The following is a 54,254-nucleotide window of genomic DNA, read 5'->3' on the forward strand; positions in this document are numbered from 1 at the left end:
ACCCCCCGCCGGGCTACACCCCGGCCACGGGCGTTTTTCGGCCGGGGGTCCCCACCGACTGGGCACCCCCCCACCCCCCGCCCCCCCCCCCCCGCCCGGGGGGCGGGGGGGGGGGGGCCCCGGGGCCCCCGCGCCTCCCGTCCGTCGTCGTCTCAGCGACCCGCCGCCGCGTGGTTCGCGACCTGGGTCGCGGACAGGACGGAGCCGTAGACCGCCGCGTACCGCATCGACCCCGTGAAGGCGAAGTTCGACGGCTGCCCGGGCCACCCGGACACGGTGTCGTACCCGACCCGGAAGTACCCGGTGAAGTTCTCCGGCGTCGTGAAGGCCGCGTTCGACGCGACGAGGGCACCGTCCGCGTAGAGCCGCATGCCGGTGCCGGCGGACATCGTCGCCACCACGTGGTGCCACGCGCCGTCCGTGTACGCCTTCGGTGACGTCACCACCTGGGTCGTCCCGTTGTAGGTGCCGAAGACGAGCTGCCCGGCGGTGTTGAGGTAGACCTGGCGGTCGTGCTGCCCGGAGGCGGCGACCTGGTTGCTGCCGAACCCGACGAGCATGCCGCCGGCGACCGTCGTGCGGAACCAGACCTCCTCGCTGAAGGTGGTCGGGTTGGCGTACGACCGCGGCGTCGAGACGAAGCTCGTCGAGCCGTTCAGCGCGTACGAGCTCCCGGCGTCACGCGGGCAGGCGTTCGGGCTCGGCGTGGTCGCCGTCATCGAGCCCTGGTAGGTGCCGTTCAGGCCCTTGCCGGACCAGTCCGTGGCGGTCGTCGAACCGGAGGCCTCGCCGAGGCGGTAGGCGAAGAGGGCGGTCGAGGTGTCCGCGCCGACCGCTGCGGCGCAGGTGAAGTAGGGCGCGGTCGCGGCGCTGTTGCCGGTGTTCGCGACCACGGCGCTGAAGGCGGACCGCGTCGGCGCGAACGCGTTGGCGAGGCCGACGACGGCGACGGCGAGGACCAGGACGAGGGCGACGACCCGACCGTCACGGAGGCGGCGGAGTCTCACGAGGGACGCACCGCCTCGACCCGACCGACGGCCAGGCAGAGCACGAGCGGGACGAGGCAGGCGACGACGAGGAGTCCCCACCCGACCGGCCCGAGATCGATGTTCGAGGTGAGCTGGTAGTGCCCGTTCCTCGTGAGCTCGCGGATGACCATGTGCCCGACCTGCCCGTCGACGAGGTGGACGCTCTCGGCACCACGGGCCTCGACCCGGACCGGGAACATGCCGGAGGACACGATGGTGGCCTCGACGCCGCCGTGGGTGGCCGAGTTCGTGATGGTCGTGACGTTGACGAACGGCTTCAGGATGAAGGCCGCGTACGACAGCGTGAGTGCACCGCCGGCGATGCGGAGGCAGGTGCGGGTGACCCGGTCGGTGAACACGCTCGTGAGCGTCCAGATCACCAGCGTGCCGATGAGCAGGAGCGGCGCTGCCCGGAACAGCCACCCGAGGTTCGGGACGAGGAGCACCGGGGAACCGATGACGTTCTCCTGCGTGAGCGTCCACGGGTCGGTCGCGCCGTTGATGTCACCGCGGGTGTGCAGTCCGGCGGCGTCGACGTCGATGATGCGGTGGGTGTAGACGACGCCCGGGTTCGCCGCGGTCTCGAAGGAGACGACGTCGCCGACGCGCAGGGTGGCGACGTCCACGGGCAGGTCGAGGACGAGCGTGCCGACCGGAGCGGCCTCGCCCATCGACGGCGTCTCGACGACGAACCACCGCCCACCGGCGGACAGGAACAGCACGGCGGCGGTGAGGAGGACGACGGCGACCGCGGCGACCGTCCAGGCGAGGACCGTCTCGAAGCGGGTGGCGGTGTGCCCGCCGAGGAGCGGACGGTCGAGCGTGCCGCTGAGCGGGATGGCGGCGGTCTGGCTCATCTGCTGCTCCGGTCGTGTGCGGCTGGGCGGTGGGGGGGCGGGGTGGGGTGATGGGTGGCGACGCTCGACCGGAGGGGGGGCGGTCGAGCGTCGCCGGTCGGGGTGGCTAGGCCGTGAAGGTCCAGGTCATCGGCACGGAGGCGGCGAGGCCCTGGTAGGTGTTGCCGGCCGAGGAGTCGAGCGTGACGGCGAAGGTGAACGGCACGGAGGCTCCGGCGGCGGGTGCGGCGGGCATCGTGAACGCCGAGGCGGCCGCACCCTTGAAGCTGGCGAGCGTGCCGCTGAACACCGTGGTCGAGCCGGAGGAGATGACGAGGTTCATCTTCGCGCAGAGGTCGGTCGCGGTGCCGTTCACCGAACCGTTCGCCGACTGGGTGCACGTGGCGCCCGGGGTGAGCGTGAACGTCGAGGCGTTCGCGGTGCCGGTGTTCTTGATCGAGATCGCGGTCGTGACGGTGTTGCCGGGCGTCATCGTGGTGCTGCCGCCGAACTTGTTGATCGTCGAGCACGTGGCGGAGTTCGTCGAGACCGAGCCGCCGTCGGTGCTCGTGCAGGTGACGGTGCCGCCGGCGTTCTGCTCCTGCATCGTGAGCGTGCCGCTGGCTGCGGTGTTGCTGCTGTTGGTGATGCTCGCGGCGAACCCGGAGAGGGTGCCGGTGAGCGAGAGGGAGAGCAGCACGGCGGCGAAGATGCCCGCGAGGAGTGCGACGGGGGCGAATCGGATCCGCTTCAGGGCGGAGGTGCGGAGCTTGTCGGACACGGGAACCTCTTCGGTCGGGCGTTCAGGGAAGTGGAGGAGCAATCGGCTCGGGCTCGTTTGCTTCGATCATCAAGATAGTCAGTCATTCATCAAATTGACCACTCGTATACTGACCCCAGTGCGAGGGACGCCACCGCACCCGACCCGAAGCGAGGAACCCGTGACCCCTGCGCCGCCGACCGACCCGACCGACGCGGCCGACCTCATCGCGGCGTTCGACGCGGTCGTGCGCGCGAACGCGAGCCTCGTCGGACAGCTCAGCGCGCGGGCCGGCGTGCACGAGAACGCCCTGCGCGCCCTGGTGCTCGTGAGCGACACCGGCTACTCCACCCCCACCGAGGTGGCCGGGTACCTCGGGCTGACCTCGGGCGCCGTGACGAACATGATCGACCGCATGACGGCCGCCGACCTGCTCGAGCGCGCGCCGAACCCGAACGACCGCCGCGGTTCGCTGCTGCGACTCCTGCCCGAGGGCGAGCGGGTCGTCCGCGAGCACCGGAAGCGGTATGCCCAGGTGCTCGCCGAGGTCGACCGGACGCACGCCGGCGGCCTGCTCGCGGTGCTCACCGACCTCGCGACGGGCCTGTACGGGTCGGCCGGCGAGGCGATGCGCTGACACCGCACCCATGACGGACGGGAGGCACGGTGCCAGCTGGCACCGTGCCTCCCGTCCGTCGTGGGCGCGCGTCAGGACCCGCGCGTCATCCCTTCACCGGGATCGACTGCGCCTTCAGCGCCGCCACGGTCTTCGACTGCCCCGACTCGAGCGCGTCGAGGAGCGTGCCCTGCCCGGACGCCGCCTGCCCGAAGCCGTCCGACACGTCGGAGTAGGTCTGCGTCATCGTCGGACCCCAGGTGAAGGGCTGGATGTCCTTCGCCGCGGTCGCGAACTCCTCGTAGATCTTCTGGTTCCCGTAGAACGGCAGCCCCTCGGTCAGTGCCGGCAGCTCGGCGCCGGTCGACGAGGCGGGGTAGAGGTTGGCCTCCTTGTTCAGCGCGGCGAGTGCTTCCTTCGAGGTGTTCAGCCAGACCAGGAACTCCGACGCCTCGGCCGGGTGCTTGCTCCCCGCGAAGACGACGTTCGACGAACCGCCCCAGGCAGCGGACTTCGACTCACCCGCGGTCCACTGCGGCATCGGCGCGACGGCCCACTTGCCGGAGGTCGAGGGCGCACCGCTCGAGATGGTGTTCGCACCCCAGACGGCCGAGACCCAGGTCCAGTCCTGCCCCTTGTCGTAGGCGCTGTTCCACTGGTCGGTGAAGCTCGGCAGGGTGTTCACGAGCTTCTTGTCGATGAGGTCCTGCCAGTAGTCGGCGACCTTCTTCGACGCGCTGTCGGTCAGGTCCACCGTCCAGTCCGAACCGGAGTTCGAGAACCACTGGCCACCGGCCTGCGAGACGAGCCCGGCGAACTGGTTGACGTCGCCCTTGGCGAAGTTGGTGATGTTGCCGCCGAGCGCCTTGATCTTCACGGCGTCCTGGGCGTACTCCTCCCACGTCTTCGGGACGTCGAGGCCGGCCTTCTCGAACAGGTCCTTGCGGTAGTACAGGGCCATCGGACCGGAGTCCTGCGGCACGGCGTAGACCGACTTCGACTCACCGAACGTGACCTGGTTCCAGAGGCCGTCGGAGAAGTCCTTCTTCGCGGCGCTGATGCCGGAGCACGCGCCGATGTCCTCGAGGCCGCCCTGCACGCGGAACGCCGGCAGGGTGTCGTACTCGACCTGACCGATGTCCGGCGCCTGCTTCGCCTTGAGCTGGTTGAAGAAGTTCTGGTACGTGCCGCTGTTGCCGTTCGCGACGATGGAGACCTTGACCTGGATGTCCGGGTGCTCCGCGTTCCAGATGTCCACGACCTTGTCCATGTTGGGCACCCAGGTCGTGAAGTCGAGGGTGACCTTGCCGCTGGACGGCTTGCAGCTCGCGGCGGCCGTGTCGGATCCGGAGCCGGCGCCGCTGCCGCCGGTGCTGCAGCCGGCGAGGGCGACGGTCGCGGCGACCGCGACGGCGGCGACGCTGAGGAACTTCGTTGTCTTCATGCTGTTTCCGTTCGGGATGTGAGTGGGGTCGGTGGTGCTGGTCAGGAGGGGGCCGGTCGGCCGCGGTCGGGCGGGCCGGTCGGCCGCGGTCTGGCGCTACTTCAGGCCGCCGGCGCCGAGGCCGGACCGCCAGAAGCGCTGCAGGGAGAGGAAGGCGACGAGGAGCGGGATGATCGAGACGAACGACCCGATGAGCACGAGGGTGCGGAGGTCCGGGTACTGGTTCACGCTCGAGTTCCACGTGTAGAGGCCGAGGGTGACGGGGAACAGCGACGAGTCGCGGAGCATCACGAGCGGCAGGAAGAAGTTGTTCCAGATGGCGACGAACTGGAACAGGAAGATCGTCACGAGCGCCGGCGACATGAGCCGGACGGCCACGGTGAAGAACGTGCGGACCTCGCCGGAGCCGTCGATGCGGGCGGCCTCGATGATCTCGTCCGGGACGCTCGACGCCGCGAACAGCCGCGACAGGTACACGCCGAACGGGCTGACGATGCTCGGCAGGAAGACCGACCAGAACGTGTCCGTCAGGTCGACCTGGCTGAAGATGAGGAACAGCGGCAGGGCCAGCGCGGTCGCCGGCACGAGGACGCCGCCGAGGAACACGTTGAAGAGGGCCTCGCGTCCGCGGAACCGGTACTTCGCCAGCGCGTAGCCGCACATCGCCGACAGGACGGTGCCGATGAGCCCGGCGACACCGGCGTAGGCGATGCTGTTGAGCATCCAGCGCACGTACACGCCGTCCTGCCGGGTGAACAGCTCGCCCAGGTTCGCGACGAAGTCCTGCACCGACGAGGCGCTGAACCACAGCGAGAACGTCGTGTTGAAGTTCGCGGTCGTCTTGGTCGACGACACGAACAGCCAGAAGATCGGCAGCAGGAAGTAGATCGTGAAGACGCCCATCACGAGCATCGCGGCGCTGCGCGAGATGACGCTCTCGCGCGGTCCGCGCGCACCGTGCTGCAGGGGCCTGGAGGCGCGGTTCGGCTCGAGCGGTCGGCCGGCGGTCCGCACGGCGTCGCGTCGGCTCGGTGCGTTGACGGTCACTGGTCAGCCTTCCGCTGGGTCAGTCGGAGGAACCCGATCGACAGGACGAAGGTCGCGACCGCGAGGACGACGGAGAACGCGGCGGCGAGGTTGAAGTTGGGCACCGACGAGGTCGAGTAGACGAGCATGTTCGGCGTGAAGGTCGACGAGATCGTCGAGGTGAACTGGCGGAACACGGTCGGTTCGGTGAGCAGCTGCAGGGTGCCGATGACGGAGAAGACCGCGGTGAGCACGATCGCCGGCACCACCATCGGGATCTTGATCGACCAGGCGATCCGGAACTGCGAGGCCCCGTCGAGCTTCGCCGCCTCGTAGATCTCGGTCGGGATCGCCAGGAGCGACGAGTAGATGATGAGCATGTTGTAGCCGACGTAGACCCAGGTCACGACGTTCGCGACGGCCCAGAGGACGGTGCCGGAGCCGAGCAGGTCGACCTTCGAGGTGACGGCGGAGAACGGCGAGAGGTTCGGCGCGTAGAGGTAGCCCCACATGATCGCGGCGATGACGCCGGGCACCGCGTACGGCGCGAAGAAGGCCAGGCGGAAGAACCGCTTGCCGCGCAGCAGGGGCGAGTCGAGCAGGAGCGCGAACACCAGTGCGAGGGCGAGCATCACCGGCACCTGCACGACACCGAAGAGCAGCACGCGGAGGATCGAGCCCCAGAACTCGCTGTTCTGGAACACGAGCACGTACTGGCTCAGTCCGCCGAACACCTGCGTCGGCGCACCGAAGGTCCCCTGGCGCTCGATCTTCTGCAGCGACTGCCACACGGCGTAGAGGATCGGGACGAGGTAGAACGCGGTGAAGAGCACGGCGAACGGCGTGACGAAGACGGCGATCGCGCGGCGGTACCGGAAGCCCCCGCCGCGTCGACGTCGGGCGACCCGGGGTCGCTGGGCTGTGGTGGTCATGGGCGCTTCCTGTCCGTGCGGATGATCTGGGTGCCACCGGGGGCGATGGTCGTGGTGCCGGTCCGGGGTCGGTCGGCGACGAGGTCGTGGCCCGTCACGTGGTGCTCGACGGGCTGGTCGGTGTGGTTGAGCAGGAACACCCACTCGTGCTGGTCGTCGCGGCGTCGGACGACCTCGAGGCCGGGCTGCGCGGCGGGGTCCGGTGCGACGCCGGCCTCGGCGAGGACGTCACCGAGCAGGCCGCGGAGCGTGTCGGCGGCGAGGACGGTGGAGACGTACCAGGCGGCTCCGGCGCCGTGCGCGTTGCGGGTGACCGCGGGCGAGCCGGCGAGCTGGCCGGCGGCGTAGTCGAGCACGCTCGTCGCGCCGCGGAGCTCGACGGGTTCGCTCCAGACGGTGCCGGTGGAGCCGTCGGACAGGGCGATGTGCGCGTCGGCGGCGAGCGGCAGGAACTCGTCGACCCGCACACCGAGCAGGTCACGGAAGGCACCGGGGTACCCGCCGGTCCGCACGCGGTCACGCTCGTCGACGATGCCGCTGAAGAACGTGACGACCGCCCGACCCCCGGCGGCGACGTGGTCGGCGACGACCGCGGCGTGCTCGTCGCGCACCAGGTAGAGCTCCGGGACGAGCACGACGGCGTAGCCGTCGAGCGGCGCACCCGGTGCCACCACGTCCACCGTCACGCCGAGGTCCCACAGCGCGCCGTGGAACGCGTGGACCTGTTCCAGGTAGCGGAGCGCGGTGGTGGGGTGCGCCTCCAGGTCGGCCGCCCACTGGTTCTCCCAGCTGAAGACGAGCGCGACGTCCGCGACGACGCGGGAACCGCGCAGTTCGCCGAGCCGCTCGACCAGGTCGCCGAGCTCGACGACGTCACGCCAGCCGCGGGAGTCGGTCCCGGCGTGCGGGAGCAGCGCGGAGTGGAACTTCTCGCTGCCCTGGACGGACGCTCGCCACTGGAAGAAGCAGACCCCGTCGGCACCGCGGGCGATGTGCGCCACGGTGTTCCGGAGCATCTCCCCCGGTGCCTTCGCGACGTTGTGCGGCTGCCAGTTCACCGCGCCCGTCGAGTGCTCCATGAGCAGCCAGGGCGCCCCGCCCGCGAGCCCGCGCGTGGTGTCGGCGGCGAAGGCGAGCTCGGCGTGCGGTCGGGGCAGACGGTGGTCGAGGTAGTGGTCGTTCGCGATGACGTCCATGTCCGCCGTCCACGACCAGTAGTCGAGCGCGGTGATGTGCGCCGCGACCATGAAGTTCGTCGTCACCGGCTTGTCACTCAGACTGCGGAGCACCTCGGCCTCGGCGCGGTGGTGCGCGAGCAGCTCGTCGGACGAGAACCGGTCGAAGTCGAGCGTCTGGCCGGGGTTCGTGAAGGACAGGGTCGCCCGGGGCGGCAGGACCTGCTCCCACGCGGAGTAGCGCTGGCTCCAGAACGCGGTGCCCCACGCGGCGTTGAGCTCGTCGACCGTGCCGTACCGGGCGCGGAGCCACGTGCGGAACGCCTCGGCCGAGACGTCGCAGTAGCAGTGCGCGTTGTGGCAGCCGAGCTCGTTCGAGACGTGCCAGAGCTTGACCGCAGGGTGGTCGCCGTAGCGCTCGGCGGTGGCGCGGACCAGGGCGAGGGCGTGCTCGCGGTACACCGGCGAGCTCGGGCAGAACGCCTGGCGTCCACCGGGCCAGCGGGTGGTGCCGTCGGCGACGACCGGCAGGACCTCGGGGTGGGCGGTGGTGAGCCACGGCGGGGTGGAGGCCGTCCCGGTGCCGAGGTCGACCCCGATGCCGGCGCCGTGCAGGAGCTCGATGACCCGGTCGAGCGCGGCGAAGTCGTACTCGCCCCGGCGCGGCTCGACGTGCGACCAGCCGAAGACGTTGATCGCGACGAGGTTCACGCCGGCCTCGCGCATGAGGCGGACGTCCTCGACCCAGACCTCGGGGTCCCACTGCTCGGGGTTGTAGTCGCACCCGAACGCCAGGCCGGTCGAGCCGAGCCCGAGCGCGCCGGTGGCGGCCGTCGGCAGGGTGGTGGTGGTCACGTCGGGTCCTCGCTGATCGGGGCGGCGCTGCACCGTCCGGTCGCGAACGACCCCTTCGACGGCGAAGGTCACCCAGGTTCTGGGAGCGCTCCCAGTCCGCACCGACCGAACGGGGTCGGAGGGTTCTGGGAGCGCTCCCAGAGTAAACGACACAATTCCCGCCGTGTCAACACGACCGTGCCGAACCAGGTTTCCGACATCGAACCAGCGCCGACGCCCCGGTTCGACGTCGCGATCGTGGTTCGACGCCGTCCGACCGCCGATCCGCGGGTGGCCAGCCGCTATCGTTGCCGCATGTCCGCCCGTTCCCGCGCCACGATCCAGGACGTCGCCGACGAGGCCGGACTCTCCCGCGGGACCGTCTCCCGCGTGCTCAACGACGAACCGTACGTGTCGCCCAGGGCCCGCGAAGCCGTGCAGGACGCCGTCCGCCGCGTCGGCTACGTGCGGAGCGCCGCCGCACGCAGTCTCGTCACCCGGCGATCCGGCGCCGTGGCGCTCATCGTGCACGAGCCGAGCGTCCAGGTGCTCGACGACCCGAACATCGGCAACATCCTCATCGGCACGAACGCCGTCCTGTCCGAGGCGGACCAGCAGCTCGTCACGATCATGGTCGACTCCGCCCGCGACAACGAGCGCGTCGTGGAGTACCTGCGCGGCGGCTTCGTCGACGGCGCGATCGTGCTCTCCGCCCGCGACGGCGATCCCGTCACCCGGGCGATCGAGCAGATCGGGCTGCCGGCGTGCTTCGTCGGCCACCCGTCCGACGCGCCGAACACGTCGTGGATCGGCATCGACAACCGCGCCGCGGCCGAGCAGATCACCCGCCGACTCGTGGACACCGGCCGCCGACGCATCGGCATGCTCGCGTCCGGCCTCGACCGCGACTCCGGCCAGGATCGCTTGGCAGGGTTCACCGCGGCGCTCGGCGACCGCTTCGACCCCGGGCTCGTCGCGCGGAACCCGCTCTTCAGCTACACCGCAGGGGTCGAGGGCATGCGCGAGCTGCTCGACCGGGCGCCGGACGTCGACGGGGTGTTCGCGGCGTCGGACGCCGTGGCCGCCGGCGCGATGGACGTCCTGCAGCGTGCCGGTCGGTCGGTCCCGGGGGACGTCGGCGTGGTGGGCTTCGACGACAGCGCGTGGGCACTCCGGTGCGATCCGCCGCTCTCGACCGTCCGGCAGCCCGCCCGGACCCTGGGCGAGCACGCGGCACGGCAGGTGCTCGAGCAGATCGCGGGGACGGACGACACCCCGCGCGGGTTCGTCCTGCCCACCGAGGTGGTCTGGCGCGGCAGCGCCTGACACGCCCGCGCGGATCGCGAAGCGCCGGTCAGCGCCACGTCCGCGCGACGACCCACCCGGTGCCGTCCGGCGCGACGTCGACGACCACCACGTCGTCCTCGCCGTCGTCCGCACTCACCTGGAACCGCCAGCCCACCGTGTACTCCGGCGCGTGCGTCACCGCCGACGGCAGGTACTCCGCCGTCGCCGTCAGCCGCGTCGGGGTGTCGGAGACCCGCCACCGCCGTTCGCGCCAGACCATCCGGACCGGCACACCGCGGTCCCACCACAGCGTGGCGACCTCCTGCGTGAGCATCATCTCGCCCTCCTCGTTCGAACGTGTGTTCGAATGGTAGACGACCCGACCGACGTCCGCGCGGCGTACTGTCCGGTGCATGCCCGCTCTCATCGACACGTTCACCCTGTCCAACGGCCTGCACATCCCGAAGATCGGGTTCGGCACCTGGCAGATCCCGTCCGGCGCCGACGCCTACGACGCCACCAAGGCCGCGCTCGACGCCGGCTACCGCCACATCGACACCGCACTGGCGTACGGCAACGAGGCCAGCGTCGGCGAGGCGGTCCGCGACAGCGGCATCCCGCGCGACGAGCTCTTCATCACCACGAAGCTCCCGGCCGAGGTCAAGACCGCGTCCGGCGCGCGCGAGGCCTTCGACGAGTCCAGCCGCAACCTCGACCTCGGTCACGTGGACCTGTACCTCGTGCACGCGCCGTGGCCCTGGAGCGACATGGGGTCGGACCACCGGGACGGCAACGTCGAGGTGTGGAAGGTCCTCGAGGAGGTCTACGACGCCGGCCGGACGAAGAGCATCGGCGTCTCGAACTTCGCCGTCGCCGACCTCGAGGACCTGCTCGGCCGCACCGACGTCGTCCCGCACGCCAACCAGATCCGCTGGTTCATCGGCAACACGCAGGACGAGACGACGGCCTTCGACCGCGAGCACGACATCCTCACCGAGGGGTACTCCCCGCTCGCCACCGGTGGGCTCCTCGACAACGAGCAGATCGCCGAGATCGCGGCGAAGTACGACAAGAGCGTCGCCCAGGTCGCGATCCGCTACCTGCTCGAGAAGGACGTCCTGCCGCTGCCGAAGTCGACGACGCCGTCCCGCATCGCCGCGAACGCCGACGTGGACTTCGTGCTGTCGGCCGAGGACGTCGCGACGCTCGACGCGCTCGAGGACACCACCGCCTGACGCAGCGCGGGAACACACGACCGGCCCCGCCGGTTGCACCACACGGTGCCGCAGCCAGCGGCACTCCCGAACCCAGGAGGCCACCATGACCACCACCGAAACCGCCATCCTCGCCGGCGGGTGTTTCTGGGGAGCGCAGCAGCTCCTCCGTCGCCGTCCCGGTGTGATCAGCACGCGCGTCGGGTACTCCGGCGGCGACACCCCGAACGCCACCTACCGGAACCACGGCGACCACGCCGAGTCGGTCGAGATCGTCTTCGACCCGTCGCAGATCTCCTACCGCGACCTGCTCGAGTTCTTCTTCCAGATCCACGACCCGTCGACGAAGGACCGCCAGGGCAACGACGTCGGCCGCAGCTACCGCTCCGCGGTGTTCTACACCACCGACGAGCAGCGTGAGGTCGCCCTCGACACGATCGCCGATGTCGACGCGTCGGGCATCTGGCCGGGCAAGGTCGTCACCGAGGTCGAGCCCGCTGGCGACTTCTGGGAGGCCGAGGAGGAGCACCAGGACTACCTCGAGAAGCACCCGCACGGCTACACGTGCCACTTCGTGCGCCCGGGCTGGACGCTCCCGCGCCGCGACGAGGCCGTCAGCGCGAGCTAGCGCGTCCTGATCGGACGCGGCGGGTCAGCGCGACCCGCCGAGCAGTTCCAACCAGTCCCCGGGCAGGCGATCCGCCGGCCCGGGGACTGCCTGTTCCACGGGGTGGCTCGTCGGCGCCGCGAGCTCGACGCCCTCGAACGTGGAGTGGTCGCGGTAGTCGTACGACCACGTCTCGCCGGGCTCGTAGCTCTGGATGACCGCGTGGCCGGTCGCCTCCCAGTGCCGGGTGGCGTGGGTGTCCAGCGAGTCGTCGCAGCAGCCGACGTGGCCGCACGCGGCGCACCGGCGCAGGTGCACCCACCAGGACCCGGTGGCGTCGCACTCGACGCACCCGGGTCCGCTCGGTGCGACGTCGGGGTGGATCATCTCGGCGTGGTCCGTCATGGGACCATCCTGGCCCGGACGCAGCCCCGCGGCCAGCGCGCCGCCCGGACTCAGCCGCGCGGCACCAGCGCGTCGATGGCCGCGAGCTCCTCGTCGGTCAGCGGCGCACCCTCGAGTGCGTCGAGCGTCCCGTCGAGCTGCCGGACGCTCGACGCCCCGACGAGCGCGGACGTGACCGCCGGCTGCCGGAGCACCCACGTGATGGCGAGCTGCGCGAGCGTCTGCCCACGGGACACGGCGATGTCGTTCAGGGCGCGCGCGGTCGTCAGGTACTCGTCGTCGATCCGGTCCGCGCCGAACCAGCGCCCCTCCGCCGCCCGCGACCCGACCGGCACCGAGCCGTCGAGGTAGCGGTCCGTCAGCAGCCCACCGGCCAGCGGGGAGAACACGATCGCGCCGGTCCCCAGCCGGAGCAGCTCGTCGAAGAGCCCGTCCTCGGGGACCCGGTCGAACATGTTGTAGCGCGGCTGGTGGATGAGCAGGTGGATGTTCTCGGCGGCGAGCACCTCGGCCGCGGCGGCCGTCTGCGCCGGGTCGTAGTTCGAGATGCCGGCGTAGAGCGCCTTGCCCGAGCGGACCGCGGTCACGAGGGCGCTGACGGTCTCCTCGATCGGGGTCTCGGGGTCCGGCCGGTGCGAGTAGAAGACGTCGACGTACTCGAGCCCGAGGCGCCCGAGCGACTGGTCGAGCGAGGCGAGCATGGACTTGCGCGAGCCCCAGTTGCCGTACGGACCGGGCCACATGTCGTAGCCGGCCTTCGTCGACACCACGATCTCGTCGCGGAACGGTCGGAGGTCCGACTCGAGGACGCGACCGAACTGCTCCTCGGCGGCTCCGGGCGGCGGGCCGTAGTTGTTCGCGAGGTCGAAGTGGGTGATCCCGCGGTCGAACGCGTGCAGCACGATGTCGCGCTGCGTCGTGAGCGCTCGGTCGGCGCCGAAGTTGTTCCACAGCCCGAGGGAGATGCGGGGCAGGAGCAGGCCGCTCCTCCCGACGCGCTGGTACGGGAGTCGCTCGTAGCGGTCGTCGGCGGGGCGGTGGACGTCAGGCATCGTTGCTCGATCCGGTTCGTGAGGGGGTGGCGGGGTCCGGTGTCGACGCTAGCGGACCCCACCAGCCGGTTCCGGCGCACCGCGCCAGCGGGGTGACGGCCGTGCCTGGAGGGACGGTGCGGGCCCGACCCGCGCCTCCAGTCCGTCTCGTGGTGCGTCCACCGCCGGACGCGCGCGACGGGCGCGGTGCAGGACCGCTACGCCGTCCCGGCGTCGCGGGAGACCTCGTCGTGCGACTCGTCCTCGCGGCGCATCCGCAGCAGGCTCGCCCCGGTCGCCACACCCATCGCCACGACGATGACCAGCAACGACACCCCGGTGCCGATCTCCGGCGCCCACTCGACGTGCTCCCCACCGTTGATGAACGGCAGCTCGTTGCCGTGCAGTGCGTGCAGCACGAGCTTCACGCCGATGAACGCGAGGATCGCCGCGATCCCGTACTTGAGGTAGACCAGCCGCTCGAGCAACCCGCCGAGCAGGAAGTACAGCTGCCGCAGGCCCATCAGGGCGAAGACGTTCGCGGTGAACACGATGAACGCGCTCTCGGTGATGCCGAAGATCGCCGGGATCGAGTCGAGCGCGAACAGCAGGTCGGTCGTCCCGATCGCGATGAGGACCACCAGCAGCGGCGTGAAGTGCCGTGCGCCGTCCTGCACGATGCGGAACTTCATGCCGTCGTAGGTGTCGGTGATGCGGATCCGACGCCGGAGCAGCCGCACGATGAGGCTGTCCTTGTCATCGTCGTCGTCCTCGCCACGGAGCTGCTGGATCGCCGTCCACACCAGCCACGCCCCGAAGAGGTAGAAGATCCACGAGAAGTCCTCGATCAGGCGGGCGCCGAGCAGGATGAAGACGCCGCGCAGGACCAGCGCGATGATGATGCCGAGCATGAGCACCTCCTGCTGGATCGCCTTCGGCACGGAGAACCGCGCCATGAGGATCACGAACACGAAGAGGTTGTCGATGCTCAGGCTGTACTCCGTCAGCCAGCCCGCGAGGAACTGCCCGGCCGGCTCCCCACCGGCGAAGACGAACATCGCGACGGCGAACAGCAGCGCGAGGCCGACGTAGAGGCCCACCCACAGGCCGGACTCCTTGAGCGTCGGCACGTGCGGACGCCGCGCGACGACGAGGAGGTCGGCCAGCAGGATCGCGACGATGGCGATCAGGGAGCCGACTTCGAACACGGCCGGGAGCTCGAGCATCCGGGGCCTTCCTGGTTGGGCGGGAGGGGAGCTCGACAAGCCTGACACGGGACGGGCCCGGGCGTTCACCCGAGGCCCGTCCCTGTGGACAGGACGGCCGGACGAGACGGCCGGACAGGACGGCCGCGCCGGAGCGACTACTCCGCTTCGATGTCCGAGAAGAGTCCGGTGAACGGGACACCGGAACCGACCAGCCGACCGAACAGGTCCTGTGCAGTCGCGGTGGTCACGGCCGCGGACGCCGCCTCGTAGCTGTCGAAGTACAGGTCGAGGGTGCGGTAGGCGGGAGTCGGGGTCCCGTCCTCCTTCGGCCACACCTTCGCGGACTCGGCGCGGCGGAGCTCCGGCAGCTGCCGGGCGGCGCTGTCGATCTGCGCGTAGGTCGACTCGAACGCAGCCGGGTCCTCGGGGTTGTCGATGATGAGGGTGATCTTCGTGGGCATGATCGGCGTTCCTTCGTGTCGTGAGTGGGTGGGTCAGCGGCCGGCGGTCTCGAGGAGGCGGAGCCAGACCTCGCTGATGGTGGGGTAGGCGGGGACGGCGTGCCACAGGCGGTCGATCGGGACCTCGCCGGCGATCGCGATCGTGGCAGCGTGGACCAGTTCGGTCGTGTCGGGACCAACTGCGGTGAAACCGACGACGGTGTTCGTTGCGTCGTTGATCAGCAGGCTGGCGCGGCCCTGGTAGCCGTCGGCGTGCAGTGCTGCGCCGGCGACGGCGCCGAGGTCGTACTCGACGGCGCGCGCTGCGATGCCGGCGGCGGCTGCTGATGCGACGGTGTGCCCGACGGAGACGATCTCCGGGCTGCTGAAGACGACCTGCGGGACGGCGCTGTGGTCGGCGGTCGCAACGTGGCGACCCCACGGGGCGTCGTCGACCGCGGCGCCGGTTGCGCGGGCGACGATGACCTCGCCGACGGCGCGGGCCTGGTACTTGCCCTGGTGCGTCAACAGCACACGGTGGTTGACGTCGCCGGCGGCGTAGAGCCAGCCGTCGCCGACGAGGTTCCCGTCGGAGTCGAGGACCCGGAGGGTCTCGTCGACGGTGAGCCAGGTGCCGGGAGCGAGGTCGACCAGTTCGAGGCCGAGGTCGGCGGTGTTGGGCTTCCGGCCGGTGGCGACCAGCACCTCGTCGGTGACGATGGTCTCGCCGTCGGCGAGCGTGGTGTGCACGGCGCCGTCGGCGTCTCGACTGACCTGCTCGGGGGACGCGCCGATCATGACGCGCACCCCGGCGGCCTCGAGCGACGCGATGACCAGCTCGGAAGCGTAGGGCTCCACGTTCGGCAGGACGCCGTCGCGGGCGATGAAGGTGACCGTCGAGCCGAGCGCGCTGTACGCGGTCGCCATCTCGGTACCGACGACTCCCCCGCCGATGATCGCGAGGCGGTCGGGGAAGTGGTCGGCGGCGACGGCTTCGCGGCTCGTCCACGGCCGGGCGTCCGCGAGGCCCGGGATCGGCGGGACGGCAGCGCTCGTGCCGGTCGCGACGACGACGGCCTGCCGAGCGGAGAGTTCCTGCGTGGTCCCGTCCGCAGCGGTCACGGACACCGCGCGGGGACCGGAGATGCGGCCGTGACCACGGACCAGGTCGATGCCGGCGCTCTCGAGCCAGGAGACCTGTCCGGCGTCGTCCCAGTTCGAGGCGAACCGGTCCCGTCGGGCGAGGACGGCCGCCGGGTCGAGCGTGCCGGTCACCGCGGCGGCGGCAGCGGGGAGGTGCTGCACGGCGCGGAGTGCGGCAACGTCACGCAGCAGTGCCTTCGTCGGCATGCACGCCCAGTAGGAGCATTCACCGCCGACGAGTTCCGACTCGACGATCGCGACGCTGAGGCCGCCCTTCACCGCGCCGTCCGCGACGTTCTCGCCGACGGGGCCTGCGCCGATGACGATGACGTCGTACTCGCGGGCGCTCATGCTCGGTCCGCCTTCGCAGCACGCTGGAGGCGGATGGCGGAGACGAGGAAGAAGACCGCGCCGAGGATCGCGTACCCGCCGATCCCGGCAACCGACGTCGCACCCGAGGAGCCGAAGACGAAGCTCGCACCGGCGAGGACGGAGATCCCCCCGCTGAGGATCATCGGCCACTGGCCACCGAGGCGGCGACGGAGGAGGGCGACGATCAGCTGCACCGCGCCGGCGGTGATCGCCCACAGGCCCCACACGACCATGACCGCCGGGACGCCGGACGCGATCGCGAAACCGAGACCGATCGCGGTCAGCAGGCTGAGCGCCATGTTCACGTACAGCAGCGGAGCGGGACCGGTCGCACGCGAGGCGCGGTGGTCGATGACCGCTGCGGCGACGTCGAACAGCGGGTAGAGCAGCAGCAGGACGATGCTCACGGGGCCGAGTCCCGCCGAGGCGGTGAGGATCAGGACGATCGCCCAGACGAGCTGGAACGCGAAGCGCACCGCGTAGAGAGTGCGCAGCGTCGCCGCGATCCCCGTCGAGCGAGGAGCGGTGGTGGAGGACATCCGAGGGCCTTTCTGAGGGTGGGGTCGTCGGCGAGCAGCGAGCCTTGCCGGGTGCCGACGTGACAAGTAGAATGACTAGTCACTCTACAGACCGTAGGGGGCGATCCTGGGAAGTACAAGAGCGGCGGCGAGAGCGAATATGATCGGTGCGGTGAAGGTGTCCATGCGCGAACGGCTCATCGAGGCGGCGACCGAGCTGTTCTACGCAGAGGGGCTGCGCGCCGTCAGCGTCGACCGCGTGATCGAACGGGCCGGCACGACGAAGGTGACGTTCTACCGGCACTTCAAGAGCAAGGACGACCTCGTGGTCGCGCACCTCGAACGACGCGCCCAGCAGGAGCGCGACGGAATCGGGGCGGCCATCGACCACGCCGAGGGCGATCCCGACCGAGCGTTCCAGCTGATCGCCGGAGCACTCGGGGGAATGGCCTGCGAACCGGGGTTCCGCGGCTGCCCGTTCATCAACGCAGCGGCCGAGTACCCCGACCCGGCGAGCGCCGTGCGCCGGACGGTCGACCAGCACCGGACGTGGTGCAAGGACACGTTCGAGCAGATCGTCCAGCCGTTGCACCTGCCGGACCCGAGCGGCATCGCCGCGGACCTGATGCTCTTGCGCGACGGCGCCATGGTCGCTGGCTACCTCGACGGCGAGGAACAGCTCGCCGCCTCGTTCCTGCGCAGCTGCCGGGCCGTGGTCCGCGCCGCCTAGCGCCGCTCGGGACCCGGGTGCCGCTCCGCGGAGGCAGCCGAGCCGGTCAGCCCACGGGGTCCGTCCGCACGACCGGCACACCGTCGACGAACGCCAGTTCCGTCGCCGCGATGAACCACGTGTGTCCGTCGTCCGGGTTGCCCTGGAAGAACAGGTACTCGCGGCCGTCCTCGTCGCGGAAGAAGCCCGGGTGGCCGGACTCGGAGTGGTTCCACGCCCCCTCCGGCCCCGCTGGCACGAGCGGCTCGTCGGACCCGCGCGTCCACGTCCGGCCGTCCGGGCTCGTCGCCCACCCGATCTGCTGCGGCTGGTTGTTGTAGGCGCCCGCGTAGAACACCGTGAACGTCTCGCCGTCCCACCGCAGCGCCGGCGCCTCGATGCAGTCCTGCTCCCACGGCAGCTCCGGGGCCAGCGCCGGGCCGTCGACGGACAGCTGCTCCCAGTCGGCGCGGCCGTACGCGCTCTCCAGCGGTGCTCGTGCCGTCCCGAACAGCTGCGTCGTCATCGTCGGATCCCGCGTCACCCACCCGAGCAGCAGCCAGTCGCCCGCGACCACCAGGTCCGCGTCGATCGCTCGGCCGCAGGTCCACTCCCCCGTCGGGCGGAACACCGGGTTCTCCGGGTTCGGCGTGAAGGTCAGGCCGTCGTCGCTGACCGCGTGGCAGATCGAGTCCTCGCGGCCCCGGCCGTAGGTCTGGAAGAACAGGTGGACGCGTCCGTCGATCACCACCGCGCCGGGCGCTGCCGCACCGCTGCGGTCGTACTCCCCGAACGGCGGCAGCACGGCCACGGTCCGCCACGTGACGAGGTCGTCGCTCTCGGCGATGCCGACCGACCAGCCCTCGGGCTCGTCGTCGCTCGCCGACGGGAGGGAGCAGTACAGCAGGTACCGGCCGCCGAACCGGATGACGGAGGGGTCCTTCGCGTAGGGGCGGCCGCGGCCGGACGTGTCGCCCCAGGGTTCGCCGAGGAGGCGCACGGCCTGCGGCGCTACGGCGGGTTCGGGTGCGGATGTCGGCATCGCTCCACTCTGCGCCCCGCCGGCGCGCGCGGACCAGCGTGACCGCTTGTCGGACTGGAGGCGCGGCTGGCGTCCGGTGTCGCGCCTCCTGTCCGGTGGTCCGACCGTCCCGTCGTGTCGCTCGCGCGCCTCGCACTGGGGCTCGTGGACGAGGCAGGCTGTCTGCCTGGATGGATCCATGGGGACCGACCACACGACCGGCGCTGGCGCGTCCGCGCAGCGCGAGTACGACCGCCGCAGGGCGCGCGACGAGGCGACGATCCGCTCGACGTGGGGCGAGGGGCGGATCGGCACGATCGCCGTCGCACTCTCGAGCGAGCGGCAGAGCACCGCGGCGTGGAGGTCCGGCGCCGTCGGTGAGGCTGAGGTCGGACGGAGACTCGACGCCATCGCGTCCGACCACGTCGTGGTGCTCCACGACCGGCGCATCCCCGGCTCCCGCGCGAACTTTGACCACATCGTCGTCACCCGGGCCGGTGTCTGGGTCGTCGACGCCAAGCACTACCGAGGCAAGCGGCCGCGGCTGGTCGTCGAGGGTGGACTGTTCCGTCCTCGCGTGGAGAAGCTCGTCGTCGGCGGCGACGGGACGAAGCTCGTGGACGGTGTCCTCCGCCAGGTGGCTCTCGTGCGGGAGCTCGTCGACCCGGTGCCCGTGCACGGCGCGCTTTGCTTCGTCGGCGCGGACTGGCCGCTCGTCGGCGGGTCGTTCATCGTCCGCGGTGTCGAGGTCTGCTGGCCGGGGAAGATCGCGAAGCGGCTCGCTGCGCTCGACGGGGAGGTCGACGTGGCTGCGGTCGCGGCAGCGGTGGAGCGGCGGTTCCGGCCGGCGTGAGGCCCGACGGCGGCGTCACCGTCAGCCTGGCTGAGTACTAATGCAATTAATGCCGCAGAGGATTCGATATTCGGTCGTCGCCTCACGAGCCACGCTGCTCCTTCCGCGCGGCCGCCTCGCAGGGCTCCACAGTTGGGACTCAGCCCTTTTGTCATGTCAGTCCCCACCCCGAAGATCACAGCAAGCGAGCACTGCTCGCTTTCCGTGGATAGGGAGCCGCACGGCGGTTGGCTCTTCGCCTGCGGGTTTAGGGTCGCGCTCGAATCCACGCTATTAAGGAGCAGGCGGCTAGGGTCCGCAGTGGTAAACCCAGGGGAGCGCACCAGATGCGCAACAGAGCAACTCCCCGAAGGAAGAAAAACCCCGCTTGAACGGGGGTTTTCTGTGGCGGTACCGGTGGGATTTGAACCCATAGGCCAAGGCCCCAGCACAACAGCCAAGCGACTGGATTCCCGAATGGACGGGGAAGTTGAACGCGGTCGCTCCCGTCTTCCCACCGCTCGCCACCGACACTCCGTTACTGCTCGGTCACCGCAACGCTTGCAGCGGGGCTAGAGGCGAAATGCGACGATCGCTCGAGGGCTAAGCGCTCGATCGGGCAACGGTCACCAGGGTCACCGGCAGGAGAACAGGTCATCCTCGAGCGCGCACGGGCCCAGCGTAGAGCGGTGCGAACGTATCGCTCTACTTTCACGGACGGCCAGGCTCACCCTCTTCCTACACTGATCGGACGTCACATGAACTCGCTGCCTGCCGCTCGGCCACTACTCGATGTCGATGAGCATGACCGCTCACTTGCAGAGATGCCGCGGACTGCTTCGCCTGCGGCCCTCGACGCGTACTCCAGCACCATCTCCGACAGCGGCGTTGGCCAACCGTTAAACCATCTCGTACCGAGAGGAATCAGAGTCAGTGAACACATCGATAACAGCGGGCTCCTCGAGGTCGAGGCAGATCCCTTGACGCATCACGCCGCAGACCGGCTCTGCGCTCGTTCCCCACAAACAGGCTGGGCGTAGCCCGTTTGAGGGCCCTAGCTCCTGATCAACCTGTGTGAGGATGGCTCGGACCGTCCTCTTCAAAGACGCCGGACGGGCCCAACGAGGGGAATGAGATGGCCATCGATAGCGACGGAACGGGCCCGCAGGCGTATCCGCTGTTCTTGGACGAGCCGAGCGATGTCGATCTGCTCTCTTTCGACGCGGTCGCGTCGACCGTCGTTGAGGCGTTGCTGGACCCACGACTGGACCCGGTGGCGCTCGGCCTCTCCGGCAGCTGGGGCAGCGGGAAGACCTCGGTGCTGCGGATCATCGGGGCGCAGCTACGCGACGGCGACAAGAACGTCCTGGTTGTTGAGACCGATCCGTGGCGCTACGACCCGCAGCTGGGCGTTAAAGAATCACTGATCGGAGAGATCCTTTCCGCGCTCGAAAAAGCATTACCGGAGGAGGGGTTCGGAGAGCAGTCCCGGAGCGTGATCCGACGACTGATGCGCCGAGTGGATTGGACGAAAGCATTGCGACTCGCGGCGACCTCCGCCGTGACCGTTACCGTTCCCTCACTACAAGGCGTGCTCGATCTAATCAAACCGCCGGAACAAGAGGACGAGCCTGAACCGATCACGGACATGGTGCAGTTTCGCGCCGAGTTCGAGTCGCTGCTCGCGTCCGATGCCCTCGCGGAAATCGGCAACGTCGTCGTGCTGGTCGACGACCTTGATCGGTGCCTCCCCGACACGGTCGTGGAGGTCTTGGAGACGATTCGACTGTTCCTGTCAGTGCCGAAGATGTCCTTCGTGCTCGCCGCCGACGAGGAGCGCGTCGCTGAAGCAATCGCCACGCGGTTCCCTGGGAATCAGGACGCCGAGGAGGAGTCCCCAGCTCGGCTCTACCTGCACAAGATCGTGCAGACCTCCGTTCCAGTGCCGGCGCTGAGTGACTTCGACGCCGAGGCATACCTGGTGCTACTACAGATTCGCACACTCGTCGGCGCTGAGGAGTACGCCGAAATCATCCGAGACGTCTCGACGGCCCGTCGGTCTGGCGAGTGGTTGGACCAGGTTACCTCGCTACAACGCGACGCGTTCCTTGAGCATCGCAACGTTGCCATTCGCATCCGCCCGATTGTGCACGAAAAAACAAAAGGCAACCCGCGTCGCATCAAGCGATTCCTCAACGACCTGTCCGTGCGGCTGAGCATCGCAGACAAACGCGGCATCACACTGGACGCGGCAACAATCGCAAAGCTGATGGTGCTCGAGCAGTACTTCCCCGCGGACTTCCAGGAAGTAACCGGCTGGCTCCGCGAGCAGACCCTCAGGTCAAACATCACTGCCCTCGAAACTCAGGCCGGCACCCCATCCCACGCCGTTGACAATGGTCCCGCGGTCACCGACGAGGTGCCGAATAACGCGAGTTCTGCGAGCGGCGTGCAGGCCGATGACGCTTCCGACGACGTGCTCGACAGGAACGCGGATGGCGGCGCTGATACTCACAGTGACACTTCGACTGCCCCAAGTAGCGACACGGCGTCGGCAAAGAAATTCAGTGGCGGTCTCGTCCGGTGGGCGCGACTGTCGCCGTCACTCGGAGGGAAGGACATTGCCCCGTACCTGGTCCTCGCGGCCAGCTTCACCAACGTGTTCCTCAGCTCTGAAGGGTTGCCCGAATCGATCCGCGACGTTGCGACACAGCTGCTGTCGAGGTCCCCTGCCGAAGCACGCCGCGTCTCGGACGAAGTTCTGGCGGCTCTATCCACGCAGGAGACGACACGGCTCATCGGCCACATCGCCGGTGTCATCGTCGACGAGCCGGGTCTGCAGTCCGGCGGCGTCGGTTCAATGCTGCGGATCGCTCGCCTGCGCGCCGACGCGGTGACGGCCGTGATCACCGGAGTGAAGCGGATCAAACCCGGCGACCTCAAGCCGGGTGGCCTCACGCAGCTCCGCCGCGACGATCCGCCCTCTCTGGTCGCTGCGCTTGAGGCGATGGCCCGCGCCAGCGGCAAGCAGGAGCTCGTCAATGCTGTCGAGCTCGCGAAGTCTGGCTTCTGACGTGGGCACCAGTTCCTCATACAAGGGCTCTACCAGCAAAGCCGCCCGTGACCTTCGCGATGGTATCGGCGAGTGGGCGAAGGACCGCGCAAAAACGCATGGCAGGCCGATGCCACAGCGGGTAGTCGGGCAGGCGCTGAACATCCCCCTGTTCGGGCGGCGGGTCGGCGACGCACCAACCGGCAGCGGGACCTCGGGCAGCGGAAAGCAGAGTGGACCCCGCCGCGTCGCCCAGGAGTACGCCTCTACCGCGGGCCGAGCCGCGGCCCTCGCACGGGCGTTCCGTGAGGGCGATCGTGCCGCGCTGGAAAAGGCAGGGCTTGACTTCGATCAGCTGCAATCGCTGCCCTCTCAAGCCGAAATGGCGCGCGCCATCCTCGACGTCGTTTGCGACGCGCAGACCAGCAGCGACATCCCGACCGAGGAACAGCGTGACATCGCCAGCCATCTCCTGGACTGGGTGCTGGACGACGTGAAGAACCCGGTTCCGCCAACCGCCGCAGCGACGGCCGAATACGCTATCGGAGTGATGATCGCTGAGATCTTCATCTCCGAATCCGGAGAGGTCAGCTCCACTGACGCGACTTCCCGGGCGGAGTTCATCGATGCCGTCTACGACACGAGCAATCAACTCGCCGCGCGCGCCGAGCTTTCCGAGGAACGCACCGCGCCGGATCGGATCGCCGACGCGATCGAACGCGGATTACGATCCCTGCGGCATATCTACCGAACCGGGGAGATCTGATGGTCGCCTACGCCCTCACCGTCGAAGCGCCACCCGAAGACGTCAACGACCACACCGGCCATGGCGCCGAGACCGTCGACGCCGACCACACCTTCTATTGGCATCACGCCGGCTCTACCTCGTACTTCCACTCCAGCGTGGGCCCATTGCTCGGTGGTCTCGGGGCGGTGCAGGATCGCAACATCGACCTGGTGCGCATCGCGGCCGCCGTACTCGCTGCGGACCGCTCCCAGAGTCGTTCCGGCAGCCTGTCCCGTTGGAACCGGCGCGAGTTTGATCTTCACGTCGACGTCCTCGAAGCCGAGGTGTGGGAACGCGTCGGCGACAGACTTGGCACGCTTCTGGGGTTCCTCACCGGTGATCAATGGCGGTTACAGTTCCACACCAGGCATGGGCCGACCGAGACCATCGCGACCGTTGGCATCGACGCATCACGGGTCGTGCTCCTCAGCGGCGGCGCTGACTCGGCCTCTGGAGCGCTGTTGTCCGCACGTGAGCTCGCCGGCCGGAACGAGCAGCAGATCCTGGTGTCGCACTGGTCCTCGACAAATCTGTCGCCGGTGCAGTCAGAGATCGCGTCCCGTATCGAGGAACTCGTCCCCAGCAGTACCGCCGATCACGTCAAGGTGAACCTTGCCCGCGGCCGGACCGCTCCGACGCGTGCCCACTACGGCAGGGAAAACTCGACCCGGTCCAGGTCTCTGCTGTTCATCGCGCTGGGCCTCGCCGTCGCCTCCGCGCACCGGGTGCCGCTGTGGCTTCCCGAGAACGGATACGCGTCGATCAACCCGCCGCTGTCCAGAAGTCGTCGCGGCAGCCTATCGACGAAGACCACGCACCCAAAGTTCCTCAGCGACCTCGCCGACATCCTCGCCAGGGTGGGCGCACACCACGACGTGATCAACCCGTACGCGTCATGGACAAAAGGAGAGATGTTCTCCGCTGTCCGGAACAAGGTCGGCGCCGACACAGCAAGCGAGTACCTCAGCGCCACGTCATCGTGCTCCCACAGCGGTACTCGCAGCTGGGGGTTCTCGCCCAACGTAGCGTGCGGCGAATGCTTCGGCTGCGTCCTTCGGAAGGCATCGTTTCTCGCCGCAGGCTTGACCGACACCACTCCGTATTTCTCGCCGACCACACCGGCGCAGATCGCGTGGCTGGCGGAACGATCAGTACTACCGGCGATGCGGGACTTCCTCAACGAACCGTTCGGCGAACGGGACCTACTGCCGCTGCAGATTCCCCCAGCGCTGCGCCTGGCGGACGTGGCCGCCCTTTGCCAGCGTGGCCGAAGCGAACTTCGCGCAGCCGTCGGCGTGTCTACCGATAGGCCGGGCGAGGAGCCGGCGCGGGTGCCATGACTGGCAGCAGTCAGACAACGCGGAACGGGGCGCCGAAGCTGCCACCGCCGCTAGACGTGCATGCTCACGTCGACCCGAATATCACGGTCGCGGCGGTTCGTCAGCTGGGGGCCTACGTCTTCGCGATGACGAGAAGCCTCGACGAGTTCGATGCTGTGAAGGACCGCGCCGACCCGCGGCTCCTTTGGGGCGTCGGCGTGCACCCCGGTAGGACAGACGCTGTGAACGCATTCACCCAGTCGCGTTTCCGGACTGCAATCGACCGGACACCTCTAGTCGGAGAGGTTGGCCTAGACGCAAGCAGCCGGGTGCCGATGCGACAGCAGGTTCACACCCTGCGGGGCATTTTCGAAGTGCTGCAGGACACCCCACGGCTAGTCAGTGTGCATAGCGCCGGCGCGCAGTTACACGTCATTCGGGCTCTACACCTCACCCCGGTCGACGGCATTGTGCTGCACTGGTGGACCGGATCCGCAGAACTAACCGATGAAGCCGTTCGGCTGGGTTGCAGCTTCTCAATGCCGCCTGCGATGGTGTCCAGCAACGTTCTTGGCCGGATCCCACAAGACCGACTTTTAGCGGAGACGGACCACCCGGATGGCGATCGACGCAGCCGAAATCCTAGGAAACCAGGTGCTGTCGCCGAAGTTGAGCAGCGCATGGCCGAGCGACTGCAACGCTCTCCCATAGACATGCGGCAGCTTTTCTGGGAGAACCTTCGAGGTCTTGTAACACGCTTGAATCTGGGTGCGGATTTCGCCTCAGACTGGCACCAGGTTCTGCGCGTCCCGACTACGGCGGCAGCGGCACGCCTGCGTCCCTCGCAGTGACGCTACGTCTGACGATCTGTGCGGACTCGGGCTGCCTCTGCCGTTCCCCGCACGTGTCACGGCTTACTTGCTGCCGCCGTACGGCTCTCAGGACGCTGGTGAGCCGAGGTAGTAGTCCTTCTCGGAGGAGAGAATTGGAAGTGCCGTCGCCGGTTGAGTGGGCGAGGAATCCTTCAGCAAGCGGGCGTTCCGGGCGGTGTGCAACGCGTCAGTTACGGAGTCCAAGTCTTCCTCGAACAGGTCCGCATACCGGTCAAAGGGTCATCGCCGCCGACGAGTGGCCGAGCATCCGCTGCACAGCCTTCACGTTCGCGCCGGCGCTGATCGCAAGCGACGCCGCCGTGTGCCGCAGATCGTGCGGAGTCACGATGGGCATGGCCGGCGGCACCTCGTCGCCGCGCATGCGCGCTTCGGCTGCAACTTCTTGCTCGGCGGCACGGACGCGGCCCACTGCGCCGACGAACCAGCACTTGCGAGAGTCGCCGGGTCGCAGGTGTTCGAGCCCCGCGCCCCAAAAGAGCCGGCTGGTACGTCCACCACCGCTCGTGCACGGCGCGGAGCCAGGCCTGCGTCGGGATCGAAGTGCCGACCGCGGCGCCGACGAGCTGCGGTGCGTTGCCGGGGAGCCCGACGACCTCGAACTCTCCGTCGTCGGTCTGTATGGAGAGCGTGCCGGTGTCCCGATCGGCGTCGACGTGCAGGAGTCCCGCCGGTGCGCCAGCCCAGATGTTCGCCGGGAGCGCCGGCGGCAGCGCGAACGGCACCGCGAGAGCCGGCTCTTCCGCTGCGCGGTCGAGGATCTCGCTGACCCAGGTCTTGCCGTGACGGGATCCGGGCGTCGGTGCGTCCTCCGCGGTTCGCGCAGCGATCAGGTCTGCCGCCCGCTCGTGAGCCTCGTGCGGATCCGCGTTGACGCCGACGAGCACGCCAGTGTCTGCCCACTGGGCGAGGTTGATCGCCTCGAGGTCGTCGTCGGACAGCGCGACGTTCCACCGCGCCGTGTCGGCAAGCACGAAGGCTGCCGTCCGCCCGGCGGAACCGTTCTGCGCCGCGGTCATGATGGCCGGCACCAAGAGCGGCAGATCCTCGACGCCGGCGTCGACCTCGAGGCGGTCGATGATCAGCAGGTCGTCGCGCTCGAGGACCTCGGTGGCGCCGGCGACGAGGCTGACGAACGGTCCGCCGTTCGGATCGGTGCCCGTCACCACAGACGGGTACGAGCCCTGAGCGTCCGAGGTCTGCAGCGCCTCGACGATCTCGTCGACGTCGTTGGGCGCACGGACGGTGAACGCCGTCACCCGCGCGACGGTGGCCGCCTCCGCTTCGTCATCGGTGAGCGGCACGCGCACCTCGATGATCCAGCGGTCGACGTCGAAGGACGGGTAGCCGTCGCCGTCCTCGTCCGCGATCGTGATGTGCACCAGACGCAGGCGTCGTTCCCACGCGTCGCGCACAGCGCGGACGAGGGCTGATCGGTATGATGCGTCGAAGCTCACCGGCCCACGGTAGCGAGGGGCGGCCGGTAGCGGCTCACTGCAGCATGTGCCTGGGGTCCTCAGCCTGCCGGCTCGATGGCGCGGCGCACCAGGTTCACCACCAGCAGCACCGCGTCGGCCGCCATCCCTGCCGATCGGCGGTCGCCGGTCCTCCGGTGCTTGGTCGCCTGCGCGAGCTCGATCGCTGCGCGAACGACCTTCCGGAGCTCGGCGCTCTCGGACCCCGGCAGCTCGACGTCAACCACACGGCCGAGCCGGGCCTTCGTGTTCGGCACCGGCGGCTCGTCAACGCCCGGCTCACCGTGGCGTTCGTGCTCGTACGCCGCCGCGGAGAGCGCTTCAAGCGCGGCGACAGCGTCGTTGCCGACGTTCGAGTAGTCCTGCTCAGTTCGAGCCGACTGGAAGTGACGCCGCATCTCGTTCACTTCTTCATCGACACGCTGCCACCCTGTCACCTTGTTCGGGGAGATCGGGTCAGCGAGGACACCGGCTAACGAGTTGCTCTCCCTCGCATCAAGAAGCTGGTGCAAGGGGCCGAACTCCTCCTCGAGGAGGTCGCGTCTCGCTTGGTAGCTGTTGGCTGCCCCGCTCGCCTTCCAGTACTTCTTGAAGCTGTCGAAGTCCCGGAAGGGAGGATTGAAGCTGTCGATCCCGAGCCGGGTTAGGACCGCCCGCAGGGTGCGAAGGAGAAGACGCGAATCTTCGTTCGGGAGTGCGGTGCCACCTGTTCCGTGGGCTTCGTACTCGTCATGTGCGAGGCGAGCCAGCGGGACCACCACTTCCAGATCTGACCGTCCAGTCTGGGGCCGCCGCGCCAGCTCTTCGAGCATCGCTCCGTTGAGAGGGTTGCCCGTGAGCTGCTTCCCCCAAGCGGTCGCAACGACCTCCTCGTCAGGTAGGTAGAAGTCCCACGTTCGCATGGCGCTCACCCTAGTCAGCCCCGCTTCCTCTCACGAAGCGATGAGACCCGCTGTGCTGAGGAGCGGCCCGCGGCGGGGGCGCAACAGGTTGATCTGCAAGCGCGACAAGTTGCCCTTCATCGCGACAAGTTGCTCTGCAAGCCACCCGTCCGCATCCGCAGACAGACGCAGCATCAGGTCACTTCAAGGGGTGCGACTCACACCGACGATAATGGCCCTTAACGCAACCTTTCGGCGCAGGGGTCAGCCTCTCCGCCGCCATCTTCCCCGGTGTGTCGTGCACGCAGCACGACGCCAAGCATGAGGAGGGCTAGGGGCTGCCAGGTCAGCCCTGCACTCGGAACGGACGGTCGCCGTTATCCTCCTCGGCAAGCTGGCGACGGAGTGGCTCGAGTCTCAAAATGATCGATTCCCAGAGCTGTGCCACGGTCCCATCAGGGAGGAGCGGGAGCGGACAGCGTCCCAAAACATGGACGGCGCGATCTGCGATGCCGAGAACGAACGCCGCATGGTTCACGATCTCCTGACGCGGAAGCCGCAGCTGGCCATCTACGAGGAGCGCGCCGAGCGCCGGCATCATGCCGTGGGCGAACGAGGAGAGCTGCGAGTAGGGGGTCCATTCGTCCAGATCCGCGTTGCCCCACGCGTCCGCCGCGGCTTCGCGCACCGCGGTGCCGAGCGCCCAGCTTGGGGCTGTTGCGTTGATCGCTCGCTTCTGCGCCGTCACGAGGTCGAGGTACTCGCGGCGATCGAGCTCCCCCTCGACACCGACGAACTCAGTCGCGAACGCTGACTTGTTCACGTCCGAGTGCAGAACCGACAGCGCACGCACACGCACCTCGTCCGCCGTCGCACCGATCGTGACCCAGCGGATCCGTGCCAGCGACTCGACTGCGCCTCGGGCAATCGTGGCCGACGACGGTCCGAGCTTCGGACTCAGGATGAGGGTCTTCATGCTTCGCGCATGGTCGCCGACCGCCAACAGGTTCATCGCGATCATCTGCGACAGCACGAAGTCTGGATCGATCTGCCCTTCCCAGTCGAGATCCCTGGTGCGGATCTCGACTGCGAGCGCATCGGCACCCTGCTCGATGCCCTTCCAGAGGCTTCCGGCGAAGGAGCGGACTTCCTTATCGGTGCGTGTGGTCGTGCCCATCACTTCAGCGTGGCCTTCTCCCGGTCGAAGCGCGACTGGAAGAACATCCAGATGACGATCATCTGCGGCACGAGGGTGGTCAGGTCGAGGTTGATCTCGACGGTCGACAAGGTGATCTGCATGGCTGCTCCTTTGAGGGTCAGGTGAGGCGGTGGATGCGCCCGCAGTGGGGACTATCGACAGGAACGAGCTGTGGCTCGACCCGGCTCAGCCCTGGTACTGGCAATCTGCCCCCTACTATCGGAACCCGCTCGGCGGACTGGATCTGCCGCGGAGCACATACTTCCGTTCGACCGACACCTCTTCTGCGCGGGGACAAGCCCGGTGTCTGGCGCTGTACGCGGTTGGCTCCTGCACGGGACCCCTGCGGAGTGGAGCTACCTACTGCTCGGGGTCGACTTTGGGGGCGGCATCTGGCGCCCGGCAAGCGACTTCCATATCGACGCGGGTCGGGTCGACCCTCGCCATCGAGCATCCTGTGGTTGCGGTTGCTCACAACTGCTGCGAGAAGCTCAGTTACCGCCTGGTTACTGGCAGAGCCGCCGGAGTGAAACAAGAGAGCCCCAGATCCCCGTTATTACGGGGATCTGGGGCTCTTCGCGTTGGCGGTACCGGTGGGATTTGAACCCACGGTGGAGTTGCCCCCACACATGTTTTCGAGACATGATCCTTCGGCCGCTCGGACACGGTACCGGGAAAGAGTTTACACGATCCAGGAGGCGCGACGCACCACCGCGCGTCGACTCCCCCTCCACAGGTGGCCGGTCCCGGACGCCCGTCCACGGCCCGGTCGAGACGGATCGCGTCCCGAAGAAGTCCGCGTAACGTCCACCGCATGAGATCTCGCACGCTCATCGCACTGCTGTCGTCGGTCGTCGGCGGCCTCACCGTCCTCGGGGGCGCTGCCTTCGGCGCCCGGGCCGGCGTCCGTGGCCAACGCGCCGCCGCCCGTCGCGTCGGCGAGCTGCTGCCCGTGCACGCCGACTGGTGGCGCGAGCGCTTGCAGCACGAGGGGCAGATCACGTACCTCGCGATCGGTGACTCGGCAGCGCAGGGCGTCGGCGCGAGCGAACCCCACCGCGGGTACGTGGGACTGCTCGCCCGTCGGATCCGGCACCGCTCCCGGTCGTCGGTCCGCGTGGTGAACCTCAGCGTGTCCGGCTCGACGACGTGGGGCGCTCGGAAGGACCAGCTGCCGAAGCTCCGCAACTACACGCCCGACATCTGCACCGTGTCGATCGGCGCGAACGACATCGCCGACTTCCACCCCGACAAGTTCGAGCGGAACATCCGCGACATCTACGGCGCGGTCCCGTCGCATGCGATCGTCGCCGAGCTGCCGTGCATGTTCGTCCCGGACCGTGAGCGCAAGGTCGCCGTGGCGAACGAGATCGTGCACCGGGTGGCGGAGGAGTTCGGGCTCACGGTCGCGCCGCTGCACACCATCACCAAGCGGGTCGGTCTGCGCCGGACGTTCTTCAACAGCTACGGCGACCTCTTCCACCCGAACGACCGTGGGTACGAGATCTGGGCGAGCGCGTTCGAACCCGCGGTCGATGCTCGGGTCGACGTCGTCGCCGCGATCCGGCACTACCTGTCCGCCCGTGAAGCCGAGGACCTCGGCGCCGGAGCCGGAGCTGTGGCGACCGCCCGGGCCGAGCAGGACACCGAGGGCGCCGAGGCTCTCGACCACGCCGAGCGCCCCGGCCGCATCGACCGCCTTCGGCAGCGCATGACCGGGTCGGTCACCTTGCCCGACGCCGGACCCGACACGCGACCCGACGGTCCGGACGACCGCGCGGGTGATGTCGGCGGCACCGCCTAGCCTGGCGATCATGGCGCGCGCTCAGTCCCTCTACCGCTGCACCGAGTGCGGCTGGACCAGCATCAAGTGGGTCGGCCGCTGCGGTGAGTGCCAGTCCTGGGGCACGGTCGAGGACTCCACCGCGGCCACCGCCAGCGTCCGGGGCACCACCTCGGTGGCGGTCACCGGCAACCGCGTGGCACGGCCCATCACCGAATCCCGCGGAACGACGGTCCAGCGCTGGCAGACCGGCATCGGCGAGTTCGACCGCGTCCTCGGCGGCGGAGTGGTCCCGGGTGCGGCGGTCCTGCTGTCCGGCGAACCCGGCGTCGGCAAGTCCACGCTCCTGCTCGAGGTCGCTTCACGAGCGGCAGCGACCGGCAAGCGCGTGCTCTACGTCAGCGCCGAGGAATCCGTCGACCAGGTCCGGCTCCGCGCCGAACGCACCGGGGCGATGCACGACGACCTCTACCTGGCGAGCGAGGTCGACCTCGGCGTCATCCTCGGGCAGATCGACCAGGTCAAGCCGGACCTCCTCATCGCCGACTCGGTGCAGACCATCTCGTCGAGCTCGATCGACGGCATCGCCGGTGGTACGTCGCAGGTGCGCGAAGTCGCCTCCACGCTGATCCGCGTCGCGAAGGACCGCGCGCTCCCGGTCCTCATCGTCGGCCACGTGACGAAGGACGGCACGATCGCCGGACCCCGACTGCTCGAACACCTCGTCGACGTCGTGTGCCACTTCGAGGGCGACCGGCAGACCGCGCTCCGGTTCGTCCGCGCGCTCAAGAACCGCTTCGGCCCCACAGACGAGGTCGGCTGCTTCGACATGGCCGGCGACGGCATCCACGAGGTCCCCGACCCCAGTGGCCTGTTCATGTCGAAGAACGGCGCGCCGGTGTCCGGTACGTGCGTGACCGTCGCGCTCGAGGGACGCCGAGCGCTCCCGGTCGAGGTGCAGGCGCTCGTCGTCCCGAGCTCGGCACCCCAGCCGCGCCGGGTCGTGAACGGCGTCGACTCCTCACGCGTGGCGATGCTGCTCGCGGTGCTCGAACGTCGTGCGGGCCTGAAGCTGTCGGATGCCGACGTCTACGTCTCCACGGTGGGCGGCATGAAGCTCACTGAGCCCGGCGCGGACCTCGCCATCGCACTGGCCCTCGCGAGTGCTGCCCGCGACCGCCCGTACCCGCACACGTTGGCGGCCGTCGGCGAGATCAGCCTCGCGGGCGAGATCCGTCCGACCACGGGCACGAAGCAGCGCGCGAGCGAAGCCGCACGCCTCGGGTTCACGACCGTGCTCGGCGCGGACGCCCAGCACCTCCGCGAAGCACTGCGGGTCGCGTTCTCCCTGGCCGCGAACGAGCGGGAGCGCGAACTCGATCGAGCGTTCTGACCGATCACGGCAGCACTGATCACCGCAGAGCCGGCGGTGCGACACGCCGCCGAACGACGCACACGCAAGCGCGAGTCAGGCTCGGAGCGCCGCCAGCAGGTCCTCGGCCGTCGCCTGCATCGTGTGCGGGCCTGCGATGTCGAAGAAGACGCCCTCGAGCGAGTCCAGGTGCGCCGCGATGAACGCCTCGAGCCGCGGCCCGTCGTAGACCATCACCTGCCGGACCTTCTCGTCCGGCACCATCGCCGTGTACGCGTCCGCCGACGAGAACAGCAGCAGGATGCGCTTGTCCGAGCCCTCACGCCCGAATACCCGCACCTGCATGTCCTTCTTGCCGGTGACGAGCCGGGGGACGATCACGATGTCGTTGCGGAGCGCGAAGGCCACCGCCGCGACGTCCTGCTTCTCGAGCGCCGCCTCGAGCTGTTCGCTCCGGAAACGCTGTTCCTTGTCTGCCATCGGGACCCAGTCCACCAGATTCATGGACGTTCGGCGACTTCGGCTCTTCCCTTGTGGCCACAAGACTGTAGATTGGTACCAACCGCTTCGGCGGGAGTCCATCGTTCTTCCGGTGCACAGCACCTCGAGCGCCATCGGTCACTGGCCTTCCCCGGCCGCCTGGCCCCGAACCCGTTCTACCGGCCCCATGCCCGCAGGACGCATCGATCTGACGACATCCGTCGGTGGATCGGCGGTAGCGAATACCGCATCGCAAGGCAGTCGACTGCAGATGTCGACTGGCAAGAAAGTAAGGAACGCCATCATGGCATCGACCGGCACCGTCAAGTGGTTCAACAACGAAAAGGGCTTCGGCTTCATCGCCCCGGACGACGGCTCCGCTGACGTCTTCGCTCACTTCTCCGCGATCGCTGGCAACGGCTACAAGTCGCTCGAGGAGAACCAGAAGGTGGAGTTCGACATCACCGAGGGCCGCAAGGGCCCGCAGGCGGAGAACATCTCCGTCATCGGCTGATCTCCTCCAGCCCGAACGGGCCCGTCGTCCTCGTGACGACGGGCCCGTTCCCGTTCCACGACACGGTTACAGCACCGAGGACCGTGGCCTCGAGGTCTCCTCCTGCCAAGCGAACACCCCCGCGACAAGCGAAAACCCCCGGAGATCCGGGGGTTGACGCCGACCGGGCATTCCCAATCCACTTGCCTTCATCGTAGCCGGTGAGCACCGCCGGACTACCCGAGGATGAACTGCACCGACGCCTTCGACTCGATGTTTCCCACCGCCACCTCCAGGTGGTAGCTCGCACCCCCACCGGTGACCGACGGCCGTGACGAGTCGCACGTCGACGTCGACGACCGCGTCCGGTCCCAGGCGATCGCCGGCGTGGTCAGCGTCTGCCCCGCCTTGATCGTGACGTCCTGGTTGGTCCCACCGGTCTGGCAGTCCTTCGACGACCAGTACTGCTCCTCGCCGGACGAGATCGTGAGGACCTGCTGGGACGACCCGAGGTCCATGTGGCACGAGTTCGACCCGGTGTTCTTGATCGACATCGCGATCTTCGGGTCCTCGGTGGGGCCGTACGAGGTCTTGTCGACGACGGGCGTGAGCTCGATCTGCTCCTTGGCACACGTCGACCCGTCCTTGGCCGAGTCCGAAGACGAAGACGAGGCCGAGGGCGAGGGCGAGGCCGACCCCGAGGGCAAGGCCGATCCCGAGGGCGAAGCGGCTGCAGAGGGCGTGGCACGCGGCGACGACGCCGGCCCGGCAGACGATGCGGAGGCGGAAGCGGGAGAAGAACCCGGGTCAGCAGACGCCCCACCCCGCCCGACCACGATCAGCACGACGACGACCACGATCAGCAGCAGCACCCCGATGACCATCGCACGACGGCGCCAGTAGACGCCCGGCTTCTCGGGCCCGACGGGGTGACGGAACGACGACATGCGCACAGGGTAGACAACGGCACGAGCCCGACGAGGGAACCCCGCCGGAGGGCAGGCGAAAGCGTCAGAGGATCTTCAGCATGCGGGTGTTGCCGAGCGTGTTCGGCTTCACCCGTGCGAGGTCGAGGAACTCCGCGACCCCTTCGTCCGACGACCGGACGAGCTCGGCGTACACCTCGGGCGAGACGACGCTCTCGCCGATCTCGAGGTACCCGTGCTTCGTGAAGAAGTCGACCTCGAACGTCAGGCAGAAGATGCGGGCGACGCCGAGTTCGCGGGCGTCGTGCTCCAGTGCTTCGAGCATGCGGTGGCCGACGCGCTTGTGGATCCAGTCGGCGTCGAGGGCGAGCGTGCGCACCTCGGCGATGTCGTCCCAGAACACGGCGAGCGCGCCGCACCCGATCGGGACGCCGTCGGGGCCTTCGGCGATCCGGAACTGCTGGATCGAACCGTAGAGCGCGACGTTCTCCTTGCCGAGCAGGATCCGCCGGTCGACGTAGGGCGAGATGAGCCGCTGGATGTGCGGGACGTCCGACGCCAGGGCCGGGCGCACCAGGATGCCGTGCTCGTCCCGTTCGTGGAACGCGTGCTTCCCGTGCTCAGTCATCTCCCTCACACTAGTGCGCCCCGGGGGACACGCCCCTGTACGGCGCCCAGCCGTGGCCGCCTACCGTCCGGGTCATGCCTCAGATCATCGAAACCGTCGACGTGAACGTCCCCGTCGCAGCTGCCTACGGCCAGTGGACCCGCTTCGAGGAGTTCCCCGAGTTCCTCGACGAGGTCGAGAAGATCGTCCAGGTCGACGACAAGACCACCGACTGGACCGTGAAGGTCGCCGGGCAGGAGCGCGAGTTCCGCGCCCTCATCACCGAGCAGCACCCCGACGAGCGGGTCGCGTGGACGGTCAAGGACGGCGAGACCGACCACGCCGGCGTCGTCACCTTCCACAAGCTGTCCGATGACGAGACCCGCGTCACCGCGCAGATCGACTGGGAGCCGTCCGGCTTCCTCGAGAAGCTCGGCGCAGCGGTCGGCGTCGGCGGTCACGCCATCAAGAAGGACCTGCAGAACTACAAGGATCGCGTCGAGTCGGCGCCCACCGACACCGGGTGGCGGGGCGACGTGCAGGCCTGATCAGGCCGACGCACGAGAGCGAGACCACGGTCGGGGCGGGGGGGGGGGGGGGGGCCCCCGCCCCCCCCCCCCCCCCCCCCCCCCCCCCCCCCCTCCGGTGGTGTCAGTGCTTGGTCGCCTTGGCGATCTTCTTGCCGAGCTTCTTGCGTGCCTTCCGCGAACGCGGGTCGTTCCACAGCTCGCGCGCGGTCTGGGTCTTCGACTTCTTGTTCACGGGGCGGGTGGCGCGCGCGCCGAACCAGAACCCGATGAAGACGATGGCGCCGATGAGGATGATGCGGTTGCGCATGGGGACTCCTTCGATGGTGGTGCGGGCGGCCGAGGACCTCAGCCGGTGAAGCGGTTCCAGAGCTCCGTGACGATGGGCCACACGTCTCCGGCACGGTCCGCCGAACCGACGGCCACCAGGACGACCGGGACCGCGGTCACGGCGATGCTGACCAGGACGGCGAGCACGACGGCGATCGTCGCCGTGGTGGTGTGGCGCCGGGTGAACGCCAGGAGCAGCAGCCCGAGGACCACGACGGCCCCGAGCAGCGCCACGATCGTCACCCGGACGAACGGGAACGGGACGAGTCCGGCGGTGGTGGCAGTGACCCCGCCGAGGAACCCGACGAGGGGGAGGAACGCACCGAGCAGCGTCCCGAGGACCAGGACGACGCCGATGCCGCTCGCGATCCAGACGCCGCGGGGGCGGGGCCGCCGGACCTTCGTCCGGCGGTTGCCCGACCACGCGGTGGTCACGAGCGGTCCTGGCGGTGCCGACCGGCCTGCGCGTCGGTGTCCGACCCGGCCGGTGCGTCCGACCCGGCCGGTGCATCGTCAGCGGCCGCCTGTGCGGCTGCGTCGGCTGACTCGGCCGCTGCTGCGGCTGCGTCCTCCGCGGCGTCGGCAGCGTCCTCCGCTGCCTCGGCAGCCGCAGCGGCACGATCCGCGGGCGCCGCGGCCTCGGTGGCAGCAGGTTCGGTCACGGTGTCGACGACGGCGTCACGTGCGCCGGCCGCGGCGTCCTTCGCCGAGTCAGCGGCGTCCGCTGCCAACTCGGAGGACCGGACGAGCGCCTCCGCTGCGGCGTCCCGGACGTTGCCGGTGGTCTCGGCGGCGCTGTCGACGGCGCGCTTCGTGGCGTCGGCGGTCACGTCGGCCGCACGGCGGGTGGCGTCGGCCGTGGCATCGGCTGCCTTGCCGGCCTGCTCGACGGTGGCCTCCGCGGCGTCGCGGGTGGCGTCGGCGGCCTGTCGAGCGACATCGGCCGTCGCCTCGGCGGTGCGCTTCGTCACGTCGGCCGTGGCGGTCGCGGCGCGCTTCGTGGCGTCCGCGGTGACCGTCGCGGCCTCCTTGAGCGCCTCACCGGTGGCGTCGGTGGCTCGCTTGGTGGCGTCGGCGGTGGCGGTCGCGGCCTGCTTGACCGCGTCGCCGGTGGCCTCTGCCGCGCGGCCGAGCGGCGACTGCTCGTCGTCGAACGGGCCGTGCACGTCCAGCACGCGGACGTCGACGGACGTCGGGACGTCGGAGACCTGGCGCGTGGCCGCGGTCACCTGCTTGCGGACCTCGTCCGCGACGGCGATCACCGGGTGCGGGTAGCTGACGACGACGGAGACCCGCACGCCCAGCGCGCCGTCCTCGTCGTCGACCTGCACCCCAGCGGTGCCGGCGCTGCGGCCGAGCTGCTGCCGGAACTGGTCGGCGGCGCGGGCGGCGATCCCGCCGAGGTGGTGCACGCCAGGGACGCCCAGTGCGGTCTCCGCCGCGGTCCGGGCCACGATCGCCACGGTGCTCGCGTCGTCTGGGAGCGGCTGCGTGAGCTCCGCGGGCAGGGCCACCTCGGTGACCTGTGTGTGCGCATTCGGGTCGTGCTGCATGGTTCCTCCTCGTTCGGTCCGCCGGAACGTGTCGGGGCACTCGACAGGCGAGTGCCCCGACACGGTTCGTGCGTCCTACTTCTTGAAGACGTCCTTGACGTCCTCGCCGGTCTGCTTGACGCTCGCGGCGGCCTGGTCCTTCTGGCCCTCGGCGACCTTCGAGTCGTCGTTCGTTGCCTTGCCGACCGCTTCCTTCGCCTTGCCCGCGAGGTCCTGAGCAGCGTTCTTGATCTTGTCGTCGAGTCCCATGACGGGTCCTTTCTTCGGTCGGGCGCGTGCCCGGTGGGTGGTGATCTGGTGGACCCGGAGGCCCGGTTCACGTCCGCCTGACGGCTGTCAGTGGACGCGGGTGGATTTGGCGAGGGTGGAGCGGGTGCCGCCGGTGAGGTGGACGAGGACGGGGACTTGCCGGCCGAGGGTGCGGTCCAGGACGGTGATGGCCTGGTCGACGGCGGTGAGGACGGTGACGGCGTCGCCGCCGCGGCGGACCGCGACGCGGATGCGTGCGGCGCGTTGGCGTCGGACGAGGTACGTGTCGACGCGGGCGCTGATGACGTCGCGGACGCCGTCGAGTTCGTGGTCGACGACGTCGCGGACGAGGGCGACGTTGACGGTGACCTGGTCGTCGCCGGAGCGTTCCCGGACGGCGACGGACGTGCCGCCGCCTCCGCGGGTGAACACCCACACCAACGCCAGGACGATCACCACGGCGCAGGCCGCGACGATGATCCACAGCGACGACGCCGGCACGCTCAGCCGGTTCGGGAGGGTCGCGTAGGGTTCGACGGCGTCGCGGACGGCGGGCAGGACGCCCGCGCCGATGGCGATGCCGACGATGACCGCGACGAGGCCGAGGACGAACAGGATGATCCGGTTCAGGGTCCGGTTGCTCTTGGTCATGCGAGGGTTCCCTTCTCCTCGACCGTGACGCTCACGCGTCGGCCGAAGCGTTCGTCCAGCCCCGACAGGCGGTCCCGGACGGCGTCGCGGATGACGGCGTCGTCGACCGGGATCCCGCTGACGGGAACCACACGGACCTTGGTGGAGCGTCCGCGGGCGGTCGCGGAGGCGTTGCCCTCCGGGACACCGGCGGCTATCCCCGCGGCGTTCGCGGCGGTGGAGGCGAGGATGCGGGTGTCGATGACGACGGCACCACGGTCGTGGTCGATGACGGAGCGGTGCTGCCGGCCGGGCTTCAGGGCCAGGACGATCAGGACCACACCGAGGACCACGAGGACCACGGCGATGACCTCGGCGATCGTGACGAACGCGGCGTCCGGGCGGAGCGCGGCGTCGACGACGGTCTGCGGGTCGGCGAGCAGCGGGGGCCGGCCGATGGCGGCGAGGACCGCTTCGGTGCCGATCCACGCAGCGACCAGGGCGAGCACCACGAGCGACACCGCCACGGCGGTCGAGCGGGAGCGGTGCACGCTCCGGCGACGGATGCGTCGTTCGACGGAACCGTTGCTCATGATGGCCTCCTAGGCGATCCGGGACCGGTGCTCGCGCACGATCCCGGTGAGTTCGATGTGGGCACTGCCGACGCGGCGGCCGGTGAGTTCCCCGACACGGCCCTTGACCTCGTCGGCGACCCGGGCGGTGCGGGTGACGATGTCGTCGCCCGCGGCGATGGGGCCGGTGATGTCGAGCGCGAGCGCGCCGGAGGTGTCGCCGAGACCGACGCGCACCCGCTTGGCGGGGGCGCCGAGCCGTTCGGCTGCGACGGCCCGCGCCAGCGAGGTCAGTGCGCGAGCGGTGATCTCGACGCGGCCCGGGACGTCCGGGCCGGCGTTCACCGGGAGCTCCGGCGTCCGGTCAGCACGTCGGCGAGGGCACCCCGGTCGATGCGGCCGGTGACGAGCGCGGCCACGAGGGCCCCGACGGCACCGAACACGACCACGAGCACGAAGCCCCAGAAGCCGAACTGCAGCGCCACGACGGCGAGGATCGCCCCGATGAGGGCTCCGATCAGTGTGTTGCTCATGCGACTCGCGCTTCCTTCTTCTCGTCGTCCTTGTCGTCGTCGTCACCCGGGATGAAGACGTCCTGCACGGTCACGTTCACCTCGGCGACCTCCATGCCGACGATCTGCTCGAGGGCACGGGCGACACCGGCACGGACGCCGTCGGCGACCTGCTGCAGCGCGACGGGGTACTCCGCGACGATCACGATGTCCGCGGCGACCTGCTTCTCGCCGACCTCGACCTTGACGCCCTGACCGAAGTCACGCTGGCCGATCGCGTCACGGATCGCGCCGATCGCACGCGCGGCACCGTTGCCGAGGGAGTGCACCCCGTTGACCTCACGCGCAGCGATCCCGGCGACCTTCGACACGACGGTGTCGTCGATGACGGTCTTGCCCGTGACGCCGCCGGTGTGGGTGCCCGTGTTCCGAGCGACCGCCGAAGCCGTCGCAGCCGAAGCAGTCGTGGTGGTCGTGGTGTCAGCCATGTTCGTTCCTTCCGTTGACCCGCCGGGCGTTCCCAGCGGTTGCTGTTCACGGATGAGACGGGGCCCACCAGACGTTCGTCACACGGGGGTGATCGGATTCAGGAACTTTTCAGAGACACCGCCGGATGCCTGCGTTTCCGTACCCCGGCTGGTGGGACGTTCAGTGGACCGCGCTGATTCCGTCCGACTGGTTGCGCCCTGCAGCACCACGGATCGACCGTACGGCCGCCATCGGGGACTCGCCCCGTTCCTCCCGGAAGAGCTGCTGGAGCCGGCGCGGACGCACGCCCGCCGCGTCGGCGATCGCCTGCAGCGTCACCGGTTCGTCGGGGTGCGACTCGATGAACTCGACGGCTCGGCGGAGCCGCCAGGAGGCGCGGCCCGGCTTGGCGGCGCGCGACGAGCGGAGCGTCGTGGCCGGGTCCTCGCCGTACCGGTCGCGGTACGCGCCGGCGAGGCGACCGTGGTTCGTGAAGCCCCAGCGTCGGGCGATCTCGGTGACGCTCTCGTCGCCGTCCGAGTGCAGGAGCTCGCGTCGGACGCGGTCGAGCCGGTGGTCGCGGAGGAACCGGTGCGGGGTCGAGTCGAGCGTTCTCGCGAAGACGTCCTGCAGCCCCCGCTGGCTGAGCCCGCACGCGACGGCGATCTCGGGGACCGAGGGACGTTCGGCGGCGTGCTCCTCGATGAACCGCACCGCGTCCCGCAGACGGTTCGCCACCGGGACGTCCGATCCGCGGTTCCGGATCGGGAAGGTGTCGAGGACGACGACGGCGAGCCGCCGGTTGAGTGCCGTCCGCATCGGTCCGAGCACGCGGTCGTCGACGAGCATCGGGCCGATCTCGCGGACGAGGTGGCGGAGGGGTTCCTGGCGCGCGACGGCCTCGTCCTGCTGCTCGAACAGCAGCGGGCCGTCGGGGAGGGCGAAGCCGAGGTCCCGCCCGACCGTGCGGAGGAACCGGTCGGCGATGTGCACGCCGTTGTAGACCGTGCCCGTGGACTCGAAGCGGTAGGCCTCGGACGCCGAGGCGATGTACGGGTTCCCGGGCTCCACCACGCGGGAGCGGTCCGCGAAGTGCATCTCGAGCTGGCCCCTGGTGAGCCAGAACACGACGTGGTCGTCCCGCGGGCCGATGACGCCACCGCGCTTCCCGCCCTCGGCGCGCATAGTGCGGAGCGTCAGGTCGTCGTCGCCCACGACCGTGTACTCGTAGCGGGCGTCCTCGGTCGCGAACGTGTCCGAGGCGAAGTCCGAGCCGTGGTACTCGGCCTCGAAGATGTCGGAGTAGTCCGAGCCGTCGGCGTCCGCGAACCGCAGCCTGCGGAAGCCGTTCGTCGCCGCCTCGGTCATGGGCGCATCCTGCCACGGTTGCATCCTCTGTGCTCGGGAATACCCTAGGGGGGTACCGTATTGACCATGACGGAGGCCAGCATGCACGAACACGTCGGCTACATCGGCGACAAGGACGACCTGCTCAAGCGACTCCGCCGAGCCGAGGGTCAGGTCCGCGGCATCGCCCGCATGGTCGAGGACGAGACGTACTGCATCGACGTCCTCACCCAGATCTCCGCAGCGAACCGAGCGCTCGAGCGTGTCGCCCTGTCGCTGCTCGAGGACCACCTCAAGCACTGCGTCGCCGAGGCCGTCGCCGAGGGCGGCGAGGCTGCCGACGCCAAGGTCCGCGAAGCCAGCGAGGCCATCGCCCGACTCGTCCGCTCCTGAAGGGAACCACCATGAACACCGAACTGCTGCTCGTCGAGGGCATGACCTGCGACCACTGCGTGATGAGCGTCACCGAGGAACTCACCGAGCTCGACGGCGTGTCCGACGTCCGGGTGCGACTCGTCCCCGGCGGTGCGTCCGAGGTCACGGTGACGTCCGACGCCCCGGTGGCGTCCGACGCGCTCCGCGCCGCGGTGACCGAGGCCGGCTACGAGGTCGTGCGGTCGTGACGGACGGCGCAGTCGAACTCGACATCACGGGGATGACGTGCGCCTCGTGCGCGAACCGCATCGAACGGAAGCTCGGCAAGCTCCCCGGCGTCACGGCGACCGTGAACTACGCGACCGAGAAGGCCACGGTCTCCGGCAGCTCGGACACCGGCGCGCTCATCGCGGCCGTGGAGTCGGCGGGGTACGGGGCATCCGTGCCCGCCCCGCCCGCACCGGACGACCCCGCCGCTCCGCGCGAGGACGATGCGTCCGCGGCGCTCCGGCAGCGCCTGGTCGTCTCCGCCGTCCTCGCCGTCCCCGTCGTCGTCCTGTCGATGGTGCCCGTGCTGCAGTTCCCGAACTGGCAGTGGCTGGCCCTCGCACTCGCCGCCCCCGTGGCCGTGTGGGGCGCCCTGCCCTTCCACCGCGCTGCGTGGGTGAACGCCCGGCACGGTGCCGCGACGATGGACACCCTCGTGAGCGTCGGCGTCCTCGCCGCGTTCGGGTGGTCGCTGTACGCGCTGTTCCTCGGTGACGCCGGGATGCCCGGCATGCACATGACCTTCTCGTGGTTCGCCACCGATCCCGAGGCGAGCGACCTGTACCTCGAGGTCGCGTCCGCCGTGACCGTGTTCATCCTCGCCGGGCGGTACATGGAGGCCCGCGCGAAGCAGCAGTCCGGGGCCGCGCTCCGCGCCCTGCTCGAACTCGGGGCGAAGGACGCGACGGTGCTCCGCGGTGAAACCGAGTCCCGCGTGCCCGCCGCCTCGCTCGTCGTCGGCGACGTGGTCGTCGTGCGGCCGGGGGAGCGGATCCCGAGCGACGGCGCCGTGCGCGAGGGCTCGTCGGCCGTCGACCTCAGCATGCTCACCGGCGAGTCCGTGCCGGTCGAGGTCCGCCCGGGCGACGACGTCACCGGCGCCACGATCAACGTCGGCGGACGGCTCGTCGTCACGATCACCCGGGTCGGAGCCGACACCGAACTCGCCCGCATGGGTCGTCTCATCGAGGACGCGCAGACCGGGAAGGCCGAGGTCCAGCGCCTCGCCGACCGGGTGTCCGGCGTCTTCGTCCCGATCGTCATCGGGCTCGCGGTGCTGGCCTTCGTCGGGTGGCTCGTCCTCGGCGGCTCCCTGACGGCGGCCTTCACCGCGGCGGTCGCCACGCTCATCATCGCCTGCCCCTGCGCGCTCGGACTCGCGACCCCGACCGCGTTGCTCGTCGGGACCGGCCGGGGATCGCAGCTCGGGATCCTCATCGGCGGTCCGCAGGTCCTCGAACAGACCCGCGGCGTCGACACGATCGTCCTCGACAAGACCGGCACGGTCACTACCGGGTCGATGGCCCTCCGCTCGGTCACCGGCACGCCGGACACCGACGACGCGGCCGTCCTCCGGCTCGCCGCCGCGGTCGAGGACGGCTCCGAGCACCCGGTCGCGCGCGCGATCGTCACGGCCGCACGGGCCCGCGGGCTCGAGGTCGCCGGTGCGACGCAGTTCACCGCGACGCCCGGCGCCGGCGTCCAGGCGGTCGTCGACGGCGAGGTCGTGCTCGTCGGGACCGTCGCGTGGCTCGAGGCGTCGTGGGCGATCACGGTGCCCGACGCCGTGGCGCAGACGGTCCGGGCCGCCGAGGCGGACGGCGGCACGGCGGTCGTCGTCGCGACGGACGGACGTGCGCTCGGCGTGGTCGTCGTCGCGGACACGGTCAAGCCCGAGGCAGCGGACGCCGTCCGGCGCTTCGTGGAGCTCGGCCTGCACCCGGTGCTGCTCACCGGCGACAACGAGGGCGCTGCCCGAGCCGTCGCCGCCGCGGTCGGCATCGACGAGGTGCACGCCCGCGCCACCCCGGCCTCGAAGCTCGAGACCGTCCGTCGCCTGCAGGCCGAGGGGCGCAGCGTGGCGATGGTCGGCGACGGCGTGAACGATGCCGCAGCCCTCGCCGCTGCCGACCTCGGCATCGCGATGGGGGCCGGCACGGACGCGGCGATCGCAGCGAGCGACATCACGGTGGTCAGCGGCCGCCTGACGGTCGTGGCCGAGGCGATCCGGCTGTCCCGGGCCACCCTGCGCACCATCAAGGGGAACCTGTTCTGGGCGTTCGCGTACAACGTGGCGGCGATCCCGCTCGCGATGGCGGGGCTGCTCAACCCGGTACTCGCGGGTGCCGCGATGGCGTTCTCGTCGGTGTTCGTCGTGACGAACAGCCTGCGCCTGCGCCGCTTCACCCCGCTGCCCGGGTGACGCGCGCAGCGAACGCGCCCCGTGCCTCCCGTCCGGCGGTGCGCGCCACCCGTCGGACGGCGCTACGCTCGAAGACGGTCCGCGACGCAGCGCTGCGGTGACCCGCGGGCTTGTACGTCTTGAAGGTGATCCCAGGAGGACCCAAGTGACCGAATCCGCTCCCGTCGACCCCACATCGACCGACGGCTGGAAGAAGCTCGCCGGCATCGCCGACGGTTTCACCCCGGACCTGCGAGGGTGGTTCGACACCGACCCCGGTCGTGCCGAGCGCTACACGTTCCAGGCCGCCGACCTGTCCGTGGACCTGTCGAAGGGCCTCGTCACCGACGAGATCCTCCAGGACCTGCTGCAGGTAGCGAAGGACACCGGCGTCGCCGAGCGCTTCCAGGCGATGCTCGCCGGTGAGCACATCAACGCCACCGAGGACCGCGCCGTCCTGCACACCGCCCTCCGCCGCCCGAAGGGTGCCTCGCCGGCGCTCGTCGTCGACGGCCAGGACGTCGACGCCGACGTGCACGCCACGCTCGACAAGGTCTACGCCTTCGCCACGAAGGTCCGCGACGGGTCCTGGACCGGTGTCACCGGCAAGCGCATCGAGACCGTCGTGAACATCGGCATCGGTGGCTCCGACCTCGGCCCGGTCATGGTCTACGAGGCTCTGAAGCCGTACGTGCAGCCCGGGCTCGAGGCGCGCTTCGTCTCGAACATCGACCCCGCGGACATCTACGAGAAGACCGCGGACCTCGACCCCGAGACCACGCTCTTCATCGTCGCCTCGAAGACCTTCGGCACGCTCGAGACCCTCACGAACGCCCGCCTCGCACGGCAGTGGCTCTGGGAGCGGCTCGGCCTCACCGACGCCTCCGACGACGAGAAGTCGAACGCCGTCGCGAAGCACTTCGTGGCCGTCTCGACCGCGCTCGACAAGGTGGCCGCGTTCGGCATCGACCCGGAGAACGCCTTCGGCTTCTGGGACTGGGTGGGCGGCCGCTACTCGGTCGACTCCGCCATCGGCACGAGCGTCGTCATCGCGATCGGCCCGGAGAACTGGGAGCAGTTCCTCGCGGGCTTCCACGCCATCGACGAGCACGTCCGCACGACGCCGCTCGAGCAGAACGTCCCCGTCCTCATGGGCCTGCTCAACGTCTGGTACACGAACTTCCTCGGCGCGCAGAGCCACGCGGTCCTGCCGTACACGCAGTACCTGCACCGCTTCGCCGCGTACCTGCAGCAGCTCACCATGGAGTCGAACGGCAAGCGCGTCCGCTGGGACGGCTCGCCCGTCACCACCGAGACCGGCGAGGTCTTCTGGGGCGAGCCGGGCACGAACGGCCAGCACGCGTTCTACCAGCTCATCCACCAGGGCACGCGACTCATCCCGACGGACTTCATCACGGTCGCGAAGCCCGCTCGTCCGCTCAAGGACGAGACCGGCGACGGCAAGGCCGTGCAGCCCGGGCAGGACGTGCACGCGCTGTTCCTCGCGAACTTCTTCGCGCAGACGAAGGCGCTCGCGTTCGGCAAGACCGCGGACGAGGTCCGCGCCGAGGGCACCACGGACGAGGCCATCGTCTCCGCCCGCACGTTCACGGGCAACAAGCCGTCGACGTCGATCCTCGCGCCGGAGCTCACCCCGAGCGTCCTCGGCCAGCTCATCGCGCTGTACGAGCACATCGTGTTCACCGAGGGCACCATCTGGGGCATCGACTCGTTCGACCAGTGGGGCGTCGAGCTCGGCAAGCAGCTGGCGCTGCAGATCGCCCCGGCGGTCGACGGTGACCAGGCTGCGCTGGACGCGCAGGACTCCTCGACGAAGGCGCTCATCGCCAAGTACCTGGAGCTGCGCGGCGAGTAACGCACGCACCTGACCGACTGGAGGCGCGGTGCCGGCTGGCACCGCGCCTCCCGTCCGTCTGCTGGTCGCCCTGCGGCCGGCGGCCGTCGCTGCCGCGCTACTTCTTGCCGCCGCCGAGCAGGCCGCCCAGGCTGCCGAGGATGCCGCCGACGTCGAGGCCGCCGCCACCCTTGCCGCCGCCCGCCGCGCCGCCCGCACCGGAGCCGCCGCCGAGGAAGCCCCCGAGCAGCCCGCCGATGTCGAACCCGCCGCCGCCCGACTGCGTCGCCGCCTTCTGGTTCCCGAGCTTGCTCAGCACGATCGGCGCGACGAGCGGGAGCACCTTGCCGATGATCCCGCCGAGGTCCACGCCGCCGCCGGTGCTGCCGAGCGCCGCCGCCACGTCCTGCTGCTTGCCGCCGAAGACGTTGGCGACGATCTTGTTGCCGTCCTCCTCGTCGACGTCGTCGATCGTGCTGGGGTCCGGCTTCGCGGCGTGCTTGTCGAGGGCCTTGTCGAGCGAGGCTGCGCCACCGTTCTCCACGTTCTTCTGCAGCCCGCCGACGAGCGCCGGGACCGCCTGGCTGACGGCGTTCCTCGCGGTCGCCTCGTCGATGCCGAGCTTCTTCGCGATGTCGCCGATCGGGATCGCCCCGAGGAGGTCGTCGAGTCCTGCCATGGTCGTCCACTTCCGTTCGTGGTCGTCGGCTGACCGTGCGGGAGCGCACGAGGTGCCGCTGCTGGCTGGAGGCTATCCGGAACCCGTGCGCGCGGTTCGTGTGCGGCGCTGTCGGCCGCACGGGTTACCGTCGGAGCATGGAGCGTTCGGAGATCCTCGCCGCGGCGGCTGCCGCGCACGCCGCCCGCATCGCCGAAGCCGGCGGTGACGACGCCGCCGCCCGCGAACGGGCCGAACTCGTCCGGAAGCGGGCGGACGGGCTCGTCGACCGGATCGAGCGGAGCGAAGCCGCGGACGACGCCGCGCGTGACGCCGACCGCCGGCGGGCGGGAGAGGCCGACCGTGCCGCCTCCCGGACCGAGGGCTCGCTCTCGGACTGGCACCGGATGGGCACGCGGCGCGGGGTCACGCCCGACGAACAGGTCCGCACGGCGTGGACGGTCACGGGCGTGCCGGAACCGGGTGACGCGCGGGCCCTGGCGAACATCCTGCTGTCGACCGCGGGGCACGCCGGACGCGTCGCCGACGCCGCACGGAAGAACCCACGACTCTCGGGTGCCGCGAGCGCCGCGGCGCGACGGACGGTCCGGCGCTACACGGACCACGGTGCGGACATGGCCTCGTTGGGGGACGTGCTCGACGCGCCGGCCGACACGACGAATGATCGCTGACCAGGACTTTCGTGGAGCGATCCAATCGTCATGTTGTCCTCATGACCGATTGACAGGACATGGATTCGGGTTACGATCCTTCCAAGCGATGCAGCCTGATCACTGACGAAGGAGTCACCCGCATGGTCGACATCAAACCGACAGCCCCGAGCGTCCCGCTCCCGCCCGTCGGACAGGGTCCGCACGTCCGCCGCCTCGGCGTCCTCGCGCTCGTCGCCACCTTCGGTGGTCTGCTCTTCGGCTACGACACCGGCGTGATCAACGGCGCGCTCCTGCCGATGAAGCAGGAGCTCGGCCTGACGAACCTCACCGAGGGCGTCGTCACCAGTTCGCTCCTCTTCGGTGCCGCGATCGGCGCCATGCTCGGCGGCCGGATCGCGGACGGCTGGGGTCGCCGCAAGACGATCATCCTGCTCGCGGTCACGTTCTTCGTCGGCACGCTGATCTGCGTGTTCGCGCCGTTGTTCGGCGTGATGGTGGTCGGTCGTGTCCTGCTCGGTCTGGCGGTCGGCGGTGCGTCGACGGTCGTCCCGGTGTTCCTCGCCGAACTCGCCCCGTACGAGATCCGTGGATCGCTCTCCGGCCGCAACGAGCTCATGATCGTCATCGGGCAGCTCGCCGCCTTCGTCGTGAACGCGATCATCGGCAACCTCTGGGGTGAGGGCAACGGCGTCTGGCGCGTCATGCTCGCCGTCTGTGCGCTCCCCGCCATCGCATTGTTCGTCGGCATGCTGCGCGTCCCCGAGTCGCCGCGCTGGCTCGCGTCGAAGGGCCGCAACGACGAGGCGCTCGAGGTCCTCGGGCAGATCCGCTCGAAGGAGCGCGCCGAGGCCGAGCTCGAGGACATCAAGCGCTCGAACGAGTTCGAGTCGAAGGTCCAGCAGCAGAGCGGCTGGCGCACCCTGCTCGGCAACAAGTGGCTGATCCGCATCGTGCTCATCGGCGCCGGCATCGGTGTCGCCCAGCAGCTCACCGGCATCAACTCGATCATGTACTACGGCCAGACCGTGCTCATCGAGTCGGGCTTCCAGCAGTCGGCGGCACTCATCGCGAACATCGCCCCCGGGATCATCGCCGTCATCGGTGGCGTGATCGCGATCTACAACATGGAGAAGATCAACCGGCGCACGACCCTCATCCTGGGCTACTCGCTGACGACGGTCTGCCACTTCCTCATCGGCATCGCGTCGATGACGCTCGTCGAGGGCAACCCGGCCCGCCCGTGGGTCATCCTGTTCCTCGTCGTCGCGTTCGTGGGTTCGATGCAGACGTTCCTCAACATCGCCACGTGGGTGATCCTGTCCGAGATCTTCCCGACGCAGATCCGTGCGCTCGGCATGGGCATCGCGGTGTTCTGCCTCTGGATCGCGAACGCGTTCCTCGGGCTGTACTTCCCGACGATCGTCGCCGCGACCGGCATCACCGGGACCTTCTTCGGCTTCGCGATCGTCGGCGTGCTCGCCCTGCTCTTCATCTGGAAGTTCGTCCCGGAGAGCCGCGGCCGAACCCTCGAAGAGGTGGAGGAGGGCGTCACCACCGGCAACATCTTCACGGTCCCCGCGAAGCAGGCACGGCGGTAGAACCGACCGACACAACGGACTGGAGGCGGGGGGCCCGCCGGCCCCCCCCCCCCCCGCCGGGGGGGGGGGGGGGGGCCCCCGCCCCCCCCCCGCCTCCAGTCCGTTGTGCTGTCGCGTCTACGGGCGCAGGAGCACCTTGCCGACGCGGCCGGCGGTGTCCGAGGCGCGGACCGCGTCGCGGACGTCCTCGAAGGCGAACGTCTCCGCGACGGGGAGCGTCAGCGAACCGTCGAGCACGCGGGTGATGAGCTCGCCGAAGAGCTGCCCCTTCGTCTCAGCAGGCATCGTCTTGCTGACGACGCTGCCCCAGAACCCCTTCACCGTGAGCTGGCCGAAGATGACCTTGCCGGACGGGATCTCGAGCGTGGGGGAGGCCATCGCGCCGAACACGACGAGGGTGGCGTTCTCGCCGAGGACGCTCGCGATGTCGCCGGCGGCCTTGCCACCGACGGACTCGACGCCCGCGACGATCGGCGCACCGCCGGTGATCGCGGCGACCTGGTCCTTCCAGTCGTCCGCGTCGGTGGCGACGATGCGCTCGATGCCCTGCTCGCGGAGCTCCTCGACGCCGGCGGCGCGGCGGACGAGCCCGATGACGTTGATGCCACGCGCGGCGCCGAGCTGGGCGACCATGCGGCCGACCGCACCGTTCGCGGCGTTCTGGATCAGCCAGTCACCCTCGTGCAGGTCGAGCGAGTGCAGCAGGCTGATCGCGCTGAACGGCATCGAGACGAGCTGGGCCGCGGCCTCGTCGGGCATCGCGTCGGGCACCGGGACGAGCCCGGCGGCGTTCGCGGTGTAGTACTCGGCCCAGACGCCGAACGCCCCGCCGGCGACGCGCTGGCCGACCTGCAGGTTCGTGACGCCCTCGCCGAGGGCCTCGACCACGCCGAGTGCCTCGGTGCCGGAGGCCGCCGGCAGTTCGGGCTTGAAGCCGTACGTGCCGCGGACGGTCCAGAGGTCGTGGTTGTGGATGGGGGAGAGGACCGTGCGGACGAGGACCTCGCCGGTGCCGGGGGTGGGGACCGGGCGCTCCTGCACGCCGAGGACCTCGGCCGGCTCGGCGAAGGTCTCGTGGACGACGGCGCGCATGGTGGTGGGGGTGGTGCTCATGGACTAGTCCTCCGAGACGGTGATGGTGACGTCGATGTTGCCGCGTGTCGCGTTCGAGTACGGGCAGACCTGGTGCGCGGCGTCCGCGAGGGCCTGTGCTTGGTCGTGCTCGAGCCCGGGCAGGACGACCTCGAGCAGCACGGCCAGCTGGTAGCCGCCCTCGCCGTTCGGGCCGATCTGCACGCGGCCGCCGACGGAGGAGTCGGCGATCTTCACCTTCTGGCTGCGGGCGACACCCTGCAGTGCCGAGTGGAAGCACGCGGCGTACCCGGCGGCGAAGAGCTGCTCGGGGTTGGTGCCGGCGCCGGAGCCACCCATCTCCTTCGGGATCGCGAGGTCGAGCGCGAACGAGCCGTCGCTGGTGGCGACGCGGCCGTCGCGGCCGGCGCCGGTGGAGAGGGCCTCGGCGGTGTAGAGGGCTTCCATGGTGTTCCTTCCTTCGTGGGGTCAGTGGTCCGCGGCGGCGCGGTTCGGCGTCGCAGCGGCGTGCATGGTCTCGGTCAGCCGGTGCAGCGTCGCGATGAGTTCCGTCGCGGCGTGCTCGTCGGGCAGGCCCATCCCGGCGGCGATCGTCGACGGGATGTGGGCGAGTTCGCCGCGGATCGAGCGGCCGCGGTCGCCGAGCGTGATCGTGACGACCCGCTCGTCGGTGCTGCGACGTTCGCGACGGACGAGGTCCGACTGCTCCATGCGGCGCAGGAGCGGCGAGAGGGTGCCGGAGTCGAGCTGCAGGTGGTCGCCGAGACCGGAGACGGTCTGGTCGCCCTCGATCCACAGCGTCACGAGGACGAGGTACTGCGGGTAGGTGAGCCCCCACGGTTCCAGCAGGGTCCGGTACGCCTGTGTGGTCGCACGGCTCGCCGCGTAGAGGGAGAAGCACACCATCTCGTCGGTCACGGGCATGCCACAAGGATTGCACGCAACTCAGTTGTGCACAACCGGACCTCTCGCTCCCTCCGGACCGTCCTCGGGGCGGCTGCGCAGGCGCAGGGTCGCCGCGAGGCCGAGCACCAGGAAGCCCGCGGCCGACCAGGCGGCCGCGCGCGTGCCGTCACTGAACGCCTCGGCCGCAGCGGCTCCTGCCGTCGGACTCTGTTCGGTGAGTGCCGCGATCGACCCGCCGGAGGACGCGACCACGGCGTCGGCGATCTGCGACGCGGCCGCGCTCGAGGACCCGGCGTCCTCGAGCCGGTGCTGCAGCAGCGTGCCGGTCGACGTGAACAGCACCGTCCCGAGCACCGCGATACCGAGCGCCGACCCGATCTGCCGGGCGGTGCTCTGGGCGCCGGAGGCCTCGCCGCTGCGCTCGACCGGGACGTCCCGCAGCACGACGCTCGTGAGCTGCGCGGTCGCGAGCCCGACACCGAACCCGTAGACGAACAGGCACGGCACGATCGCCCACCACGGCGTCGACGAGGTCACGACGAAGCCGATCGCCGCGACGCCGACGATCTCCGCGGCGATGCCGATCCGGACGATCCGCAGCGCGCCGATCCGCTGGCCGGCCGTCGCCGCGAACCCGCTCGCGACGAACGACCCGATGGCCAGGGCGAGCAGGACGAACCCGGTCTGCAGCGCCGAGTACCCGAGCACGTTCTGCAGCCAGATCGGCAGGGACAGGATGATGCCGAACTCGCCGAGCGACACGATGAGGGCCGCGATCGACCCGTTCCGGAACGACCCGATCGTGAAGAGGTCGAGCGCGATGAGCGTGGAGCGGCCCGCGCGCTGTCGCCGCCTCGTCCAGAGGACGAACGCCACGCCCGCGACGACGCAGAGCGCGAACGCGTACGGGATCGGGGAGAGCGGTCCGGGCCAGGTCCAGTCGCCGACCGTCAGCCGGGTGGCGTTCGACCACCAGCCGTACGTGCGTCCCTCGATGAGGCCGAACACGAGCGAGGCGCTCGTCACGACGCTGAGGACGGCGCCGACGACGTCGATCCGGCCGGCGTGCACGGTGTCGCGGGACTCGCGGACGGTCAGGGACGCGCCGACGACGATGGCGATGCCGAGCGGCACGTTGATGCCGAACGCCCACCGCCACGAGAAGTCCGTCGTCAGCCAGCCGCCGAGGAGCGGGCCCACCGCGACCATGCCGCCGATCGTGGAGCCCCAGACGGCGAAGGCGATCCCGCGCTCGCGGCCGGTGAAGGTGGCGTTCACGAGCGAGAGGGTCGTTGGCAGCACCATCGCGCCGCCGACGCCCTGCACGATGCGGGCGAGCACGAGCAGGTCGCCCGTCGGGGCCAGTGCGGCGAGGACCGAGGCGAGCGCGAACACCGTGACGCCCACGATCAGCAGGCGCCGTCGGCCGAAGCGGTCGGCGAGCGAGCCGAACACGAGCAGGAGCGCGGCGAAGACCAGGGTGTAGCTCTCCTGCACCCACTGCACCAGGGTCGAACCGATGTCGAGGTCGGCCACGATGCTCGGGATCGCGACGTTCACGATGGTCGAGTCGACGATGATGAGCGAGACGGCGATGCTGATGACGACGAGTCCGGCCCAGCGTCGGCGGTCGGGGGTGTGGTGGGTGCTCACGGGGCGGCTCCTCGGGTAGTCAGCATGCTGACGATCACCGTACGCCCGGAACGGCGACCTCGTGGAGCGCGCTCACGGGCGGGGTACGGACACCGTCGAGCGCGTGCATGGCCGGGACGGTTAGGCTGACGTGACCCACGATGACCACCAACGACCTCGACAACTCAGCGACCACTGGAGCCGGCCCCACCCGCCGCACCGGTAGGGCGTCGTCCCACGGCAAGACGATCCTGATCGGGGAGCACGCCGTGGTGTACGGCGCACCCGCGCTCGTCCTGCCGGTCATCGACGCCGTGGTGGTCGCGACGGTCACGCCGATCGACGACGCTGAGGGACACCACCTCGAGTCGACCGTGCACACCGGCCCGCTCGACCTCGCCCCCGCCGCCGTGATGCCGACGGTCACCGCGGTCACCGCCACGCTGCGGCACTTCGGCGTGACGGACCGCCGCTTCCACGTGCGCGTCGACAGCGAGGTCCCCACCGCTCGCGGCATGGGATCGAGCGCGGCGGTGGCAGCGGCGGTGACCGCGGCGGTCGCGGACGCACTCGGCGAGACGCTCGACGCCGAGGCGCACCACGGACTCATCCAGGAGTGCGAGCGGGTCGCCCACGGCCGTCCGTCCGGACTCGACGCCCGCGGGGTCGTCGCCGACGCACCGGTCTGGTTCGAGGGCGGCCGCATCGAGCCGGTCGAGCTCGGCGCCCGGTTCGCCTTCGTGGTCGCCGACACCGGGGTCCCCGGCCACACGCGCGAGGCGGTCTCCGCGGTCCGTGCCCGTCACGACGCCGACCCGGACGGCACCGGCGCCGTGATCGACCGGATCGGCGCACTCGCCCGACGCGCGCGGGCGACGCTCGTGGACGGCGACGCACAGGCGCTCGGTGCCACGATGGACGCCGCGCACGAGCTGCTCAGCGACCTCGACGTGTCGAGCGACGACCTGGACCGGCTCGTCGGCGCCGCACGTGCGGCCGACGCCCTCGGCGCGAAGCTCACGGGCGGGGGCCGCGGCGGGTGCGTCATCGCGCTCGCCACGGACGTCGACCACGCGGACCGCATCGCGGACGCACTGCGCGGCGCGGGTGCCGCAGCCACCTGGACCACCACGATCGGAGACCGCGCCTGATGACCGCCACCGCCGTCGCGCACCCCAACATCGCCCTCGTCAAGTACTGGGGCAAGGCGGACGCCTCCCTCGCCCTGCCGGCGACCGGCAGCGTCTCGATGGGACTCGACGTGTTCCCGACGACGACGTCGGTGACCGTCGGGGACACGGCGGACGACACCCTCACCCTCAACGGCTCGGTCTCGACCGACGGGGCGCTCGTGCGGGTCACGCAGTTCCTCGACCTCGTGCGCGAGCTCGCCGGGTCCTCGGCGCGGGCGTCGGTGGTGTCCGAGAACACCGTGCCGACCGGAGCCGGACTGGCCTCGAGCGCCTCGGGGTTCGCGGCGCTCGCGACCGCGGCCGCGGCGGCGTACGGTCTCGACCTCTCCGCGCGCGACCTGTCCCGGCTCGCCCGACGCGGCTCGGGTTCGGCCACGCGGTCGATCCCCGGTGGCGTGGCGGTCTGGCACGCCGGCGACGACGAGGGCTCCTACGCCGAGCCGATCCCCGCGCCGCCGATGGCCATGGTCGTCGTGACGATCGACGCCGGCCCGAAGGCGATCGGCTCGCGCGAGGCGATGCGGCGCACCATCGCGACGTCGCCGTTCTACCCCGCCTGGGTCACCTCGACCACCGAGACCGTCGGGGACATGCTCACCGCCTGCGCCGCGGGGGACTTCACCCGCATCGGCGAGCTGACCGAGAGCAACGCCCTCCGCATGCACGCCACGATCGAGGGTGCCTTCCCACCCATCCGCTACCTCAACGCCCGCAGCGTCGCCGTGTTCGACGCCGTGGCCGAACTCCGTGCCGCCGGGGTCGAGGCGTACGCCACCGCGGACGCCGGCCCGAACGTCGTCGTGCTCACGAAGCCCGAGGACCGGGGCGCCGTCGCGTCCGCGCTCGCGGGCTTCGGCGACGTGATCGAGTCCGGTACCGGACCAGGCGCGCGCCTGCTCGGCTCCGAAGTCCCTGCGACGCAGGACCCGGAGG

60 protein-coding genes and 1 tRNA gene (1 of these 61 cut by a window edge) are annotated in these 54,254 nt (G+C 70.0%); 23 read left to right on the forward strand and 38 right to left on the reverse strand.

Annotated features, from left to right (window positions below; genetic code table 11):
- Nucleotides 1–152: 152 nt before the first annotated feature.
- The 3 genes from ACIPEP_RS02160 to ACIPEP_RS02170 form a co-directional block, all read right to left on the reverse strand.
- A complete protein-coding gene (locus ACIPEP_RS02160; protein WP_229085842.1) occupies nt 153–1,007 on the reverse strand; it encodes a LamG domain-containing protein in 855 nt (284 codons plus the stop codon).
- Nucleotides 1,004–1,885, reverse strand: coding sequence for a S26 family signal peptidase (locus tag ACIPEP_RS02165; protein WP_402716353.1), 882 nt, complete (start codon nt 1,883–1,885; stop codon nt 1,004–1,006). The genes ACIPEP_RS02160 and ACIPEP_RS02165 overlap by 4 nt, the downstream gene beginning before the upstream one ends.
- A gap of 106 nt (nt 1,886–1,991) precedes the next feature.
- Nucleotides 1,992–2,645, reverse strand: coding sequence for a hypothetical protein (locus tag ACIPEP_RS02170; RefSeq protein WP_071296464.1), 654 nt, complete (start codon nt 2,643–2,645; stop codon nt 1,992–1,994).
- 160 nt (nt 2,646–2,805) lie between these two features.
- On the opposite strand from ACIPEP_RS02170, the gene ACIPEP_RS02175 reads away from it, so the two are divergent.
- Nucleotides 2,806–3,261, forward strand: coding sequence for a MarR family winged helix-turn-helix transcriptional regulator (locus tag ACIPEP_RS02175; RefSeq protein ID WP_402716354.1), 456 nt, complete (start codon nt 2,806–2,808; stop codon nt 3,259–3,261).
- An 85-nt stretch (nt 3,262–3,346) separates the two neighbouring features.
- Here the strand turns inward: ACIPEP_RS02175 and ACIPEP_RS02180 are convergent, their stop codons facing one another.
- The 4 genes from ACIPEP_RS02180 to ACIPEP_RS02195 all read right to left on the reverse strand — a co-directional run bounded on the left by ACIPEP_RS02180 (nt 3,347) and on the right by ACIPEP_RS02195 (nt 8,672).
- The gene (locus ACIPEP_RS02180; protein ID WP_402716355.1) at nt 3,347–4,684 is read right to left on the reverse strand and encodes an ABC transporter substrate-binding protein; all 1,338 of its coding nucleotides are present in this window, start codon (nt 4,682–4,684) and stop codon (nt 3,347–3,349) included.
- A 96-nt stretch (nt 4,685–4,780) separates the two neighbouring features.
- Nucleotides 4,781–5,731 carry a carbohydrate ABC transporter permease gene (locus ACIPEP_RS02185; RefSeq protein WP_229085845.1) on the reverse strand — a complete coding sequence of 317 codons (951 nt, stop codon included), beginning with the start codon at nt 5,729–5,731 and terminating at the stop codon, nt 4,781–4,783.
- Nucleotides 5,728–6,642, reverse strand: coding sequence for a carbohydrate ABC transporter permease (locus ACIPEP_RS02190; protein ID WP_070417295.1), 915 nt, complete (start codon nt 6,640–6,642; stop codon nt 5,728–5,730). The genes ACIPEP_RS02185 and ACIPEP_RS02190 overlap by 4 nt, the downstream gene beginning before the upstream one ends.
- Nucleotides 6,639–8,672 carry a beta-galactosidase gene (locus ACIPEP_RS02195; protein WP_402716356.1) on the reverse strand — a complete coding sequence of 678 codons (2,034 nt, stop codon included), beginning with the start codon at nt 8,670–8,672 and terminating at the stop codon, nt 6,639–6,641. Before ACIPEP_RS02195 ends, ACIPEP_RS02190 begins: the two co-directional genes overlap by 4 nt.
- 294 nt (nt 8,673–8,966) lie before the next feature.
- On the opposite strand from ACIPEP_RS02195, the gene ACIPEP_RS02200 reads away from it, so the two are divergent.
- The gene (locus ACIPEP_RS02200) at nt 8,967–9,977 is read left to right on the forward strand and encodes a LacI family DNA-binding transcriptional regulator (RefSeq protein ID WP_175473741.1); all 1,011 of its coding nucleotides are present in this window, start codon (nt 8,967–8,969) and stop codon (nt 9,975–9,977) included.
- A gap of 28 nt (nt 9,978–10,005) precedes the next feature.
- Here ACIPEP_RS02200 and ACIPEP_RS02205 read toward each other — a convergent pair whose 3' ends face one another.
- Nucleotides 10,006–10,275, reverse strand: coding sequence for a hypothetical protein (locus ACIPEP_RS02205; protein WP_402716357.1), 270 nt, complete (start codon nt 10,273–10,275; stop codon nt 10,006–10,008).
- Between the two features lie 76 nt (nt 10,276–10,351).
- On the opposite strand from ACIPEP_RS02205, the gene ACIPEP_RS02210 reads away from it, so the two are divergent.
- Complete coding sequence (locus tag ACIPEP_RS02210) at nt 10,352–11,173, forward strand: aldo/keto reductase (RefSeq protein ID WP_402716358.1); 822 nt, start codon at nt 10,352–10,354, stop codon at nt 11,171–11,173.
- 85 nt (nt 11,174–11,258) lie between these two features.
- Nucleotides 11,259–11,780, forward strand: a complete 522-nt coding sequence (msrA, locus tag ACIPEP_RS02215; protein WP_070417299.1) for a peptide-methionine (S)-S-oxide reductase MsrA — start codon at nt 11,259–11,261, stop codon at nt 11,778–11,780.
- 24 nt (nt 11,781–11,804) lie between these two features.
- Here msrA and ACIPEP_RS02220 read toward each other — a convergent pair whose 3' ends face one another.
- The 6 genes from ACIPEP_RS02220 to ACIPEP_RS02245 form a co-directional block, all read right to left on the reverse strand.
- Nucleotides 11,805–12,164 (reverse strand): UBP-type zinc finger domain-containing protein, encoded by a 360-nt coding sequence (locus tag ACIPEP_RS02220; protein ID WP_229085849.1) that lies wholly within the window; start codon nt 12,162–12,164, stop codon nt 11,805–11,807.
- A gap of 50 nt (nt 12,165–12,214) precedes the next feature.
- The gene (locus ACIPEP_RS02225) at nt 12,215–13,216 is read right to left on the reverse strand and encodes an aldo/keto reductase (RefSeq protein ID WP_402716359.1); all 1,002 of its coding nucleotides are present in this window, start codon (nt 13,214–13,216) and stop codon (nt 12,215–12,217) included.
- Nucleotides 13,217–13,413: 197 nt separating this feature from the next.
- A complete protein-coding gene (locus tag ACIPEP_RS02230) occupies nt 13,414–14,421 on the reverse strand; it encodes a TerC/Alx family metal homeostasis membrane protein (protein ID WP_071296470.1) in 1,008 nt (335 codons plus the stop codon).
- Between the two features lie 137 nt (nt 14,422–14,558).
- A complete protein-coding gene (locus tag ACIPEP_RS02235) occupies nt 14,559–14,864 on the reverse strand; it encodes an EthD family reductase (protein ID WP_402716360.1) in 306 nt (101 codons plus the stop codon).
- A gap of 33 nt (nt 14,865–14,897) precedes the next feature.
- On the reverse strand, nt 14,898–16,337 hold the full coding sequence (locus ACIPEP_RS02240; protein ID WP_402716361.1) for a dihydrolipoyl dehydrogenase family protein: 1,440 nt from the start codon (nt 16,335–16,337) through the stop codon (nt 14,898–14,900).
- A complete protein-coding gene (locus ACIPEP_RS02245; protein WP_402716362.1) occupies nt 16,334–16,897 on the reverse strand; it encodes a hypothetical protein in 564 nt (187 codons plus the stop codon). Before ACIPEP_RS02245 ends, ACIPEP_RS02240 begins: the two co-directional genes overlap by 4 nt.
- A 151-nt stretch (nt 16,898–17,048) precedes the next feature.
- On the opposite strand from ACIPEP_RS02245, the gene ACIPEP_RS02250 reads away from it, so the two are divergent.
- A complete protein-coding gene (locus ACIPEP_RS02250; RefSeq protein WP_402716363.1) occupies nt 17,049–17,606 on the forward strand; it encodes a TetR/AcrR family transcriptional regulator in 558 nt (185 codons plus the stop codon).
- Nucleotides 17,607–17,652: 46 nt separating this feature from the next.
- Here ACIPEP_RS02250 and ACIPEP_RS02255 read toward each other — a convergent pair whose 3' ends face one another.
- Entirely contained in the window at nt 17,653–18,627 is a 975-nt protein-coding gene (locus ACIPEP_RS02255; protein ID WP_402716364.1) for a family 43 glycosylhydrolase, read from the reverse strand.
- 178 nt (nt 18,628–18,805) lie between these two features.
- Here ACIPEP_RS02255 and ACIPEP_RS02260 point away from each other — a divergent pair, with 178 nt between their 5' ends.
- The 5 genes from ACIPEP_RS02260 to ACIPEP_RS02280 all read left to right on the forward strand — a co-directional run bounded on the left by ACIPEP_RS02260 (nt 18,806) and on the right by ACIPEP_RS02280 (nt 25,447).
- Complete coding sequence (locus tag ACIPEP_RS02260; protein WP_402716365.1) at nt 18,806–19,459, forward strand: nuclease-related domain-containing protein; 654 nt, start codon at nt 18,806–18,808, stop codon at nt 19,457–19,459.
- Between the two features lie 1,114 nt (nt 19,460–20,573).
- A complete protein-coding gene (locus ACIPEP_RS02265) occupies nt 20,574–22,511 on the forward strand; it encodes a P-loop NTPase fold protein (protein ID WP_402716366.1) in 1,938 nt (645 codons plus the stop codon).
- 1 nt (nt 22,512) lies between these two features.
- Nucleotides 22,513–23,256 carry a hypothetical protein gene (locus tag ACIPEP_RS02270; RefSeq protein WP_402716367.1) on the forward strand — a complete coding sequence of 248 codons (744 nt, stop codon included), beginning with the start codon at nt 22,513–22,515 and terminating at the stop codon, nt 23,254–23,256.
- The gene (locus ACIPEP_RS02275) at nt 23,256–24,617 is read left to right on the forward strand and encodes a hypothetical protein (RefSeq protein WP_402716368.1); all 1,362 of its coding nucleotides are present in this window, start codon (nt 23,256–23,258) and stop codon (nt 24,615–24,617) included. Before ACIPEP_RS02270 ends, ACIPEP_RS02275 begins: the two co-directional genes overlap by 1 nt.
- The gene (locus ACIPEP_RS02280; RefSeq protein ID WP_402716369.1) at nt 24,614–25,447 is read left to right on the forward strand and encodes a TatD family hydrolase; all 834 of its coding nucleotides are present in this window, start codon (nt 24,614–24,616) and stop codon (nt 25,445–25,447) included. The genes ACIPEP_RS02275 and ACIPEP_RS02280 overlap by 4 nt, the downstream gene beginning before the upstream one ends.
- A gap of 253 nt (nt 25,448–25,700) precedes the next feature.
- Here the strand turns inward: ACIPEP_RS02280 and ACIPEP_RS02285 are convergent, their stop codons facing one another.
- A complete protein-coding gene (locus tag ACIPEP_RS02285; protein WP_402716370.1) occupies nt 25,701–25,850 on the reverse strand; it encodes a tyrosine-type recombinase/integrase in 150 nt (49 codons plus the stop codon).
- Nucleotides 25,851–25,992: 142 nt separating this feature from the next.
- Here ACIPEP_RS02285 and ACIPEP_RS02290 point away from each other — a divergent pair, with 142 nt between their 5' ends.
- Complete coding sequence (locus ACIPEP_RS02290; RefSeq protein ID WP_402716371.1) at nt 25,993–26,919, forward strand: hypothetical protein; 927 nt, start codon at nt 25,993–25,995, stop codon at nt 26,917–26,919.
- 83 nt (nt 26,920–27,002) lie between these two features.
- Here the strand turns inward: ACIPEP_RS02290 and ACIPEP_RS02295 are convergent, their stop codons facing one another.
- The 4 genes from ACIPEP_RS02295 to ACIPEP_RS02310 all read right to left on the reverse strand — a co-directional run bounded on the left by ACIPEP_RS02295 (nt 27,003) and on the right by ACIPEP_RS02310 (nt 29,712).
- On the reverse strand, nt 27,003–27,863 hold the full coding sequence (locus ACIPEP_RS02295) for a hypothetical protein (protein ID WP_402716372.1): 861 nt from the start codon (nt 27,861–27,863) through the stop codon (nt 27,003–27,005).
- 325 nt (nt 27,864–28,188) lie between these two features.
- Complete coding sequence (locus ACIPEP_RS02300) at nt 28,189–29,019, reverse strand: hypothetical protein (RefSeq protein WP_402716373.1); 831 nt, start codon at nt 29,017–29,019, stop codon at nt 28,189–28,191.
- Complete coding sequence (locus ACIPEP_RS02305) at nt 29,019–29,141, reverse strand: hypothetical protein (protein ID WP_402716374.1); 123 nt, start codon at nt 29,139–29,141, stop codon at nt 29,019–29,021. The genes ACIPEP_RS02300 and ACIPEP_RS02305 overlap by 1 nt, the downstream gene beginning before the upstream one ends.
- Nucleotides 29,142–29,622: 481 nt before the next feature.
- Nucleotides 29,623–29,712 (reverse strand) — tRNA-Ser (locus tag ACIPEP_RS02310).
- A 142-nt stretch (nt 29,713–29,854) separates the two neighbouring features.
- Between ACIPEP_RS02310 and ACIPEP_RS02315 the strand changes: the two genes are divergently transcribed.
- Both ACIPEP_RS02315 and radA read left to right on the forward strand, forming a co-directional pair.
- Nucleotides 29,855–30,844, forward strand: a complete 990-nt coding sequence (locus tag ACIPEP_RS02315; protein ID WP_092387910.1) for an SGNH/GDSL hydrolase family protein — start codon at nt 29,855–29,857, stop codon at nt 30,842–30,844.
- A gap of 10 nt (nt 30,845–30,854) precedes the next feature.
- Entirely contained in the window at nt 30,855–32,216 is a 1,362-nt protein-coding gene (gene radA, locus ACIPEP_RS02320; RefSeq protein ID WP_070419292.1) for a DNA repair protein RadA, read from the forward strand.
- 75 nt (nt 32,217–32,291) lie between these two features.
- Here radA and ACIPEP_RS02325 read toward each other — a convergent pair whose 3' ends face one another.
- Complete coding sequence (locus tag ACIPEP_RS02325; RefSeq protein WP_402716375.1) at nt 32,292–32,675, reverse strand: SseB family protein; 384 nt, start codon at nt 32,673–32,675, stop codon at nt 32,292–32,294.
- A 304-nt stretch (nt 32,676–32,979) separates the two neighbouring features.
- Between ACIPEP_RS02325 and ACIPEP_RS02330 the strand changes: the two genes are divergently transcribed.
- The gene (locus ACIPEP_RS02330; protein WP_022907629.1) at nt 32,980–33,189 is read left to right on the forward strand and encodes a cold-shock protein; all 210 of its coding nucleotides are present in this window, start codon (nt 32,980–32,982) and stop codon (nt 33,187–33,189) included.
- Between the two features lie 215 nt (nt 33,190–33,404).
- Here ACIPEP_RS02330 and ACIPEP_RS02335 read toward each other — a convergent pair whose 3' ends face one another.
- Both ACIPEP_RS02335 and ACIPEP_RS02340 read right to left on the reverse strand, forming a co-directional pair.
- Nucleotides 33,405–34,115, reverse strand: coding sequence for a hypothetical protein (locus ACIPEP_RS02335; RefSeq protein WP_402716376.1), 711 nt, complete (start codon nt 34,113–34,115; stop codon nt 33,405–33,407).
- A gap of 64 nt (nt 34,116–34,179) precedes the next feature.
- Nucleotides 34,180–34,722: an amino-acid N-acetyltransferase gene (locus ACIPEP_RS02340; RefSeq protein ID WP_070417309.1), complete on the reverse strand. Its 543-nt coding sequence runs from the start codon at nt 34,720–34,722 to the stop codon at nt 34,180–34,182.
- 74 nt (nt 34,723–34,796) lie between these two features.
- Here ACIPEP_RS02340 and ACIPEP_RS02345 point away from each other — a divergent pair, with 74 nt between their 5' ends.
- The gene (locus tag ACIPEP_RS02345) at nt 34,797–35,249 is read left to right on the forward strand and encodes an SRPBCC family protein (protein WP_402716377.1); all 453 of its coding nucleotides are present in this window, start codon (nt 34,797–34,799) and stop codon (nt 35,247–35,249) included.
- Nucleotides 35,250–35,352: 103 nt separating this feature from the next.
- On the opposite strand, the gene ACIPEP_RS02350 is transcribed toward ACIPEP_RS02345, so the two are convergent.
- The 10 genes from ACIPEP_RS02350 to ACIPEP_RS02395 form a co-directional block, all read right to left on the reverse strand.
- Nucleotides 35,353–35,538 (reverse strand): hypothetical protein, encoded by a 186-nt coding sequence (locus tag ACIPEP_RS02350; RefSeq protein ID WP_070418034.1) that lies wholly within the window; start codon nt 35,536–35,538, stop codon nt 35,353–35,355.
- Between the two features lie 38 nt (nt 35,539–35,576).
- Nucleotides 35,577–35,993: an MFS transporter permease gene (locus ACIPEP_RS02355; RefSeq protein WP_070418035.1), complete on the reverse strand. Its 417-nt coding sequence runs from the start codon at nt 35,991–35,993 to the stop codon at nt 35,577–35,579.
- The gene (locus ACIPEP_RS02360) at nt 35,990–37,111 is read right to left on the reverse strand and encodes an Asp23/Gls24 family envelope stress response protein (protein ID WP_402716378.1); all 1,122 of its coding nucleotides are present in this window, start codon (nt 37,109–37,111) and stop codon (nt 35,990–35,992) included. The genes ACIPEP_RS02355 and ACIPEP_RS02360 overlap by 4 nt, the downstream gene beginning before the upstream one ends.
- Nucleotides 37,112–37,186: 75 nt before the next feature.
- Entirely contained in the window at nt 37,187–37,360 is a 174-nt protein-coding gene (locus ACIPEP_RS02365; protein ID WP_070418037.1) for a CsbD family protein, read from the reverse strand.
- A gap of 87 nt (nt 37,361–37,447) precedes the next feature.
- Nucleotides 37,448–38,011: a hypothetical protein gene (locus ACIPEP_RS02370; protein ID WP_402716379.1), complete on the reverse strand. Its 564-nt coding sequence runs from the start codon at nt 38,009–38,011 to the stop codon at nt 37,448–37,450.
- Complete coding sequence (locus ACIPEP_RS02375) at nt 38,008–38,583, reverse strand: DUF6286 domain-containing protein (protein WP_402716380.1); 576 nt, start codon at nt 38,581–38,583, stop codon at nt 38,008–38,010. Before ACIPEP_RS02375 ends, ACIPEP_RS02370 begins: the two co-directional genes overlap by 4 nt.
- 9 nt (nt 38,584–38,592) lie before the next feature.
- Nucleotides 38,593–38,907 (reverse strand): hypothetical protein, encoded by a 315-nt coding sequence (locus ACIPEP_RS02380; RefSeq protein ID WP_309776741.1) that lies wholly within the window; start codon nt 38,905–38,907, stop codon nt 38,593–38,595.
- Nucleotides 38,904–39,095, reverse strand: a complete 192-nt coding sequence (locus ACIPEP_RS02385) for a DUF2273 domain-containing protein (protein WP_070418041.1) — start codon at nt 39,093–39,095, stop codon at nt 38,904–38,906. Before ACIPEP_RS02385 ends, ACIPEP_RS02380 begins: the two co-directional genes overlap by 4 nt.
- Nucleotides 39,092–39,562: an Asp23/Gls24 family envelope stress response protein gene (locus ACIPEP_RS02390; RefSeq protein WP_092385867.1), complete on the reverse strand. Its 471-nt coding sequence runs from the start codon at nt 39,560–39,562 to the stop codon at nt 39,092–39,094. Before ACIPEP_RS02390 ends, ACIPEP_RS02385 begins: the two co-directional genes overlap by 4 nt.
- Nucleotides 39,563–39,722: 160 nt before the next feature.
- A complete protein-coding gene (locus ACIPEP_RS02395; protein ID WP_402716381.1) occupies nt 39,723–40,910 on the reverse strand; it encodes a helix-turn-helix domain-containing protein in 1,188 nt (395 codons plus the stop codon).
- A gap of 66 nt (nt 40,911–40,976) precedes the next feature.
- On the opposite strand from ACIPEP_RS02395, the gene ACIPEP_RS02400 reads away from it, so the two are divergent.
- The 4 genes from ACIPEP_RS02400 to pgi all read left to right on the forward strand — a co-directional run bounded on the left by ACIPEP_RS02400 (nt 40,977) and on the right by pgi (nt 45,589).
- A complete protein-coding gene (locus tag ACIPEP_RS02400) occupies nt 40,977–41,282 on the forward strand; it encodes a metal-sensitive transcriptional regulator (RefSeq protein ID WP_139199276.1) in 306 nt (101 codons plus the stop codon).
- A gap of 11 nt (nt 41,283–41,293) precedes the next feature.
- On the forward strand, nt 41,294–41,512 hold the full coding sequence (locus tag ACIPEP_RS02405) for a heavy-metal-associated domain-containing protein (RefSeq protein ID WP_229086755.1): 219 nt from the start codon (nt 41,294–41,296) through the stop codon (nt 41,510–41,512).
- Nucleotides 41,509–43,734 (forward strand): heavy metal translocating P-type ATPase, encoded by a 2,226-nt coding sequence (locus tag ACIPEP_RS02410; protein ID WP_402716382.1) that lies wholly within the window; start codon nt 41,509–41,511, stop codon nt 43,732–43,734. The genes ACIPEP_RS02405 and ACIPEP_RS02410 overlap by 4 nt, the downstream gene beginning before the upstream one ends.
- Before the next feature lie 145 nt (nt 43,735–43,879).
- On the forward strand, nt 43,880–45,589 hold the full coding sequence (gene pgi / locus ACIPEP_RS02415; protein ID WP_402716383.1) for a glucose-6-phosphate isomerase: 1,710 nt from the start codon (nt 43,880–43,882) through the stop codon (nt 45,587–45,589).
- 97 nt (nt 45,590–45,686) lie between these two features.
- On the opposite strand, the gene ACIPEP_RS02420 is transcribed toward pgi, so the two are convergent.
- On the reverse strand, nt 45,687–46,247 hold the full coding sequence (locus tag ACIPEP_RS02420; protein ID WP_402716384.1) for a DUF937 domain-containing protein: 561 nt from the start codon (nt 46,245–46,247) through the stop codon (nt 45,687–45,689).
- A 137-nt stretch (nt 46,248–46,384) separates the two neighbouring features.
- Between ACIPEP_RS02420 and ACIPEP_RS02425 the strand changes: the two genes are divergently transcribed.
- Nucleotides 46,385–46,918, forward strand: coding sequence for a hypothetical protein (locus ACIPEP_RS02425; RefSeq protein WP_402716385.1), 534 nt, complete (start codon nt 46,385–46,387; stop codon nt 46,916–46,918).
- Nucleotides 46,919–47,040: 122 nt separating this feature from the next.
- Nucleotides 47,041–48,498: a sugar porter family MFS transporter gene (locus tag ACIPEP_RS02430; protein WP_402716386.1), complete on the forward strand. Its 1,458-nt coding sequence runs from the start codon at nt 47,041–47,043 to the stop codon at nt 48,496–48,498.
- A gap of 117 nt (nt 48,499–48,615) precedes the next feature.
- Here the strand turns inward: ACIPEP_RS02430 and ACIPEP_RS02435 are convergent, their stop codons facing one another.
- The 4 genes from ACIPEP_RS02435 to ACIPEP_RS02450 are packed head-to-tail and all read right to left on the reverse strand — an operon-like array spanning nt 48,616 to nt 52,149.
- Nucleotides 48,616–49,590, reverse strand: a complete 975-nt coding sequence (locus tag ACIPEP_RS02435) for a zinc-binding dehydrogenase (RefSeq protein WP_309886471.1) — start codon at nt 49,588–49,590, stop codon at nt 48,616–48,618.
- A gap of 24 nt (nt 49,591–49,614) precedes the next feature.
- The gene (locus tag ACIPEP_RS02440; RefSeq protein WP_022905450.1) at nt 49,615–50,037 is read right to left on the reverse strand and encodes an organic hydroperoxide resistance protein; all 423 of its coding nucleotides are present in this window, start codon (nt 50,035–50,037) and stop codon (nt 49,615–49,617) included.
- A 21-nt stretch (nt 50,038–50,058) separates the two neighbouring features.
- A complete protein-coding gene (locus tag ACIPEP_RS02445; protein WP_175473692.1) occupies nt 50,059–50,514 on the reverse strand; it encodes a MarR family winged helix-turn-helix transcriptional regulator in 456 nt (151 codons plus the stop codon).
- 21 nt (nt 50,515–50,535) lie between these two features.
- Nucleotides 50,536–52,149: a DHA2 family efflux MFS transporter permease subunit gene (locus ACIPEP_RS02450; RefSeq protein ID WP_402716387.1), complete on the reverse strand. Its 1,614-nt coding sequence runs from the start codon at nt 52,147–52,149 to the stop codon at nt 50,536–50,538.
- A gap of 140 nt (nt 52,150–52,289) precedes the next feature.
- On the opposite strand from ACIPEP_RS02450, the gene mvk reads away from it, so the two are divergent.
- Nucleotides 52,290–53,279 carry a mevalonate kinase gene (gene mvk / locus ACIPEP_RS02455; protein ID WP_402716388.1) on the forward strand — a complete coding sequence of 330 codons (990 nt, stop codon included), beginning with the start codon at nt 52,290–52,292 and terminating at the stop codon, nt 53,277–53,279.
- On the forward strand, nt 53,279–54,254 hold the 5' portion of the coding sequence (gene mvaD, locus ACIPEP_RS02460) for a diphosphomevalonate decarboxylase (protein WP_254789485.1). The gene runs 44 nt beyond the window's last position; only the first 976 of its 1,020 coding nucleotides appear in the window; it begins with the start codon at nt 53,279–53,281; the stop codon falls past the right edge of the window. Before mvk ends, mvaD begins: the two co-directional genes overlap by 1 nt.

The sequence above is a fragment of the Curtobacterium sp. NPDC087082 genome (assembly GCF_044745045.1).
GTDB lineage: Bacteria > Actinomycetota > Actinomycetes > Actinomycetales > Microbacteriaceae > Curtobacterium.

Coding starts and splice junctions, on each gene's coding strand:
- ACIPEP_RS02165 (WP_402716353.1), bottom strand. CDS start 1,885: ATGAGCCAGACCGCCGCCATCCCGCTCAGCGGCACGCTCGACCGTCCG.
- ACIPEP_RS02180 (WP_402716355.1), bottom strand. CDS start 4,684: ATGAAGACAACGAAGTTCCTCAGCGTCGCCGCCGTCGCGGTCGCCGCG.
- ACIPEP_RS02190 (WP_070417295.1), bottom strand. CDS start 6,642: ATGACCACCACAGCCCAGCGACCCCGGGTCGCCCGACGTCGACGCGGC.
- ACIPEP_RS02200 (WP_175473741.1), top strand. CDS start 8,967: ATGTCCGCCCGTTCCCGCGCCACGATCCAGGACGTCGCCGACGAGGCC.
- ACIPEP_RS02205 (WP_402716357.1), bottom strand. CDS start 10,275: ATGATGCTCACGCAGGAGGTCGCCACGCTGTGGTGGGACCGCGGTGTG.
- ACIPEP_RS02210 (WP_402716358.1), top strand. CDS start 10,352: ATGCCCGCTCTCATCGACACGTTCACCCTGTCCAACGGCCTGCACATC.
- msrA (WP_070417299.1), top strand. CDS start 11,259: ATGACCACCACCGAAACCGCCATCCTCGCCGGCGGGTGTTTCTGGGGA.
- ACIPEP_RS02220 (WP_229085849.1), bottom strand. CDS start 12,164: ATGACGGACCACGCCGAGATGATCCACCCCGACGTCGCACCGAGCGGA.
- ACIPEP_RS02225 (WP_402716359.1), bottom strand. CDS start 13,216: ATGCCTGACGTCCACCGCCCCGCCGACGACCGCTACGAGCGACTCCCG.
- ACIPEP_RS02230 (WP_071296470.1), bottom strand. CDS start 14,421: ATGCTCGAGCTCCCGGCCGTGTTCGAAGTCGGCTCCCTGATCGCCATC.
- ACIPEP_RS02235 (WP_402716360.1), bottom strand. CDS start 14,864: ATGCCCACGAAGATCACCCTCATCATCGACAACCCCGAGGACCCGGCT.
- ACIPEP_RS02240 (WP_402716361.1), bottom strand. CDS start 16,337: ATGAGCGCCCGCGAGTACGACGTCATCGTCATCGGCGCAGGCCCCGTC.
- ACIPEP_RS02245 (WP_402716362.1), bottom strand. CDS start 16,897: ATGTCCTCCACCACCGCTCCTCGCTCGACGGGGATCGCGGCGACGCTG.
- ACIPEP_RS02255 (WP_402716364.1), bottom strand. CDS start 18,627: ATGCCGACATCCGCACCCGAACCCGCCGTAGCGCCGCAGGCCGTGCGC.
- ACIPEP_RS02260 (WP_402716365.1), top strand. CDS start 18,806: ATGGGGACCGACCACACGACCGGCGCTGGCGCGTCCGCGCAGCGCGAG.
- ACIPEP_RS02265 (WP_402716366.1), top strand. CDS start 20,574: ATGGCCATCGATAGCGACGGAACGGGCCCGCAGGCGTATCCGCTGTTC.
- ACIPEP_RS02275 (WP_402716368.1), top strand. CDS start 23,256: ATGGTCGCCTACGCCCTCACCGTCGAAGCGCCACCCGAAGACGTCAAC.
- ACIPEP_RS02280 (WP_402716369.1), top strand. CDS start 24,614: ATGACTGGCAGCAGTCAGACAACGCGGAACGGGGCGCCGAAGCTGCCA.
- ACIPEP_RS02285 (WP_402716370.1), bottom strand. CDS start 25,850: ATGCGCGGCGACGAGGTGCCGCCGGCCATGCCCATCGTGACTCCGCAC.
- ACIPEP_RS02295 (WP_402716372.1), bottom strand. CDS start 27,863: ATGCGAACGTGGGACTTCTACCTACCTGACGAGGAGGTCGTTGCGACC.
- ACIPEP_RS02300 (WP_402716373.1), bottom strand. CDS start 29,019: ATGGGCACGACCACACGCACCGATAAGGAAGTCCGCTCCTTCGCCGGA.
- ACIPEP_RS02305 (WP_402716374.1), bottom strand. CDS start 29,141: ATGCAGATCACCTTGTCGACCGTCGAGATCAACCTCGACCTGACCACC.
- ACIPEP_RS02315 (WP_092387910.1), top strand. CDS start 29,855: ATGAGATCTCGCACGCTCATCGCACTGCTGTCGTCGGTCGTCGGCGGC.
- radA (WP_070419292.1), top strand. CDS start 30,855: ATGGCGCGCGCTCAGTCCCTCTACCGCTGCACCGAGTGCGGCTGGACC.
- ACIPEP_RS02325 (WP_402716375.1), bottom strand. CDS start 32,675: ATGGCAGACAAGGAACAGCGTTTCCGGAGCGAACAGCTCGAGGCGGCG.
- ACIPEP_RS02330 (WP_022907629.1), top strand. CDS start 32,980: ATGGCATCGACCGGCACCGTCAAGTGGTTCAACAACGAAAAGGGCTTC.
- ACIPEP_RS02335 (WP_402716376.1), bottom strand. CDS start 34,115: ATGTCGTCGTTCCGTCACCCCGTCGGGCCCGAGAAGCCGGGCGTCTAC.
- ACIPEP_RS02340 (WP_070417309.1), bottom strand. CDS start 34,722: ATGACTGAGCACGGGAAGCACGCGTTCCACGAACGGGACGAGCACGGC.
- ACIPEP_RS02345 (WP_402716377.1), top strand. CDS start 34,797: ATGCCTCAGATCATCGAAACCGTCGACGTGAACGTCCCCGTCGCAGCT.
- ACIPEP_RS02350 (WP_070418034.1), bottom strand. CDS start 35,538: ATGCGCAACCGCATCATCCTCATCGGCGCCATCGTCTTCATCGGGTTC.
- ACIPEP_RS02360 (WP_402716378.1), bottom strand. CDS start 37,111: ATGCAGCACGACCCGAATGCGCACACACAGGTCACCGAGGTGGCCCTG.
- ACIPEP_RS02365 (WP_070418037.1), bottom strand. CDS start 37,360: ATGGGACTCGACGACAAGATCAAGAACGCTGCTCAGGACCTCGCGGGC.
- ACIPEP_RS02370 (WP_402716379.1), bottom strand. CDS start 38,011: ATGACCAAGAGCAACCGGACCCTGAACCGGATCATCCTGTTCGTCCTC.
- ACIPEP_RS02375 (WP_402716380.1), bottom strand. CDS start 38,583: ATGAGCAACGGTTCCGTCGAACGACGCATCCGTCGCCGGAGCGTGCAC.
- ACIPEP_RS02385 (WP_070418041.1), bottom strand. CDS start 39,095: ATGAGCAACACACTGATCGGAGCCCTCATCGGGGCGATCCTCGCCGTC.
- ACIPEP_RS02390 (WP_092385867.1), bottom strand. CDS start 39,562: ATGGCTGACACCACGACCACCACGACTGCTTCGGCTGCGACGGCTTCG.
- ACIPEP_RS02395 (WP_402716381.1), bottom strand. CDS start 40,910: ATGACCGAGGCGGCGACGAACGGCTTCCGCAGGCTGCGGTTCGCGGAC.
- ACIPEP_RS02400 (WP_139199276.1), top strand. CDS start 40,977: ATGACGGAGGCCAGCATGCACGAACACGTCGGCTACATCGGCGACAAG.
- ACIPEP_RS02405 (WP_229086755.1), top strand. CDS start 41,294: ATGAACACCGAACTGCTGCTCGTCGAGGGCATGACCTGCGACCACTGC.
- ACIPEP_RS02420 (WP_402716384.1), bottom strand. CDS start 46,247: ATGGCAGGACTCGACGACCTCCTCGGGGCGATCCCGATCGGCGACATC.
- ACIPEP_RS02425 (WP_402716385.1), top strand. CDS start 46,385: ATGGAGCGTTCGGAGATCCTCGCCGCGGCGGCTGCCGCGCACGCCGCC.
- ACIPEP_RS02430 (WP_402716386.1), top strand. CDS start 47,041: ATGGTCGACATCAAACCGACAGCCCCGAGCGTCCCGCTCCCGCCCGTC.
- ACIPEP_RS02435 (WP_309886471.1), bottom strand. CDS start 49,590: ATGCGCGCCGTCGTCCACGAGACCTTCGCCGAGCCGGCCGAGGTCCTC.
- ACIPEP_RS02440 (WP_022905450.1), bottom strand. CDS start 50,037: ATGGAAGCCCTCTACACCGCCGAGGCCCTCTCCACCGGCGCCGGCCGC.
- ACIPEP_RS02445 (WP_175473692.1), bottom strand. CDS start 50,514: ATGCCCGTGACCGACGAGATGGTGTGCTTCTCCCTCTACGCGGCGAGC.
- mvk (WP_402716388.1), top strand. CDS start 52,290: ATGACCACCAACGACCTCGACAACTCAGCGACCACTGGAGCCGGCCCC.